The sequence below is a fragment of the Ruminococcus sp. YE282 genome (assembly GCA_900101355.1).
GTDB classification, from domain to species: domain Bacteria; phylum Bacillota; class Clostridia; order Oscillospirales; family Acutalibacteraceae; genus Ruminococcoides; species Ruminococcoides bromii_A.
This window is the reverse complement of sequence record FMUV01000010.1, coordinates 1-56,371: the sequence shown is the minus strand read 5'-3', so window position 1 is coordinate 56,371 and position 56,371 is coordinate 1. Positions and strand designations below refer to the sequence as shown.

General features: G+C 43.4%; 65 protein-coding genes and 2 tRNA genes (1 of these 67 cut by a window edge). 37 read left to right on the top strand and 30 right to left on the bottom strand.

Annotation, left to right across the window (positions count from 1 at the left end; translation table 11 throughout):
* Positions 1-138, bottom strand: the start of a protein-coding gene (gene rpsF, locus BLP46_RS05130; protein ID WP_092976639.1) for a 30S ribosomal protein S6. It extends 156 nt beyond the left edge of the window; 138 of the gene's 294 nt are visible here — the first part of the coding sequence; it begins with the start codon at positions 136-138; its stop codon lies beyond the left edge, outside the window.
* 243 nt (positions 139-381) lie between these two features.
* Between rpsF and BLP46_RS05125 the strand changes: the two genes are divergently transcribed.
* The 7 genes from BLP46_RS05125 (at position 382) to BLP46_RS05095 (ending at position 6,014) form a co-directional block, all read left to right on the top strand.
* Positions 382-1,200 (top strand): ABC transporter permease, encoded by an 819-nt coding sequence (locus BLP46_RS05125; protein WP_167669186.1) that lies wholly within the window; start codon positions 382-384, stop codon positions 1,198-1,200.
* A gap of 11 nt (positions 1,201-1,211) precedes the next feature.
* Positions 1,212-1,946: an ABC transporter ATP-binding protein gene (locus BLP46_RS05120; protein WP_092976632.1), complete on the top strand. Its 735-nt coding sequence runs from the start codon at positions 1,212-1,214 to the stop codon at positions 1,944-1,946.
* 13 nt (positions 1,947-1,959) lie between these two features.
* Positions 1,960-2,697: an IspD/TarI family cytidylyltransferase gene (locus BLP46_RS05115; protein WP_092976629.1), complete on the top strand. Its 738-nt coding sequence runs from the start codon at positions 1,960-1,962 to the stop codon at positions 2,695-2,697.
* The gene (locus tag BLP46_RS05110; protein ID WP_092976627.1) at positions 2,687-3,775 is read left to right on the top strand and encodes an NAD-dependent epimerase/dehydratase family protein; all 1,089 of its coding nucleotides are present in this window, start codon (positions 2,687-2,689) and stop codon (positions 3,773-3,775) included. The genes BLP46_RS05115 and BLP46_RS05110 overlap by 11 nt, the downstream gene beginning before the upstream one ends.
* Positions 3,772-5,646 carry a LicD family protein gene (locus BLP46_RS05105; RefSeq protein ID WP_092976624.1) on the top strand — a complete coding sequence of 625 codons (1,875 nt, stop codon included), beginning with the start codon at positions 3,772-3,774 and terminating at the stop codon, positions 5,644-5,646. Before BLP46_RS05110 ends, BLP46_RS05105 begins: the two co-directional genes overlap by 4 nt.
* A gap of 58 nt (positions 5,647-5,704) precedes the next feature.
* On the top strand, positions 5,705-5,923 hold the full coding sequence (locus BLP46_RS05100; protein WP_092976621.1) for a hypothetical protein: 219 nt from the start codon (positions 5,705-5,707) through the stop codon (positions 5,921-5,923).
* 4 nt (positions 5,924-5,927) lie between these two features.
* A tRNA-Leu gene (locus tag BLP46_RS05095) sits at positions 5,928-6,014 on the top strand.
* Positions 6,015-6,408: 394 nt separating this feature from the next.
* Here the strand turns inward: BLP46_RS05095 and BLP46_RS05090 are convergent.
* The 8 genes from BLP46_RS05090 to BLP46_RS05060 form a co-directional block, all read right to left on the bottom strand.
* Positions 6,409-6,759, bottom strand: coding sequence for a hypothetical protein (locus BLP46_RS05090; protein ID WP_092976618.1), 351 nt, complete (start codon positions 6,757-6,759; stop codon positions 6,409-6,411).
* Positions 6,760-6,882: 123 nt separating this feature from the next.
* Entirely contained in the window at positions 6,883-8,067 is a 1,185-nt protein-coding gene (locus BLP46_RS05085; protein ID WP_092976615.1) for a recombinase family protein, read from the bottom strand.
* A 37-nt stretch (positions 8,068-8,104) separates the two neighbouring features.
* Positions 8,105-8,272: a hypothetical protein gene (locus BLP46_RS13000; RefSeq protein ID WP_167669185.1), complete on the bottom strand. Its 168-nt coding sequence runs from the start codon at positions 8,270-8,272 to the stop codon at positions 8,105-8,107.
* A gap of 119 nt (positions 8,273-8,391) precedes the next feature.
* Positions 8,392-9,378, bottom strand: coding sequence for a relaxase/mobilization nuclease domain-containing protein (locus BLP46_RS05080; RefSeq protein ID WP_092976612.1), 987 nt, complete (start codon positions 9,376-9,378; stop codon positions 8,392-8,394).
* Positions 9,339-9,656 (bottom strand): plasmid mobilization protein, encoded by a 318-nt coding sequence (locus BLP46_RS05075; protein ID WP_092976609.1) that lies wholly within the window; start codon positions 9,654-9,656, stop codon positions 9,339-9,341. Before BLP46_RS05075 ends, BLP46_RS05080 begins: the two co-directional genes overlap by 40 nt.
* A 2-nt stretch (positions 9,657-9,658) precedes the next feature.
* Positions 9,659-9,964 (bottom strand): hypothetical protein, encoded by a 306-nt coding sequence (locus BLP46_RS05070; RefSeq protein WP_092976606.1) that lies wholly within the window; start codon positions 9,962-9,964, stop codon positions 9,659-9,661.
* A 13-nt stretch (positions 9,965-9,977) separates the two neighbouring features.
* Positions 9,978-10,277 (bottom strand): hypothetical protein, encoded by a 300-nt coding sequence (locus BLP46_RS05065; protein WP_143000452.1) that lies wholly within the window; start codon positions 10,275-10,277, stop codon positions 9,978-9,980.
* Between the two features lie 27 nt (positions 10,278-10,304).
* Complete coding sequence (locus BLP46_RS05060; protein WP_092976600.1) at positions 10,305-11,741, bottom strand: hypothetical protein; 1,437 nt, start codon at positions 11,739-11,741, stop codon at positions 10,305-10,307.
* A 136-nt stretch (positions 11,742-11,877) separates the two neighbouring features.
* On the opposite strand from BLP46_RS05060, the gene BLP46_RS05055 reads away from it, so the two are divergent.
* Both BLP46_RS05055 and BLP46_RS05050 read left to right on the top strand, forming a co-directional pair.
* Complete coding sequence (locus tag BLP46_RS05055) at positions 11,878-14,880, top strand: hypothetical protein (RefSeq protein WP_318259475.1); 3,003 nt, start codon at positions 11,878-11,880, stop codon at positions 14,878-14,880.
* On the top strand, positions 14,870-15,706 hold the full coding sequence (locus BLP46_RS05050; protein ID WP_092976597.1) for a hypothetical protein: 837 nt from the start codon (positions 14,870-14,872) through the stop codon (positions 15,704-15,706). Before BLP46_RS05055 ends, BLP46_RS05050 begins: the two co-directional genes overlap by 11 nt.
* Before the next feature lie 153 nt (positions 15,707-15,859).
* On the opposite strand, the gene BLP46_RS13470 is transcribed toward BLP46_RS05050, so the two are convergent.
* Positions 15,860-16,117 carry a DUF6809 family protein gene (locus tag BLP46_RS13470; RefSeq protein WP_353961302.1) on the bottom strand — a complete coding sequence of 86 codons (258 nt, stop codon included), beginning with the start codon at positions 16,115-16,117 and terminating at the stop codon, positions 15,860-15,862.
* Here BLP46_RS13470 and BLP46_RS05045 point away from each other — a divergent pair.
* Positions 16,050-16,376, top strand: coding sequence for a condensation domain-containing protein (locus BLP46_RS05045; protein ID WP_092976594.1), 327 nt, complete (start codon positions 16,050-16,052; stop codon positions 16,374-16,376). The genes BLP46_RS13470 and BLP46_RS05045 overlap by 68 nt on opposite strands.
* A gap of 6 nt (positions 16,377-16,382) precedes the next feature.
* Positions 16,383-17,186, top strand: coding sequence for a recombinase family protein (locus BLP46_RS05040; RefSeq protein ID WP_092976591.1), 804 nt, complete (start codon positions 16,383-16,385; stop codon positions 17,184-17,186).
* Between the two features lie 52 nt (positions 17,187-17,238).
* Here BLP46_RS05040 and BLP46_RS05035 read toward each other — a convergent pair whose 3' ends face one another.
* From BLP46_RS05035 to BLP46_RS12805, 11 genes are all read right to left on the bottom strand, one after another.
* On the bottom strand, positions 17,239-18,270 hold the full coding sequence (locus BLP46_RS05035) for a helix-turn-helix domain-containing protein (RefSeq protein WP_167669183.1): 1,032 nt from the start codon (positions 18,268-18,270) through the stop codon (positions 17,239-17,241).
* Positions 18,260-19,750 (bottom strand): ABC transporter ATP-binding protein, encoded by a 1,491-nt coding sequence (locus tag BLP46_RS05030; protein WP_092976585.1) that lies wholly within the window; start codon positions 19,748-19,750, stop codon positions 18,260-18,262. Before BLP46_RS05030 ends, BLP46_RS05035 begins: the two co-directional genes overlap by 11 nt.
* Entirely contained in the window at positions 19,747-20,493 is a 747-nt protein-coding gene (locus tag BLP46_RS05025; protein WP_092976582.1) for an energy-coupling factor transporter transmembrane component T, read from the bottom strand. Before BLP46_RS05025 ends, BLP46_RS05030 begins: the two co-directional genes overlap by 4 nt.
* On the bottom strand, positions 20,493-21,086 hold the full coding sequence (locus BLP46_RS05020) for an MptD family putative ECF transporter S component (protein WP_092976579.1): 594 nt from the start codon (positions 21,084-21,086) through the stop codon (positions 20,493-20,495). Before BLP46_RS05020 ends, BLP46_RS05025 begins: the two co-directional genes overlap by 1 nt.
* Positions 21,087-21,241: 155 nt before the next feature.
* Positions 21,242-22,177 carry an alpha/beta hydrolase gene (locus BLP46_RS05015; protein ID WP_167669182.1) on the bottom strand — a complete coding sequence of 312 codons (936 nt, stop codon included), beginning with the start codon at positions 22,175-22,177 and terminating at the stop codon, positions 21,242-21,244.
* A gap of 254 nt (positions 22,178-22,431) precedes the next feature.
* Positions 22,432-22,653: a hypothetical protein gene (locus BLP46_RS05010; RefSeq protein WP_092976573.1), complete on the bottom strand. Its 222-nt coding sequence runs from the start codon at positions 22,651-22,653 to the stop codon at positions 22,432-22,434.
* A gap of 46 nt (positions 22,654-22,699) precedes the next feature.
* Positions 22,700-23,191 carry a hypothetical protein gene (locus tag BLP46_RS05005; RefSeq protein ID WP_143000450.1) on the bottom strand — a complete coding sequence of 164 codons (492 nt, stop codon included), beginning with the start codon at positions 23,189-23,191 and terminating at the stop codon, positions 22,700-22,702.
* A 116-nt stretch (positions 23,192-23,307) separates the two neighbouring features.
* A complete protein-coding gene (locus BLP46_RS05000; protein ID WP_092976567.1) occupies positions 23,308-23,814 on the bottom strand; it encodes a methyltransferase family protein in 507 nt (168 codons plus the stop codon).
* 1 nt (position 23,815) lies between these two features.
* Entirely contained in the window at positions 23,816-24,439 is a 624-nt protein-coding gene (locus tag BLP46_RS04995) for a class I SAM-dependent methyltransferase (protein ID WP_092976564.1), read from the bottom strand.
* 75 nt (positions 24,440-24,514) lie between these two features.
* Positions 24,515-24,739, bottom strand: a complete 225-nt coding sequence (locus BLP46_RS04990) for a helix-turn-helix domain-containing protein (RefSeq protein ID WP_092976561.1) — start codon at positions 24,737-24,739, stop codon at positions 24,515-24,517.
* 246 nt (positions 24,740-24,985) lie between these two features.
* Positions 24,986-25,222, bottom strand: coding sequence for a hypothetical protein (locus BLP46_RS12805; protein ID WP_143000449.1), 237 nt, complete (start codon positions 25,220-25,222; stop codon positions 24,986-24,988).
* Positions 25,223-25,377: 155 nt separating this feature from the next.
* Here BLP46_RS12805 and BLP46_RS04985 point away from each other — a divergent pair, with 155 nt between their 5' ends.
* From BLP46_RS04985 to BLP46_RS12985, 12 genes are all read left to right on the top strand, one after another.
* The gene (locus tag BLP46_RS04985) at positions 25,378-25,869 is read left to right on the top strand and encodes a methyltransferase family protein (protein WP_092976558.1); all 492 of its coding nucleotides are present in this window, start codon (positions 25,378-25,380) and stop codon (positions 25,867-25,869) included.
* A gap of 12 nt (positions 25,870-25,881) precedes the next feature.
* Positions 25,882-26,763, top strand: a complete 882-nt coding sequence (locus BLP46_RS04980) for an MBL fold metallo-hydrolase (protein WP_092976555.1) — start codon at positions 25,882-25,884, stop codon at positions 26,761-26,763.
* Positions 26,764-26,777: 14 nt separating this feature from the next.
* Positions 26,778-27,611 carry a class I SAM-dependent methyltransferase gene (locus tag BLP46_RS04975; RefSeq protein WP_092976552.1) on the top strand — a complete coding sequence of 278 codons (834 nt, stop codon included), beginning with the start codon at positions 26,778-26,780 and terminating at the stop codon, positions 27,609-27,611.
* Between the two features lie 190 nt (positions 27,612-27,801).
* On the top strand, positions 27,802-29,568 hold the full coding sequence (locus BLP46_RS04970; protein WP_092976669.1) for an ABC transporter ATP-binding protein: 1,767 nt from the start codon (positions 27,802-27,804) through the stop codon (positions 29,566-29,568).
* Positions 29,568-31,331 carry an ABC transporter ATP-binding protein gene (locus BLP46_RS04965; protein WP_092976549.1) on the top strand — a complete coding sequence of 588 codons (1,764 nt, stop codon included), beginning with the start codon at positions 29,568-29,570 and terminating at the stop codon, positions 31,329-31,331. Before BLP46_RS04970 ends, BLP46_RS04965 begins: the two co-directional genes overlap by 1 nt.
* A gap of 10 nt (positions 31,332-31,341) precedes the next feature.
* Positions 31,342-32,127 carry a class I SAM-dependent methyltransferase gene (locus BLP46_RS04960; RefSeq protein WP_092976546.1) on the top strand — a complete coding sequence of 262 codons (786 nt, stop codon included), beginning with the start codon at positions 31,342-31,344 and terminating at the stop codon, positions 32,125-32,127.
* A gap of 79 nt (positions 32,128-32,206) precedes the next feature.
* Complete coding sequence (locus BLP46_RS04955; RefSeq protein ID WP_092976542.1) at positions 32,207-32,863, top strand: DUF6796 family protein; 657 nt, start codon at positions 32,207-32,209, stop codon at positions 32,861-32,863.
* Between the two features lie 10 nt (positions 32,864-32,873).
* Positions 32,874-33,620 (top strand): DUF6796 family protein, encoded by a 747-nt coding sequence (locus BLP46_RS04950; protein WP_092976539.1) that lies wholly within the window; start codon positions 32,874-32,876, stop codon positions 33,618-33,620.
* On the top strand, positions 33,613-34,023 hold the full coding sequence (locus BLP46_RS04945; protein WP_092976536.1) for a hypothetical protein: 411 nt from the start codon (positions 33,613-33,615) through the stop codon (positions 34,021-34,023). Before BLP46_RS04950 ends, BLP46_RS04945 begins: the two co-directional genes overlap by 8 nt.
* Before the next feature lie 98 nt (positions 34,024-34,121).
* Positions 34,122-34,298, top strand: a complete 177-nt coding sequence (locus BLP46_RS12990) for a hypothetical protein (protein ID WP_167669181.1) — start codon at positions 34,122-34,124, stop codon at positions 34,296-34,298.
* On the top strand, positions 34,295-34,465 hold the full coding sequence (locus tag BLP46_RS04940) for a TIGR04076 family protein (protein WP_092976533.1): 171 nt from the start codon (positions 34,295-34,297) through the stop codon (positions 34,463-34,465). Before BLP46_RS12990 ends, BLP46_RS04940 begins: the two co-directional genes overlap by 4 nt.
* Before the next feature lie 374 nt (positions 34,466-34,839).
* Entirely contained in the window at positions 34,840-35,007 is a 168-nt protein-coding gene (locus tag BLP46_RS12985) for a hypothetical protein (protein WP_167669180.1), read from the top strand.
* Positions 35,008-35,447: 440 nt separating this feature from the next.
* Here BLP46_RS12985 and BLP46_RS04930 read toward each other — a convergent pair whose 3' ends face one another.
* Both BLP46_RS04930 and BLP46_RS04925 read right to left on the bottom strand, forming a co-directional pair.
* Positions 35,448-37,097 carry an AMP-binding protein gene (locus BLP46_RS04930; protein WP_092976530.1) on the bottom strand — a complete coding sequence of 550 codons (1,650 nt, stop codon included), beginning with the start codon at positions 37,095-37,097 and terminating at the stop codon, positions 35,448-35,450.
* Positions 37,098-37,518: 421 nt separating this feature from the next.
* Positions 37,519-37,848, bottom strand: coding sequence for a winged helix-turn-helix transcriptional regulator (locus tag BLP46_RS04925; protein ID WP_092976527.1), 330 nt, complete (start codon positions 37,846-37,848; stop codon positions 37,519-37,521).
* A gap of 195 nt (positions 37,849-38,043) precedes the next feature.
* Here BLP46_RS04925 and acgA point away from each other — a divergent pair, with 195 nt between their 5' ends.
* The 6 genes from acgA to BLP46_RS04895 are packed head-to-tail and all read left to right on the top strand — an operon-like array spanning position 38,044 to position 42,812.
* Positions 38,044-38,208 (top strand): ACGX-repeat peptide, encoded by a 165-nt coding sequence (gene acgA, locus BLP46_RS04920; RefSeq protein ID WP_092976524.1) that lies wholly within the window; start codon positions 38,044-38,046, stop codon positions 38,206-38,208.
* Between the two features lie 39 nt (positions 38,209-38,247).
* A complete protein-coding gene (acgM, locus tag BLP46_RS04915) occupies positions 38,248-39,348 on the top strand; it encodes a radical SAM/SPASM domain protein, ACGX system (protein ID WP_318259474.1) in 1,101 nt (366 codons plus the stop codon).
* A 1-nt stretch (position 39,349) separates the two neighbouring features.
* Entirely contained in the window at positions 39,350-40,306 is a 957-nt protein-coding gene (locus tag BLP46_RS04910; protein ID WP_318259473.1) for an alcohol dehydrogenase catalytic domain-containing protein, read from the top strand.
* 12 nt (positions 40,307-40,318) lie between these two features.
* Positions 40,319-41,101: a protein-ADP-ribose hydrolase gene (locus BLP46_RS04905; RefSeq protein ID WP_092976518.1), complete on the top strand. Its 783-nt coding sequence runs from the start codon at positions 40,319-40,321 to the stop codon at positions 41,099-41,101.
* Positions 41,031-41,906, top strand: a complete 876-nt coding sequence (locus tag BLP46_RS04900) for an SIR2 family NAD-dependent protein deacylase (protein WP_092976515.1) — start codon at positions 41,031-41,033, stop codon at positions 41,904-41,906. The genes BLP46_RS04905 and BLP46_RS04900 overlap by 71 nt, the downstream gene beginning before the upstream one ends.
* A gap of 33 nt (positions 41,907-41,939) precedes the next feature.
* Complete coding sequence (locus BLP46_RS04895; protein WP_092976512.1) at positions 41,940-42,812, top strand: DUF5131 family protein; 873 nt, start codon at positions 41,940-41,942, stop codon at positions 42,810-42,812.
* Between the two features lie 512 nt (positions 42,813-43,324).
* Here the strand turns inward: BLP46_RS04895 and BLP46_RS04890 are convergent.
* Both BLP46_RS04890 and BLP46_RS04885 read right to left on the bottom strand, forming a co-directional pair.
* Positions 43,325-44,014: a peptidylprolyl isomerase gene (locus tag BLP46_RS04890; protein ID WP_173312846.1), complete on the bottom strand. Its 690-nt coding sequence runs from the start codon at positions 44,012-44,014 to the stop codon at positions 43,325-43,327.
* 72 nt (positions 44,015-44,086) lie between these two features.
* Positions 44,087-44,761, bottom strand: coding sequence for a helix-turn-helix domain-containing protein (locus BLP46_RS04885; protein WP_167669179.1), 675 nt, complete (start codon positions 44,759-44,761; stop codon positions 44,087-44,089).
* A 155-nt stretch (positions 44,762-44,916) separates the two neighbouring features.
* Between BLP46_RS04885 and BLP46_RS04880 the strand changes: the two genes are divergently transcribed.
* The 6 genes from BLP46_RS04880 (at position 44,917) to BLP46_RS04855 (ending at position 50,792) form a co-directional block, all read left to right on the top strand.
* Positions 44,917-45,543: a histidine phosphatase family protein gene (locus BLP46_RS04880; RefSeq protein ID WP_092976505.1), complete on the top strand. Its 627-nt coding sequence runs from the start codon at positions 44,917-44,919 to the stop codon at positions 45,541-45,543.
* A 176-nt stretch (positions 45,544-45,719) separates the two neighbouring features.
* Entirely contained in the window at positions 45,720-46,790 is a 1,071-nt protein-coding gene (gene leuB / locus BLP46_RS04875; RefSeq protein ID WP_092976502.1) for a 3-isopropylmalate dehydrogenase, read from the top strand.
* A gap of 12 nt (positions 46,791-46,802) precedes the next feature.
* Positions 46,803-47,531, top strand: coding sequence for a CpsB/CapC family capsule biosynthesis tyrosine phosphatase (locus BLP46_RS04870; protein ID WP_092976499.1), 729 nt, complete (start codon positions 46,803-46,805; stop codon positions 47,529-47,531).
* Positions 47,532-47,899: 368 nt separating this feature from the next.
* Positions 47,900-47,975 (top strand) — tRNA-Trp (locus BLP46_RS04865).
* 242 nt (positions 47,976-48,217) lie between these two features.
* Positions 48,218-48,811: a type I restriction enzyme HsdR N-terminal domain-containing protein gene (locus BLP46_RS04860; protein WP_092976496.1), complete on the top strand. Its 594-nt coding sequence runs from the start codon at positions 48,218-48,220 to the stop codon at positions 48,809-48,811.
* Positions 48,812-48,875: 64 nt separating this feature from the next.
* On the top strand, positions 48,876-50,792 hold the full coding sequence (locus BLP46_RS04855) for an N-6 DNA methylase (RefSeq protein ID WP_092976493.1): 1,917 nt from the start codon (positions 48,876-48,878) through the stop codon (positions 50,790-50,792).
* Between the two features lie 17 nt (positions 50,793-50,809).
* Here the strand turns inward: BLP46_RS04855 and BLP46_RS04850 are convergent, their stop codons facing one another.
* The 5 genes from BLP46_RS04850 to BLP46_RS04830 form a co-directional block, all read right to left on the bottom strand.
* Positions 50,810-52,036 carry a tyrosine-type recombinase/integrase gene (locus BLP46_RS04850; protein ID WP_092976489.1) on the bottom strand — a complete coding sequence of 409 codons (1,227 nt, stop codon included), beginning with the start codon at positions 52,034-52,036 and terminating at the stop codon, positions 50,810-50,812.
* Between the two features lie 171 nt (positions 52,037-52,207).
* Positions 52,208-53,566, bottom strand: coding sequence for a MobP3 family relaxase (gene mobP3, locus BLP46_RS04845; RefSeq protein ID WP_092976486.1), 1,359 nt, complete (start codon positions 53,564-53,566; stop codon positions 52,208-52,210).
* 3 nt (positions 53,567-53,569) lie between these two features.
* On the bottom strand, positions 53,570-53,971 hold the full coding sequence (locus tag BLP46_RS04840) for a hypothetical protein (protein ID WP_092976483.1): 402 nt from the start codon (positions 53,969-53,971) through the stop codon (positions 53,570-53,572).
* Positions 53,972-54,099: 128 nt separating this feature from the next.
* A complete protein-coding gene (locus tag BLP46_RS04835; RefSeq protein ID WP_318259472.1) occupies positions 54,100-54,459 on the bottom strand; it encodes a helix-turn-helix domain-containing protein in 360 nt (119 codons plus the stop codon).
* On the bottom strand, positions 54,456-54,665 hold the full coding sequence (locus BLP46_RS04830; RefSeq protein WP_092976477.1) for a helix-turn-helix domain-containing protein: 210 nt from the start codon (positions 54,663-54,665) through the stop codon (positions 54,456-54,458). Before BLP46_RS04830 ends, BLP46_RS04835 begins: the two co-directional genes overlap by 4 nt.
* Before the next feature lie 167 nt (positions 54,666-54,832).
* Here BLP46_RS04830 and BLP46_RS04825 point away from each other — a divergent pair, with 167 nt between their 5' ends.
* Positions 54,833-56,005, top strand: a complete 1,173-nt coding sequence (locus BLP46_RS04825) for a DUF6076 domain-containing protein (protein WP_092976474.1) — start codon at positions 54,833-54,835, stop codon at positions 56,003-56,005.
* Positions 56,006-56,119: 114 nt separating this feature from the next.
* Positions 56,120-56,371, top strand: a 252-nt coding sequence (locus BLP46_RS04820) for a transposase (RefSeq protein ID WP_207645211.1), incomplete at its 3' end; no start/stop codon positions are given.

The following is a 56,371-nucleotide window of genomic DNA, read 5'->3' as shown; positions in this document are numbered from 1 at the left end:
GCCCCATTCGTCAACATTCTTCAAAGTGGCATTATTTTCAATGAGAGTTTTGAACTTTTCAACGATAGCCTGAATGCCTTCTTCGCCCTTTTTCATTGAAATAATCATTACTGTTTCGTAATTAGCTGTTACTGCCATTTCTCTGCACCTCCTTCTGGACATTATGGCGGTTTTCACCGCAAGGATTGCTGCATAATGCAACACAAATATTATATCATAAAAATTGGGCTTGTCAACCATTTTTCAAAATTGTATTTGCTTGTTTAAAAACCTTTAATAACTCTCGCTGATTGACAAATTGAGAAAATGTTATATAATATGATTATTATAGGTTATTATGCGATTTTATATGATAGGATTCAAAGAACAGGAGGATGTTTCTTGTTTACAATTCTTAAAGAACACAAGGGATTTGGCAAACAAATTTTTCTGCTTGCCAAAAACGAACTTATCAAAACCTACAAGGGTGCCGTAATCGGACCTCTGTGGGCTGTTGTAAAGCCTGCTTTTACGGTTTTTGTTTATTGGTTTGCATTTTCGGTAGGTATCAAGGCGCTAAAAAGCGTACATGTAAACCTCGGCGGTCCGCAACCTTTTACTATTGACTTCTTTACATTTATGTTTATCGGAATTATCCCCTGGTTTTTTATTCAGGACAGCATAACCCAGGGCGCAAAAACTTTAAGAACCAACAGGCAGTTTATTACCAAAGTTAAGTTTCCTGTTTCAACCATTTTGACATATACTGCCCTTTCAAGGCTTTTTGTACACATCTTCCTTATGGTAATTATGTATGCATATGTACTTTTCACCGTAGGTCCAAGCTGGTATAACCTCCAATTTTTGTTCTATTGTCCGCTGATGTATGTATTTTTTGTTGCGCTTTCGTGGTCAACATCACCGATGTCGGCATTCAGCAAGGACTTTGAAAGCCTTATCGTTTCTATTATGTCCGGTGTGTTCTGGCTTTCGGGCATTATGTATGATTCATACAGCTTTAACGGTATTTTAAAATATGCCATGCTTCTAAACCCCATCAATTTCTTTGTAAACGGATACAGAAACTGTTTCCTTTATAACAGAGGTTTTTGGGAATACAAAACCGAGCTTGTAATCTTTTTGGCTGAATTTGCGGTTATTTTTGCACTCGGAATATTTAATTATAACAGACTCAGGAAAAAGCTTCCTGATGTACTTTAACGGAGGTAATTATGTCGGATACAATTATTTCCTTTAAGAATGTCAGCAAAACATATATTCTGTATAAAAATGATCAGGCAAGGTTCAAGGCTCTGTTTTTTAAGCCGAGAAATCCAAAAACCAACAAAGCTCTCAACAATGTTTCATTTGAAATAAAACGCGGTGAATCCGTTGGTATCGTCGGTGATAACGGTGCGGGAAAATCCACTTTGTTAAAGATGATAACAGGTGTTTCTTTTCCTGATTCAGGAGAAATCACAGTAAACGGCAGGGTTGCCGCTTTGCTTGAACTTACCGCAGGATTCTCTATGGAAATGACCGGACGTGAAAACATATATCTCAAAGGCTATATTCTCGGTCTTGAAGACGATTATATTAAAACAATTGAAGAAAAAATCATTGACTTTGCAGAGCTCGGCGATTACATTGACCAACCTGTAAGAACATACTCAAGCGGTATGAAAATGCGCCTCGGATTTGCAATAAACGTTAATATAGAACCTGACATTTTGGTTGTTGACGAAGCCCTTTCTGTCGGCGACGCAACTTTCAAGAAAAAATGTAAAAACAGAATAAAACATATTATAAACGATGGCACTACCGTACTTTATGTAAGCCATAATGCGGAATCTGTAAGAGAAATTTGTCCGCGTGCTATTTTTCTGAAAAAAGGAACCGTCATTTTTGACGGTCCTACCGAAGAAACACTTAAAATATATCAGGAATCCAAGAAAAAGAAAAAATAAAACGGAGAAACAAATGGTACACGTTGTTATTTTTGCCGGCGGCGTTGGCGCAAGAATGAAGTCGCTTGATATTCCAAAACAATTTATTGATGTTGAAGGCAAGCCTATTATAATAAGAACGCTTGAAAATTTTGCAAATCACCCAAGTGTGGACGACATTGTTATTTCCTGCCTTGCAGACAAAATAGACTATATGTGGGATTTGATTGCAAAATACAAAATACACAAGGTTACTTCTGTTGTAAAGGGCGGCGAGAACGGTCACGGAAGCATTCACAACGGACTTGTTGAAGTGCAAAAGTTTTCAAAAGACAACGACATTGTTTTAATCTGTGACGGAGTGCGCCCGCTTATTTCAAAGCAGCTTATATCGGACTGCATTGAAACCGCAGAACAGTATGAGACTGCTGTGCCTGTAACTCCGAGCATTGACTCTGTATTGCAGAGCGAGGACGGAGAAACCTGTTCAAAGAGCCTGCCGAGAAAACAAATGTACATCACTCAAGCTCCGCAGGGCTTTAAAATGAAAAGAATTATGGACGCACATGACAAAGCAGAAGAACTGGGAATCACAAACCCCATTTCATCAAGCGAACTTTTAATTGAACTTGGACAAACTGTTCATATTTTTAAAGGCGAACGTGACAACATTAAGGTTACCACCCCGGAAGACTTACAATTTTTACGTTCAAGATACTACTATAAAAGCTTTAAAAACTTTGCAAAAGAGGAACTTAAATATGGATTATAATGTTCAAAACCATTTGCACCCATATGTATACGAAGACATAAAAACAATTTCAGACTCAAACGTTAACTGGCCGTGCCTTGAAAACAAAACCGTGTTCGTCACGGGAGGCAACGGCTTTATTGCTTTTTATCTGATTTGTGCAATGATGATTCGCAATGACTTATACAACAGTAACATTAATATTATTGCACTGGTAAGAAACAAAGAGAACGCTAAAAAAAAATACGGGGCATTGCTGAAAAGAAATGATATACAACTGATTGTTCAGGATGTCTGCCAACCGATTAAGTGCAGTCGTGCCGATTTTATAATTCACGCCGCAAGCCAGGCAAGTGCTTATTATTTTGAACACGACCCCAAGGGAACCATAGATGCAAATCTAACGGGCACTTTAAATGTGCTTGAATATGCAAAGGCAAGCAAGGCCGAAAGCACACTTATAGTATCATCTCTAAAGGTGTACGGCACAGTCTTTAACGGTAAAAATAAAATTTCCGAAACTGATATCGGATATATTGATATTGACAATTATAAAAACTGTTATGCCCAAGGGAAGCGTGCAGCCGAAACTCTTGGCTGCTGCTACGCCAAAGGATACGGACTGAACATTAAAATTGCAAGGCCCGCATATATTTACGGCCCTGCAAGAATTGACGATGACAGAGTTTGGGCACAATTCATTGCAAACGTAGTAAAAAAACAAAATATTCTGCTTAAAAGCAACGGTGCGGCATTAAGAAGCTTTTGTTACGTAACAGACACAGCGGTTGCACTGCTCAAAATTATGACTGACGGTGAAAACTGTACGCCATACAACATAGCAAATCCCGACAGCGACGTTACAATCAGAAAATTTGCAAAAGCCGCAGTAGAAGCTTTTCCAAACCTTGGTCTAAAGCTCACTTTTGCAAATTCCGAGGACGAAAAAGAACCCGTTCCCTCGCCTATGGCACCGACTCCTGAAATACTCGACGCCGCAAGACTTAACAACCTTGGGTGGAAACCGCAGGTTAACCTTACAGACGGAATCAGACGCAGTGTTAAAATAGTTGAGCTTCAAACAAAGGACACAATATGAGCATAAAAGACAAACTAAACGAATTTCAGGCTGACTGGGCGGCAATGCCCACAGTTGAGAAAGAAATATTATCAAAAATTAAAGGCAAAACTTTTTTAATTTACGGTCACGAGCTTGCCCGTTGTTTTTGCTATGCTCTGCTGTATCTTAATGATACAAAAAATCTAAACACAAGGGTGATTTATACAGCAAAATCAAAGGACGAATTACTAAAATTTTTCCCGGAGATTTTGCTAAGAGATGACTTTGAATTCATTGAACTGAATTCATTAGCCGAGCTGTCTGCTGTCAATTACGTTGTATCAACGGGATACTGTAACGTAAAGGCGAATACTCCGTCAACCGCATTTATCGATGAAATTAATGCGGTAAAATTTGTATCGCAAGTTGCTGAAAAATCTTGTGCAAAAACCGTGATAATCAGTGACAGCCGTGTTTACGGAAACTCCATTCCGCACAGGGTTTATTCTGAAAACGAATACGCTGAAATCAACCTTGACAGCTCTTGCTCGTCGGATTCTCAGCTGTTAAGGTCAATTGAAAATTTCTGGTGCTGCTCATCGAAGTCAGCAGGCTTTGACCTTACAATTTTGCGAACAGGAATAATTCTCGGAGCTTGTTCCGGAATTAATACATTCATCGACAAACTTTTGAGTGACGTTGCGGCAGGTCGTGAAACTCAAATTTTTAATTCTTTTAAAAAATATTCTTTTGTATATATCAGTGATGTCTTCAGGGCAATAATTTATGCTCTGACAACCATCGAGCCAAACCAAACTTACAACGTTGGCGGCATAAATTCAACCGCTTCAACCGGAATGTTAGCTGCTGTCCTGCATGATGTTTACGGAGAGCAGGCAAAAATCAACATAAGCGACAACAAAGACATTGATTACTGTGCAATCAATTCCAATAAGATTGACGAACACGGCTGCAAACCGATGATTAACCTTGAAACGGCACTTGAGCTTTGCGTTATGAGCAATATGAGCGATAACAAAGCCATGAGTCTGCCTCATAATCACGACGGAAGACTCACATCAATTCAAAACATTTTGCTTGCGTATCTGCTTGAAGTTGACAGAATATGCAAGAAGCACAACATAAAGTACTTTCTCGGCGGCGGAACCTTGCTGGGAGCAATAAGGCACCACGGATTTATCCCCTGGGACGATGACGCAGACATAATGATGCTTCGTGAAGATTACGACAAATTCTGTGAAATTGCAGAGAGTGAAATGCCTCCGTCAATGTCATTTCAGACAAATGAAAATGACAAAAACTGTTATTATGAATTTGCAAAATTCAGACTTAACAATACAGTTTTTGCGACGGGTTTTGCAAAGAACCACAAGAAAATGAACAATGGACTTGCGTTTGACATTTTCTGTCATGACAAAACAGCCAATTCAAAATTAGGACAAAAACTGCATCTTGCAATGACATTGTTTACACGAGCACTTGTTTTTAACAAATGGAATAACAGAAAAGTTGAAAACGGAAACAAAATTCAATCGGCGTTTACCAACTTTTGCATCAAGGTATTCCCCATTCGCTTTAGTCTTTGGCTTGAAAGAAAAACGTTAAGTTTCTTTAAAAGAAAAAAGAATGCAAAATATCTTTACGACGGAATGGGCAGAAACGTTTATAACGGAAGCTTCCCTGCTGAATGTCTTGATGAAGTAATATACGTAGACTTTGAGGGGCATAAGTTACCTGTGCCAAAAGAGTATGATAAATACTTAACTTTTTTGTACGGCGACTATATGGAGCTTGCTCCTTTAAGCACACGTCTTGGCTGTCACGATATCAAACTTTGTGACATTGGTCAATATGACGGCTTTGAAATAAACAAAAATAATTTTCAGTAAAACCCAAGTCGGCATTTGACAATTGATAAAACATTTGATATAATAAGCAGTGTTGTTTATGCTGATTTCAGCACTTAAACAGCTAAGCAATTTTAACTGTAATTATGTGGAACAGGCTAAAGGCATTTATGCTGAAAATAGCCCCACCTCGGCTTCCTCGCCGTGTAAAAATAGAGGATTTATATGCAGGTATGGCGGAATAGGCAGACGCGCATGGTTCAGGTTACACCACGTCGGTGAACTTGCAAAATCACGTTTCTTACTTGCAAAAAATTAAATATGCGGATATGGCGGAATTGGCAGACGCGCATGGTTCAGGTCCATGTGAAAGCAATTTCATGCAGGTTCAAGTCCTGTTATCCGCACCATATAAATCGGATACCCTTTTGGGTGTCCGATTTATATTTACAATCAAGCGGATAATAGGACTTGAAGGCGAGCGAAAAGAAAACAGTCCGGTGGACTGTTTTCCGCGAGAGAGTTACGCTGCATTATGGCGATACACACGCCGCAGCAAGCGAGGTAGGCGGTTTCGGAATAATAAAGGTATGTTTTATCCGCACCAAAAAAAGCCCGATTTTATCGGGCTTTTTGCTGTTTTAGGATACAAAAAATGTTGGCAGACGCGTAAGGTATGCTCGTGAATGTGTTGGCTGTTTTCAACAAATTCAGAGTGTTAGATTTGGTCGCTATTACTAAATCTTTAGTTGATAACCTTACGCGTCTGCCAATTCATTTTAGCGCACTGATTATGCAGTTTGATTATTCCTTGAACTTTATCCTTCGTTTCATAGCAAGAGGATATTTATTATTGATCACTTGAAGATCGGCTAATTCATTTCCGTCGTCGCCGAATATCGTCATATGCTCTGTGAAGGCGGCGTTCAGGTTGATCTGGATCCTCAGCCCTTCTCCGTCCTCGAAGATAATGATTTTGTCAACCAACTGCCGGAGATTGGCGTTGCTGATTTGACCTTCCTTTACGATTTCCTCAATCAAATCGACTGTCTGCTTCATCTCTGCCTTGCGTTTTTTGATGGTTTCACTGTAGTTTTGAATATCATACAGCTCGCCGGAGATTTTCTTGATGTCGTTTTCACAGGCAGCGAGCATTTCATCATATATCTCGGCGTGCTCCTTGTCACGGATACGTTCGAGCAGGATCTCCTTTTGGTCGGATTTGCGCTGTTCAAGGTCGGCGTTGAGCTGCTTGATTTTGCCGGTGACAGTGCTTTTCTATTTCAGCCATCGGCGCACGTCGTTATCAATATTCTTGTAATTTTCCATTGCCTGTTCACGGATATTCAGAATTTCATTGTAGACAAGATCGTCAATTTCGCTCTCGTTGATTCGATGCGCGGAGCAATTTTCCTTGCCGTAGCGGTGGTAGCCGTTGCAGGCGTATTCGATTCTCAACGGCTTATCGCGCCATTTCCGCTTGATTGCTACGAAGGTCGATCCGCAGTCGCCGCATTCAAGCAGTCCGGAATAGCGGTGGCAGGGCTGACCAGCACTCGCTCTGACGTTGCCTTTTTTCTTCTGCTCAATCATCTTTTGGACTACCTCAAACTTTTCCTTTGAGATAATCGGCGTTACAAAGTTTTCATGAACATACTGTTCTTCTTTCGGAACGTCCTTGCGGATGTGGGTGATTTTATTGTTGTAGGTCTTGTGGCAGGTCAGCGTTCCGATATAGAATTCGTTTTGCAGGATCCGCTTTACTCCTGTGTTATCCCACAGATATTTTAAGCCGATTTTCGGCTTGTTGTACCCGAGACTCTTGCCGAGAAGCTGCTTTTGATAGTAGGCAGGCGACTTGATTCCTTCCTCATTAAAGATACGGGCTATGGCGGAAAAGCCATAGCCCTCAAGATACATATCAAATATTCTTCTGACGATCTGCGCGTGTTCTTCCACCACAACCACTTGATTGGTGTTTTTATCTTTGAAATAGCCGAGCGGCGGTATCATCACAAAGCCTTTCTTCTGCTTTTGTACCATACCTGCTCTGACCTTTTTACTGATGTCGCGCGCGTACATATCATTGAACAAGCCCTTGAAGCCGATGATCAAATCGTCATCCTCATTGCTCGTGTCGAGGTTTTCGGTGACCGACAGGACGCGGACGTCGTGCTCTCTTAGATAGTCAATGAACAGAGCTGTCTGCGTTTTGTGTCTGCCGAGCCGTGACATATCCTTGACGATGATCGCCTCAATATTGTTCTGCTCGACCTGTTCATAGATCTTGTTGATGCCCTCACGGTTGAAGTGCATACCGCTGACGTTGTCGTCAAACGATTCGCCGACGATCTCGTGACCGTTGGCTTTTGCATACTCCACGAAGATATTTTTCTGATTCGTGAGCGAGTTTAGCTCCGCGTCCTCATCGCGTGAGAGCCGATAGTATAGCCATACTTTCATTTTGTTTCCTCCTGTTGGATATAAAATAAGCCTGCCGTTAAGCAGACTTTTTGGCAACGATTATTTCTTCTTCCGCATCGGGAAGCAAGCTGTCATCAGTGATATAGTCTTTTATAACGCTTTTGATGAAAGCGTTGTACTGCTCGTTCGTGCCGACATATTTGAAATGCACGGAGCTGATTTTGGTTTTCTTTTCGGTTTGCATAATCATGTTTCCTTTCATATTTTTTTGTTAATACGCGCGTATGGTATCGCCGCGCCGTTTTGTTGACACAAACACTACCACACCTTTTGGGCAAAGTCCAGATGAAATCGGGAGAAATATTAATAAGTTTGCGCGATTCCCTGCTCTCGTTCGTAGTCCTCACGCGTGCAGTAGGTGCGGAATGCTTCGTTGGAAATCTTTCGTCCAAGAATTTTCTCCAACCTCAACTTCTCCATCGTATTTATTTCGTTGACGTAATGCGGTTGATAATAGTAGTCCGCAGGCACGGACGAAAGTATATCTCCGAGGAGATTGATCAAGCCGTCGCTGTAAGTCATCGTGTAGCTGTCGTCGTGATACGGCGTGACGTAGTCGAAGTACGGGTCGAGGATCGCGCTGTCGCAACCACCGAGAGCGAAGTACACCTCGAGGTTATCCTTGAGGAACCGCTCGTCGAAGAGCTTGTTGTCGCGCGCCTTGTGACCTTCGGGCGTGGTGAACGTGATATATTTATACCTGTCCTCCCACTGCACCTTGTAGCCGTGCTCGCGCATATACTCTATGAATTCTTCCTTTGTCGCCGACCAGTCAATGGAGTAGGACGCGGTTTCTATCAGGTCACGTTTCCATCTTGCATTGCGCGGATTCTTGGTTTTGGTCTCGGTAACACTCAAGCCATACACGCGGCAGAGCTGATTGGAATACTCTTTTGCCTGCAGCATTTCGTTGCGGCTCTGGTGGAACTTTTTGCCGTTCTCGCAGTTCACGCTGTTCATAATAATATGATTGTGTATGGCATGGGTATTTGTGTGCGTAGCAACAAGCACTTGAAATCCGGGAAAGTACTCGGCAAACTTCAATCCGATTTCGTGCGCGCTCTCCGGCGTGAGGTCATCGTCAGGTGAGAAGGACTGCACGATGTGGTAGTAACTTCTGCCGTCCTCCTTGTGAAACCGCTTCTTGACAAACCGGAATTCTTCGAGCGCGCTCTCGGGTGCGCAGTTGACTCCGCTGATCAATTTGCTCTCTGTCGCTTCAAGGCGCGTGACATAATCAAAAATATTGTTCATCGGACTTCCTGAGTTAACAAATTTAACGACTGCCATATCCGTTTCAGCTCCTCTCTTGTTGCGGTAAGATTGACCTCATAAAGATAACCTGAGTTGACTGCTCTCGTCAGTTGGTTGAGGTTGTTTCCGATTTTTCTCAGCTCATTTGCGGCATCATCTACGCCATTGACAACGATAATCTTCTTATCAAGCGCGCAGTCTCGCAGATACATACTCGGCGTTCGGTAGAAAGAGTACGCCTTTTCTTCGATAATTTCTCTCTGTTCGGGCGTAACTCTCGTTGAAATAATTTCGGTTTTCGGTTGTTTTTTCAAAATTAATACCTCCTTGGTTTTTCAAAATAGGGGCGCGGGCCTAGCTCGCAACCGCCTTTGCGGCCGCCCGAATGAGGGCGGTCGTAATACAAAGGCGAAACTGGCAATAAAACAGGATTTAATTCTCTGTTTTGTAGAGTGGGTATGCTGAATTTTGGGGCAACAGGAGCAACACGAAACCTTATCGCACTGTTCATCAGCTTTTCTGAAATAAATCGGAGCGACAAATATGCAACATGCTGCACATTTGTCACCCCGACAGAAAAAGGAAAAATCCAGTGCTGACGGCGGTTTTGAAACTTTGTCACCCGCGTCACCCCTTTATTGCGCTAACGCAGCAACAGCGTCAGCCTTGTCCTTTATCAAACAGACAAAGCGGAGCGTTTTATCACCTAAGCGGATAGACTTTGTGTTCTTGCCCTTGTCGCAAATCGTCATGCCTTCCTCAGCGAGTGCTTTTATCAATCCGTTTTTGGAAATCGAAAACGCTTCGTCCTGCTCATTGCATAACCGCTTCACCTGTTTGTGCGCGATGTCGGCATTTAGATAATAGTTTTCATTATCTTGATAGCCGATATAGTTTACGGGCTTGAAGTCAAACGGATTGTCTCTATCAAGCAAAACGACCTGTCCGCTTTCAATCAAGGATTATAACTTTTGAATGAATCTGTGCGTCGGTTTGTCCTGCTCAATACTACTGCTCTGCTTTTTCGCGAGCTCATAAAGACAATCTCTGCACTGAATAAAAGTTGCCTGATATTCTTCTTCGGAAATGGCATCATGCTCAAACAGAAAAGATAAAAAGTATTCCATTCCTATCATCAGCCACGCGTAGATTTCGGGTACTCTTCCGTGACAGCGGATTCCTGAATTGATAAACTCCTGACGGTAATTATGAAAGCTTTTCTTCAACTGATTGACAAATGACCGCTCTGTATCTTTGTCTTTCAAAAACCGCGTCTTTATCCATTCCGTGTATGCCAGCATACAACTGCGGAGTGTACCGTTCTCCGCTTCACGCTGAAAGCTTGAAAGATTACGCAAATCGATCATACCGTCGTACAGCTCCATACAAAAATACCTTGCTGTATCGCTTTCGCCAATGTCAGGAGCCTGCTCGGCTGTGATGATAGCGTTGCCCTGAGGCGGTTGCGACTCCATCGGAGTGGAGTCCGATTTCAATCTTCCTCTGCCAATGCGGTCACCGTAGCCGCGCATGATCAGCTGCGCGGTCTCAGTTAGCTTTGCTGCCTCTTTTCTACCGCTTGGGTGAAAGTCATCGATGCAGGTGAGTACATCTTTCAAAGAAAAAGAGTTGTACATAATACTGTTCGCCGTGTCACGGAACGAAAGCGGTAAGTCCGAACTGTTGAATCTTCCGAAGAACGACAGGAACAACGCCGCCAGCGTACTCTTACGCGTGCCTGTTCTGCCGAGCAGACAGAGGACAAATTTCGGCTCAAAATTTGCCTGATGAAGAAACTCATTCAGCGGTGATAAAAATGTGTACGACAACAACGGCAGCGTGATTTCGGCAGGCGCAAACGGCATAGTGTTTACCATAAAAAATACATTTGCCAAATCCGAGATTTTCCAATTATCAGCCCTCTCATAACGGCTGAGTTTTCCTCTCAGACTGACATCGTGCTTGCCGTCGTTCGGCAACAGATATTCCCAATGATTGTCTATCATTTTCCAGCCGGTAACATGATAGGTTTGAATTTTCTCCGCGTTCTCCGCCGTTTGCTGAATGGCATGTCGGACGTATTCCTTAACGCTTCTCTCCGGTTCCAGAACGCAATCCGCTCCCCAGCGTTCTATCAGCCAGTTGAAGGTTCCGAGCTCCGCACCTGTCACATCAATCTCCGGCAGCACTCTGCCGCTCGAATGAACGCCACCCAAACGAAGCACTGTCTTTACTTCTGCGCCGTCGTCAACACTGACCTCGCTGACAATGTACGGCAGAAAGTTACAGAGTTTTTTAGACGTGATTCCGCTTTTATTGGTTACCTCTTTGTAAAGGCAACCGTCCACCACCTTGTACGGAAGCGGATACTGTAAAAGGTTGTCTTTTGAATTACTCATGGGTAATTCCTCCTTTCGGAAATATTTTTGCAAATACAAAACTCCCACCTCGTGAAAAGTGGGAGTAGTATTCATATATGCAAATAGGTTGATTTTCAAAAGGATTTATGATAATATTGATGGTAGGTGATGTAATTTGAATACGCGATATAAAATCCACATGCTCTCTGCGCGTTCACTTATTAGTTACGCGAAAGAGGAAAACAATCAATATACATTTCATCTCAGCAAAACAGGCACGCGCAAGTGCATCATGCGTGAAGCGGCTGATGAGCAGGATGACAACGCACTGTTTTATCAGACAATGTGTGTTCTCCACGGCAGCAATATTGAACCGCCACAAAGCGAGACGGTGCTTTCCAATTTGCAGGACGTGATTTTCTATGTTGACTTCAACGGTATTTTTGACAGGGGCAACTCTCCGAAAATGATGGAACGGCAGAAGAAAGCCGAAGCGATGTTTCGCCCTGAGGGTGTAACACTTGACTTCGGGAACGGCGCTCAGCGTTACCTTGCCTTTGAGCGTTCAGGCAGTATGAGCCGTCAGGCAAAGCTGTCGTTTATCCGCGCAGATGTTCACGATGAAGTGCGCAGACGAATCATGATGGACATGGTGGTCGGTGACTGTCAGCTTTCAAAGCTCTATGCCTATAACGGTTTGATGCTCTCCGGCGGAGTTCGAATTGGCGGAATCAATCTTGCGGATTCTCATCGGGTAATTGTAGTAAAAAATGAAACCTACCGCGCTCAATCAAAAGTTGTTTCGGTAGATGGAACCGCTGTCAGTGAAGCGGTCAAAAAGTATAACCGCAAGGAGGAATTACGGGATATTACGGTTCTTCGCCATGACGGCGAAGGGTTGATTTCCAAGGATCTTGCGAAAACAGTTGACAGTATTTATTGCGGCAAACACATTCACCATTCCTTCCAAATCCGTATGCCGTATGTCAAGGGTATGGTTCACGAGGTTAATTTCAAGGATTTCCTGAAAAGTGCAGGCTGTCAATATATAACTGATATTTGGGGCGTTCGCCATCCTGTTGATCAAGTGGAAATGATACTCACGCAAAGTATGTTTAAGGGTTACGGTTGGCTGACCGAAAACGGAATGGATTGGAATGATTATTTAAGTTTTTTCAAAAAATATAATCATGCGTTGTATATCACCAATGTCAGCAAGGTGAAACCCGACGACCACACGGAGCTGAACTATCAATTTCTCAATACCTTATCTATGACTGCGGAAGAATTTCGTCCGCATGATTTGCCTGACGGCTGGGAGAACAGCCCTGCCAAGGATAAAAGAGAATGGATTACAAAGGCAACAGAGCAGCGTTATTATGATTTCTGTTTGAATGAAGATTTTCGCAGGCAGTATTTTATAAATAAAAACAACGCTCTTGGCAAGTGTACTAAAAAGAATCCTTTGTTTGTCAATGAAAAAGCGTGTGTCAAGGAGCTGAATGACAACGCTGACAAGCTGATTCGGCAGTACAGTTTAGGCAGGCTGTTGGTAAAAGGCGACAACCGTTTTCTCTCTGATGATTTGCTGGATTTGTTGATATTTATGATTGATTCCAGTGGCAAAAGGAATCATCGACAAAGCGTGTTTTGGTCAAGAGCAATGACAGAAAGGTTCAACAAAAACAGCTTTTACTCGCCGGGCGCATCATATGATGCCGACGCGGCTTGTACACTTTTGCGCAATCCGCATATAGCGCGAAACGAGGAGATTCAGCTCAGACTTTATGGCAAGTCAAGTAATATGAGAAAATACTATCTTTCTCAGTTGACAGACGTTGTAATGGTAGACCCCGAGAGCCTTGCGGCACAGCGTTTGGGCGGTGCGGATTTTGACGGCGATATGATAAAAACGATTGCCGACGATTTGCTTAACGAATGTGTGAAGCGGAATTACGAATATGACGATTTGAATGACCGCAGCAATCTTCCTCTGCTGTATATTCCGTCGGAAGAACCGGTCACGCGAAACGCCAACGACTGGCATGACCGGTTTGTGACGGTGCGAGATACCTTTTCCTCGCGTGTCGGACAAATTTGTAATGCTGCGTTTGACAGGAGCATTATCGCTTATGATGAAAACTCCAACGCCGAGGAACGTCAGCGTTGCCGTGAGCAGACGGAAGTGTTATCTATCCTGACAGGTTTGGAGATTGATTCCGTCAAAAGCGGCGTGAAGCCTGATTTGTCTGAATATCTCGTAAAGGAACGCAGGGCGCACAATCTGTTTCTCAAATACAAATCTCTGTTGGAGCTTGACCGTAATCATGCTTGGTATGAGGATTCGCCGCAGAGGAAAATCAAGCAATTCTTTGTATCAACCGATTGGGATAAGGTGACCTCGAATGTGGAGCGGTTGCCGTATTTAGCCAAGCAGCTAAAGGAAAACACTAAACGTCTAAATCCGAAACTGGCAAAGAACAGCGAGCTGTTTACCTTTGCGGCTAAGTCTGATTGGAAGGATAGCTTGGACTCAAATATTTTATCTTCCGTCGGATTTTTGCTGCAGCAATATGAGGCGGTTTTATCCAGAATACGCGCCTGCCGCGCGCCGATTAAGAATAAAGCAAGTCAAAATGATATTGACCGTATTTTGTATTCACGCGGACAGGAAGATGTGATTGACAGCGACGCGCTCTATGCCGAATTTTCAAAGTTGTCACCTGAGAGAATATCGTCAATCCGTAGTGAATTGACAAATCAGTCTTGGCATTTGATGGATAGGGATTCACGGCTTGATTTTCTGAGTGAGTTTCTCCCTGAATTTGAAGATTATTATAACTTACTGACAGATTTCCGCTTTGGCGGTTACCGCGTGCTTGGCGACTTAATTTGTGATATTGACGACGAAAACAATGCTACAGAACGAAAAAAACTCCTCCGGTCAAACGACTCGAAGGAGTTTGCGGAAATGATGGAGGCATATTTGAATAAATCTCACGCGCAAAGTTACCGTCAGGCGGTTGCTGTTGCGTGCAGAGCTTTGATGGATAAAATCATCAAGCCGAAGAAAGCAGTGCCGTATGTAGTGGCTCTCGGAAAGCGTGATTTGCTGTGGGAGCTGCTGCCTGAAGCAGTTTATACACATGTATTGGCGGTGAAGAAAAATGCTGAATGAAATTGATGAATTCAAATCTTATACGCAGTTTCCAAAGTACAGCGCCAACGGCAAACACGATATGTCATTTCTCGGGCGGTTTACCTTTGACATGCTGATAAAACAAATCGGGCTTCACAGAGTTTTGACAACGGTTGCGCGCGGATATATGTTTGAATCGGAAATGCCTGATATTGACCGCGCAAAAGGGGCATTGCGGGCTTGGTGCAGTTTACCGACAGAAAAGAAAGACGATTGGAAAGCAAACACTAATTTCAATGAGCTTCATACAGAATTTCCCGATTTAGTGGACGAAGAAGGTCGCGGCTGGTTTTACCGTCATGTTCATAACATCTGCGGTTTTGTCAAAAACAATCCCGGTTCCGTCAGCAAGACGACCGTTTCAAAGTGCGAAATACTGCGAAAGGGCTTTGACAAGGAATGGGAGAAGAAGTTCATTCAATTTCAGGTGCCGATTTTTTCAAATACAACCATAGGCTCGTGGATATTGCGTTTTGACGATATTCTCGCCGATGCGCTGGAGTTGGGAAAACTTCAAAACAAAGATTTTTCTCTTTCTGACAGTATCAGCGAATACATCAAAACACATGTCTCTCTTTCTGCCCAACCTGCCGCCGAATTATTGGTGAAATATTATATAGCCAACAAGCCTCTGGATTCAGATAAAGTAGTTCTTCCGGTCACGAACTTTGACGCTTATTTCGGCAACGGCACTTTCAGTAAAAAATGGCTGCCGAAGGAGTTTGACTCCATCATCATTCGAGACCCGCAGAGCAACGGTGTTTCGCGCTATATACTCCATGAAAATTTGATAAAACTGATATAACCGAAAGTGCAGCAGAGCTAATCCGCTGCACTTTCGTTGTTCTCTGAAATTCCCCACACAAGCGCCCACAAATCGCCTGTGTGGGTTTTGTTCGGTTTGGTTGGGTACGACTGCGCACTTTTTACTCGCGCGACACAGGGCGAAATTTTCGCGTTAAGTTTTGTCGCTCATAGAATCAATCATCAGCCTGACAGCCAATGAAAAACCTCGGCAAAACGCGTCGCGTTCGCCGAGGCTCATTAACTTTGTGTGGTTGTCTTTGATTATTTCAAGTATTATTTTCTGTTGTTCTGTCAATGTTGCGGACAACTCCTGTTCATGACGGATAGCGTTATCGGGAGATTTGATATATCCATATGATAAAGACAGAGCTTTCTTATTACAGCAGTTCAAAAAATGTGATGAAGTCACATGCCTGTCGGATAAGCAGAGCGATTCCTTTCAATCCAATCGCAAAACCTTTGTGATAGAAAAAGAATCAGCACAAAAAATCACTGACTATATCAACGCTAAAGGTATATCTGCCTTTATGCTGTTCACGGCGGCTTTGGCAACCTATATCAACCGCGTAAAGATGAACACAGAAAGGTTTTATATCGGTACAGCGGTTTTGAATCGTTCTTCATTTGCCGAAAAGAACAAGATTTCTCGGCTACGACAAAGGCCCTGAGGCAGGATGGTGGTAAACCCTGCGGAGGCGGAAACGATAAAGAAAATCTCCCGCCTTTTCCTTGAGGGCATGACGACCTACGGCATCAGCCGCCAGCTTGAGTCGGACGGCGACCTCATTCCCTCCCGCAAGCCGAAATGGAACGCCACCACGGTCAAGCGGATACTTTCCAACGAAAAATACAAAGGCGACGCCCTTTTGCAGAAAACCTATACCGTGGACTACCTTACGAAAAAGACGAAGGTCTGGCACAGAACGGACCAGTACCGCAAGGTCATCTGGCGGTGCAACCACAAGTACGGCGGCGAAAAATGCTCCACACCACACCTGACCGAGGACGAGATAAAGTTGGCGTTCATCACGGCGGCGAACAAGGCTCTCGCCGACAAGGACACGGTTATCGAGACCTTTCGCCTTATCAAGGACAGCGTCTTTGACACCTCCGCTCTTGAACAGGAGAAAGCGGAACTGACCGATGAACTGAACATTGTCGCAGGACTGATTCAGGACGGCACCTACCAAAACGCACATGTGGCGCAGAACCAGACAGACTACAACAGGGAATACGAGAGCCTGACCTCACGGTACGAAAAGGCAAAGAGCCGCCTTGACGAGGTGGAGGCTGAAATCCACGACAAGCATTCCCGCCGCAAGTCCATCGAGCATTACCTCGAAATCCTGCAGGAAAGCAAAGAAGCTGTCACGGAATACGACGCTACCCTCTGGCACGGCATGGTGGAATTCGTGACGGTCTACAGCAAGAATGACATCCGCTTCACCATGAAGGACGGGACGGAAATAAGGGCATAAAGAAAACTCCTCAACACCGATTTTACATCGCGTGATGGGGAGTATTCTCTCCTTACAGTTCGCCAAGTCTGCTTCTTCTACGATACTCCAGGGGTGTGACACCAAAGCACTCCTTAAATGCCGCTCCAAATTTGGCTTGCGTTGCGAACCCCACAGCCTGTCCTATATCAGCCACTTTATCTTCCGTTTCTTCAAGAAGTCTTGCTGCGTTTTCCATACGGATCATCTGCTGATATTCTGCGTAGCCGCACCCATAAACACTGCGAAAATAATTTTTAAGACTGGTTTCGCTGATGCCAAAGTTTTTTGCAAGTTCTCTCGCCGTATATCGCACAGAGAGATCGGACACGATCATATCCCTTGTACTTTTTGCAATCTCTACCTGTGAGACCGTGCAGTAAGTTCTTCGTATGCTTGCCTTGGAGAAATCCATCTGTGAAAGCAAAGAGAATGCCTCCAGACATATCAGAAGAACCAGTTCTGGATTATCATATTCGTCAATATATATCCTGAGCCTTTCATACATCCCATTGACGGGTTCAGCCGCATTTCGTATCCATGGACGCTCTAACTCCGAGCAAAGATCATAGATCCCTTCCGGTGAAGAAAAACATTCGCCGAACACGCTGTATTCCCGGGGAAGAAAGTCCAAATAGACAGCAATCTCAAATCCTCTGTACTCACCAGTAGGATAGTAAAACGTACTCAGGGTCTGCCCTGCATCTACGGCAATTTCCCCTGCTGTGAGGTAAGTACATTCACCGCTGCGAAGCCGGAGCTCACACCTGCCTGCGATGCAGTAATTGATCTTCAGTACCCTATACACATTTTTGCTTTTCTCGGGATCAGCAATGTTTTCTGCTATTTCCCGCGTCCTTATGTCTATCAGATTAAGCAGGATTGGCCCACCAGGGAATATCATGGTGAGCCTCCCGTTCGCTTCTTCCCGCTCCGCCGGCAATGGAATATCAATTCGTTTTCTGTCCCAGTGTAACCCTGCGCCGGATATTTTCCGATATTCCTTAAGAATATTTTCCTTTATGCTGGTTTCAAAGCATTCGTCGTTGCGATTATCATGTCTCATACGCATATCCATCCGATATATGAATCAATCGGTCACAGCACGCAACTGCCAACTCCGGATCGTGAGTTGAAACAAATACTGTTTTCCCTTTTCCGGCAAGCTCCTTAAGCAGTGCGGCAACTTCCCTCATGTGCCTGTAATCAAGCCCGGACGTGGGCTCATCAAACAGAAGAATTTCTGCCTCCGCTGCCAAAGCAGAGGCAATAGCCACACGCTGTTTCTGACCGCCGGACAAAGCCATCGGGTGCTTGTCCTTGTATTCGTAAAGATCCAGGCTCTTAAGAATCTTTTCCGCCTCATGCTCATCCTCTTTTTTCATCGACAAGAGCACTTCGGCCATAACGCTGTCTGTAAACAGCTGATGGTTGACATCCTGCATGACCATGTAGCATATTTTTGTGAGTCCCTTGCCTTTATATTCTTTTTTGGAAATGTACACCTTGCCGATGCAGGTTTTCTCCAGGCCGCACAAACACCGCAGAAAGGTAGATTTGCCTGAGCCGTTTTTCCCTATAACACCGATGATTTCGCCTTTTTTGACATCAAGGCTTTGAATCCTGAGATGACAGATATCTTCGTTTTTCGGTGTAAGCTTCTTTCTGAAGAACAGGTATTTTTCGGGAGTATACGTAAAATAAAAGTTCCTGATTTGGATATCTGAAGAATTTGAATGCTCCTGGTTTTCAGCTATGGGAGGTTTCTTCCCGCCGTTGTCATTAAATTCCCTGATATATTTTTCTTCCAGCGTCATCGGACGCAGCTCAAAAGAGGCAAGCTCCGTTTCTGTCAGCTTCAGGAAAGAATCCCTGTCCCATTCCTTTGCAATCCGCCCGCCTTCCATATAAACCGCACGATCAATCAAGTCTGCCAGATACCAAAGTCTGTGTTCTGATATGATCACTGTCTTCCCCTGTGATTTCCAAAGTCTGATCACATTTGCCAGATCTTTTATGGAATCCCAGTCAAGGTTAGAAGACGGTTCATCCAGCAGAATGATATCCGGCAGTAATGCCGCCACAGAACCACATGCGATTTTCTGCTTTTCGCCGCCGGAAAGGTCAAAAAGACTTCGCTGCATGAGCTTCAGTAGATTAAGCTCATGCAGAACCATATCTTTCCTGTTTAATATCTCATCCTTTGACAGTCCTATATTCTCCGGGCCAAAGACGACCTCTCCGTCTGTGTCCACGGAAAAGAACTGGCTCCGTGGATTTTGAAATACGCTCCCGACAACCTGGGCGAGGTCATAAAGCTGCTGCTCGTTTATCTTTCTTCCGTTAACCATGACCTTTCCAGAGAGCTCTCCTTTATAAAAATGCGGTATCAATCCGTTTATAAGCCTTGTGATCGTAGTTTTTCCGCAACCTGACGCACCGCAGAGCAAAAGACATTCTCCATCTGGGATACAAAGATTTATATCCTTAACACCGGCCTGCTCCAGACCGGCGTAATGAAAATTTACATTTGTTATCTCAATCATAGAATTTTAACCCCGCTTCGCAATGAGTAAAACAAATAGAGTCCCGTCAGGATTGTCATGACAGTCAGAATAGCAAAATCCGTCATATGAAACCCTATCTCACACACATTAGTTCTCTTTACCGGTGCGCCAAGACCTCTCGTGACTGCGGCAGCAGAAAGTTCATCTCCTATGTTTATTGAGGAGAACAGAAGCGGAATGAGCCGATAGGTAACCATTTTTGTTGCCTTCCCACCTCCAAATTGGATACCTCTCATACGCATTGCGTCTCTTATATATCTGTATTCCTCAGCAAGCGTAGGGAAAAATCTCATCATGACGGCAATAGATATAGATAACCCCTGTGGGGCATGCATCCTGTTCATAGCTGCCATAAACTCACTGATCTTTGTAGTTGATATGCAATACCATACAGTAATCATTGTCGGGGCGAACTGTGTAACCATATAACAAAGGAAAAGGATAAGCATCCCCGGAACGCCGCCGAAATGCTGCTGTGCATAAGTCTGAAGCCAGGTCGCGAGAATGAATAAAACCGTAAACCGCACACCAATGTATATTTTCCCCTCCAGACACACGAGAGCAACAGGTATAAACGTCATGATGACCCGGACGATATAGGCCTGGCCATTCACAACGTCAATCATCACAACGACAGAGAAGAGAACAAGAATCAGAAGCTTACTTCTGGGATCCAAGTGCAGACATCCGGAAATTTCTTTTTTCTCTTTTGCCTCTCTCATCAGATAATCCCTGCTTTTTCAAAATTCTTCTTTGCCACCGCTTTACCGATAAGGGCACCGATAATGCCGCAGACAAAGCAAATAACAATAATGATCGGATAAGTTTTCGGTGTTACAAGCGTAAATAATGTGCTGACGAACGATTCATCATAACCGCCTTCAAGAAGACTTGCCTTGTAGGAATCAGCTGTAATAACAAGTGGGAGGTAGCTTGCGGTAACCCACAGCGAGAATACAGCATAACTGAGAATTGTTTTCTTCTTACTCTTATAATTGCCTGACTTTGCAATAAGGTCAGCAATGAGTCCCGCAGCAATGCAGATTGGTGCGCCTGTCAATCCCATGCCAAAAATGAACAGCAGGATAGCTACTATAATAGAAGTGATGGTAAGCATACCAAATTTTTCAATCCTTGCATAATAGAGCATCATCGGAATACCTGTAACGATCGGAATCAGCACGGCATATCCGGCAACGATAAGAGGCGAAAGGAAACCAAGATACATAATGACCATCTGGACAACCCAGAGTATAGCGGTAAAAATACCGATGGTGATAAAATCCCTTGCCTGCAGTTTTTTCTTTTCATTCATAACGAATGACCTCCTAACATATAATCGTTGCATTTTTTGTTTTAAACGCAACTATTATATGTTAGCAGCGTCTAACCGAAAAATATACACCTTGGCGTTATTTTTATTCCAAATAGCAACGAATTTCCTCAAAAAAATAAATTGCTTGATTTTTATTATAATCTGTCGGCTATGAATTCTTTCAGCGTCTGATACGAATGCTGGCTCTCCGGCATATAGTTCGTATATAGCACATAGGAGTGGAACACTTTCGGCTGCGTTTCCAATTTGACATCTACACCCGATTTCTTCGCTTTTTCATAAACCGTGAGGGTATCGTCAAGGAGCATTTCATCCTCGCCCGCAAAAAGGAGCATTGGCGGAAAGTCACTGTAATCGGCAAAGGCGGGTGAAATATAGGGATCTGTCCTGTTGTTATCGCCGATATAATCATAAAGATAGCTGCTTAACAGCTTCTGTTTTGTTTGCCCGTCAAACATGCCATTCTTATCGCCAATTTCAACATCTCGCTTATAATTTTTGACATAGCTCTCCCCAGAGGCGGTCATATCCGTCCACGGTGACAGCAGGAAAATACTGTTCGGCAGTGCGCTGCCTGTATCTTTTAATTTCAGCATAAGCGCCAGCGCCAGATTACCACCGGAGGAGTCTCCGCCGATGATGATATGTTCCGGGTTGATATTCTGTTTTACCGTAAGCTCACTCCACAAGTCGAGCGCTTCGTTGAGCTGCGTGGGATAGCAATTGTCGGGCATCAGGGTGTAATCGAGCAATATGATTTCAACACCCTCAGCCAAATCACAGAACGGTGCGCAAAAATCACGATAGTTATACGTCAGGCCGCTAATATAGCAGCCACCATGAATGTAATAAATGACCTTTCCCGATGATACGGCGTTTTCCTTTTTCATACGCTGATATTTAGTACCGCTTTCGGTTGTCAGACATTCAAGCATATACCCCTTCTTCGGTTTGGTATGACAATACTTTGCGGACATCGCTTTCATTTTCTCCTGCATTTCGGGATGTGCAATTGGGTTGATATTCTGTGAACGCATCATCCTTCTGAATAATCCTGCTCTGATTGACATAAAAATCACCTTCCTAATAATTGTCAGATAACTGGTAAGATGTGAATGGATATTAGGCATCCTGTATTCGGAGCGCATCGGCAAATGGTCGTATTCAAATAATGTATCGGTCAAGTGAAACGCTCCTTTCCAATTTTCTTCTATATACGCTCCCCGCCGCCGGTGATGGCTGGGTGGGTGCCGTGTGTGCATTCTTACAACTGAATTCTATTTCACACACTTGAAAATTCCTTCTGCCAAGCATGTTTCCACTCTCACATTGGTGTACATATCATGCGGTCTGTGTTATAGAACCTGCACGCTCCTGCCATATGGAAATACTCGCTGGATTTTGCCGCGATTTCTTCATACGGCATTTCATTCTTAAGCGAGATTGCCTTTTCATCACGAAAATATTCCGGAAAATGCTCCGAGACATAGATCCTTGCCGTAAGCGGAATATACAGGGTGTCCGCTACACCTTCCAATTTACTCATAAGTAAAACCTCCAGATTAAAGTTTATTCATAATAGGCTATATACATCAAAACGAAACGTCAATGATTTTCACCATACCGAGCTTCATGCCGAGAGACAGAACGAATTTCCACTTGAACGGTATTTCACTGCTTTTTTTGACATAGTTCGGGAACGGTCTCTCAATTACTTTTTTGAAGCAATCACCCCAGGATGCAAACATAGCTCTTGAGTCCTCGGTAGGGAAGTATATCTTTGTGCCGTTGCCGGTCTTTTGTACGATCTTGTTGGACTTATCCACACCTTTTTGATTCTCGCCGTCAAAGCAGATCCCGCCGCCGAGGTTTATGATTGTCGCTTTCGGATGCGTTTTCAGATAGTCCTTTGCCGCCTCCTGCAGCAAACGGGCGCGAAGTCCCCATACGATCATGTTCAGCTCCGAGCTTTGCACCTTGCCAAAGTCGTAATCGACCTTTTCTGCCGTCCTTTTCGCCGCCTTGTTCGGGAAGGTCTTCGGAGAATGCTCCTCGCAGTAAACTCTGCCGTAAAGGGGCATCATCAACGTTTCCTGAACCGTGCCGGATTCCACTTTATATTTTTCCATTGTTTCTTACTCTCCTTGTAAATAAAAGTCAAAAGCCTTCTGAGAGAATTCGTTCGGATAGATCAAAATTCTCATGATGATTTTCTGTGCTTCCACGGGATACAGCGGTTCACTCGCTTCAGATACTGCCCGTATTCATCGCCATACAGATTAAGCAGCCATTTTTCCTCTGTTCTTTTCAAAACAAAGGTCATAATACCCCAGTTGATCAGCGGCGGAATCAGCAGAAAAGCATTATGCCACATCAAACTGATTCCGAGGATAAGAATCCACCAACCGCTGTACATCGGATTTCTGACCCAGGCGTAAATGCCGTCTGTTTTCAGCTTGTTTTCCGATATATTCTTATCCATGCCGGAGCCGAGCGAACCAATTCCCCAAATCACCAGCCCCAAAGCAATCAGCAAGCCGGCGATGATACGGAAAATCAAAATCCATGGACTGCCGAGTATTCCGATTTTCAGTATGTAGTGGAATATCACGATAGCTGCTATCGTTACGCCCGCCATACCGTAAACGATGTACGGACCGACGCCGTACAAAGGCAGTTTCTGACCTTCCTTAACAAAATTCTTCATACTACTTCCTCGCAAGCACCGTTATCCACGGCTTTGTCTTATGATGAACTTTTTTTACCTTTGTAAATCCGGCTTTCTTCAGTGCAGCCTCTATATCCTCTGGTGTGTAGCATTTCATGCCGTCTATGATTTTCTCGAATTTAAGACTCATCTCATCCTTTCCGTCCGATTCATTCACGATCATAAAAAAGCCACCCGGCTTTAAGACCTTGTAAACTTCAGCAAAGCACTTTTCAAGCCCCGGCCAGAAATAAATCGTTTCAAACGCCGTGGCTAAATCAAATCTCTCATCGGGCAGATCAAGATTTGATACATCCCCCTGCCTTACTTTGCATCTTCCGCTTTCGATCCCGGATCGGTTATACCCTGTTGCCTTGGCAACCGACACCTCCGAATAATCTATGGCGGTTATCTTTGCGAAAGGATACTTCTTCATAAGCACTCCGGTGTTCCTTCCTCCGCCGCAGCCGATCTCCAACATTTCTTCCGGCTTTATCTCCGGCAGATGAGACATCCCCCAGTCAGCCATTTTTGCATGACCGCCGTTCATGCCGTTCACCATCATTTTGCCGAGGAATCCCTCCGGCTTTCTTGTCTGATTCACATACTTCTTGAAAAGTCCCATTCTGATTATTCTCCTTTATGTATTTCTACCGGTTAGACACTGCTAACTATTGTTCAAAAAAAATATAGGTAGAGCTTATGTTGCTTTTACGTCCTTTGTTTCATCCACATACTCCATGATATCGCCGAAGTCACAGCCAAGGACACGACAGATTCTTCCTAAGAATGCAAGATTCACCGCTTCATCACGCCGCAGCTTTGTCATGGTATTCGGAGCAATCTCTGCCAACTTTCTAAGGTTTGAGACGCTCATCTTTTCATCAATTAGCAACTTCCATAACCTGTTGTAAGATACTCCCATTTTTCTCCCCTCCTCTTTTATTGGTTAGTTTTAATCAAATATTATAGCACATCTTATCACGAAAATCAAGAGGCGTTCGCAAGTTTATGCGAATATATGTGCAAGTTTATGCGAATATATGAGTACTTTTAGTTTTTAAAGAGTATGATTTTGTGAATTATGCATAAATGCAGAATAGATAATAAAGTTTTGCACCCCCTGCCTGTGAAATGCACCCCTTAAAATGGATTTGCACCCCCTTGGTTTTCAGGTTGCAAGGCTATCGCTGAATTGTATCAAACTCTGCACTTTGATTTCCTCCTTTAGGAAATCTTCATACGGCATATCATTGTAAACAAAGGTATCGAGGATAAACCATCTTCCATCCGATGCGCATAATCTCATATCTATCCGTGTTTCTCTTAGTTCAGAATATCTCTTTGCTTCATACGCTCCGCCGTAGTTGCGTATCGTGTAAACAATAACAATCTGTTTATCATCCAACGGTTGCGGGCTTTTATAGCGGCTTTATAGTGAATCATCAGAAAAAAGGCTTGACAGTTATCCTTGACTGTCAGAATCATCAAGAGGATATTGCGTTATTGAAAGACTTGTGATATAATATAGTTAGCAGCAGCTAACTGCAAGAGGCGATATACATGAAAAACAATAAAGATCACCTTCCGATCTACGGACCGGGTCCGGTATTCGGAAGCGTTGTGATCGCGCTGACGGTCGCGGCGATGCTTTGCAGAAACCTGCCTGTGTTTAAATGCGGAAATATAGCGGCTTTGAGGATCCCGCTGATCGTGATCGGAATCATACTGATCCTCTTTGCCGTTTTCCTGTGGGTATATGCGGTCATCATCACAAAGATCGACGACGGGATACTTCATAATCATCTGATGACAACCGGCGCTTATGCGCTGGTACGCAATCCGATCTACTCAGCGATTCTGATCCTTTGCACAGGGGTGCTGATGATCGGAGGGAATGTGCTGTTCCTGATCCTGCCGTTCCTCTACCGGGCGTTTCTGACTGTTCTGTTGAAGAATACGGAAGAAAAGTGGCTCAGCGAGCTTTACGGCGAAGAGTACAAGGAGTATTGCAAAAAGGTGAACCGCTGTATCCCGTGGTTCCCGAAAAAGTAAAGGAGAATATGAATGTCTAAGAAAGCGTCTAATTTTCAGAAAAAAGTGATGAGCTTCGGTTACAGGGGCAAAGAGATATTCAAGCCGCTGAATACAGGTTGGATCGATGAACACGTCGCCTGTGTGCGCGAGTGGATCGTCAACATCTTTTTCTATACCAAAAACGGCACGACGATCATGATCGACGCGGGCTACAACTATGACAGACTGCAAGAGAAGATGAACTGGCTGGATATCGACCCGTCAACCATCAGGCATATTCTGATTACCCATCAGGACACCGATCATGTCGGAGCGGTGGAAACAGACAGCGACGGTCTTTTTCAAAGCGCCACCCTCTATCTCAGCGAGATCGAAAACAAATACCTGACCGGAGAAGTCCGCAGAAAAGTCATCTTCGGACTCTATAAGCTGCCGATGGTCAAGTCGGAGAATAAACGCTTTTTATTGCAGGACGGTCAGATGCTGGATATCAACGGCATCAAGGTAGAATGTATCCTTTGCCCCGGTCATACATGGGGACACATGGTGTATCTGATCGACGACGAGTATCTGTTTACGGGCGATACCATCTGGTTCGGCGCGGACGGCGGCTACAGCTTCATCAACTCTCTCGCTGAGGACAACGAGCTTGCCAAGCGCTCGCTCGCGGAATTGGAGCAAAAGCTGAAAGACAGAGGACTGACCCCGAAGGTCATCACCGGACACACCGGCTGGACGGACGACTTTGAATTTGTATTCCGTCACAAGGACAAGATCTGCAATTCTCTCAAGAAGCAGAAGCCGCACGATCCCTCAGCTCCCTATGACGGATACAAAGAGGACGATGACACCGAAGTAAACGCCCGATCGGGCTATCTGCCGAAGGTAGTGCCCGTGAGTGCAGAAGAGTGAGATAAGGAGATAGGATGAAATACCATATTGAGAAAAACACCGTGCAGGAAACGCTCGTGATACCTCTTTACGGCAGAAAGATATGCTCCGAGCATTACCCCGAGTTGCTGCAGGATAAGAACGCGGAGCGCATCTGCGATCGGCTGGACTATGATTTTGATTCACAGAAAAAGAAAATGGAATCTGTCGCAGGTCAGTTCGGCGCACTGGAGGTCGCTCAGCGCCATTATGATTTGATTTGCGAGGTACGGGATTATCTGAAAACGCATCCTAAAGCGGCTGTCGTGAACCTCGGCTGCGGACTGGACGACACGTTCAGCAAGGTCGATAACGGAGAGTGCAAGGGCTACAATATCGATATGCACGATGTGATCAAGATCAGAAACGGACTGCTACCCGCCGGTGAACGCGAGAAAAATATCGCCTGCGATCTTAATGACTACAGCTGGTTTGATCTTATCGACGCTTCCGACGGCGCTGTATTCTTTGCGGCGGGTGTATTCTATTACTTCAAGACCGAGGACGTAAAAAAATTGTTCTGTACGATAGCGAACCGCTTCGGGGGAGCTGTTCTCGCGTTTGACGCCTGCAACAAGCGAGGCGCTAAGATGATGATGAAAACATGGTTGAAGGAAGCGGGTATCACAGACGTAGGCGCGTTTTTCTCGATAGAGGATGAAACATCGCTTCAAAATTGGAGTCCCCGGTTCAGCTCTGTCACAGCCAAAAGCTATATGCGCGGTTACAGAGATATCTACAAAGAAGTCAACGGCATCCACAAGCTGATGATCAAGTTCTGCGACAGTCTTGTAAGAATGAAGATCATTCGGATTACTTTTGAAAAATAAAGACGGGTCAAGACAGAAACGATCTGCGAAGTACGTAAAGCCGGATTGTAAAGCACCGCATTACTTGACTTCAGAGAAATGTTGTGATATACTGCATAATAGTTAGCAGCCGCTAACTATTATGCAGTATATGACGAAAGGATGATGTGATTTGCATAAAGAAAAGAAAAAATCCCCACTGTCGTGGTTGATGGAATACACAGGGAATTATCGGGGGTTGCTATACTCCGGACTGTTCCTTTCGGCGATCTCGATGGTGCTCGGAATGGCGCCGTATATCTGTATCTGGCTGGTGATACGCGATCTGGTATCCGTTGCGCCGAACTGGACTCAGGCGACCGAAATCGCTCAATACGGCTGGATGGCATTTGCGTTTGCTGTCGGAGGAATCCTGATCTACTTCTTCGCGCTGATGTGTACGCATTTAGCAGCGTTTCGTACTGCGTCAAATATCCGTAAGCGCGGCATGGCGCACCTGATGAAAACACCGCTCGGCTTTTTTGACAACAACGCTTCGGGATTATTGCGCAATCGCCTGGACGGCGCTGCGTCTGAGACCGAAACGCTTCTCGCTCATAATCTCGCCGATATTGTCGGCACAGTCGCGATGTTCATCGCTATGCTCGTGCTGATGTTTATATTCGACTGGCGCATGGGAGCGGCCTGTCTCTTGGCGGCGGTCATCTCGGTGCTTTCTATGTTTACGATGATGGGCGGCAAAAACGCAAAGCTGATGCAGGAGTATCAGGCGGCGCAGGATAAGATGAGCAAGGCGGGTACCGAATATGTGCGCGGTATCCCGGTCGTTAAGGTGTTCCAGCAGACCGTTTATTCCTTTAAGGCTTTCAAGCAGGCGATTGAGGATTACAGCGAGAAAGCGGAAAAATACACCGACGGCGTGTGTCGTATGCCGCAGTCGGTCAATCTGACCTTTACCGATGGAGCGTTTGTTTTCCTGATTCCCGTAGCGCTGTTTTTAGCGCCGTCCGCACTCAACTCGGGCAATTTCGCGGGTTTTGTGACGAACTTTGCTTTCTATGCCGTGTTCTCGGCGATCATCTCCACCGCGCTTGCGAAGATCATGTTCGCCGCGAGCGGTTCGATGTTAGCACAAACAGCGTTAAAAAGAATTGATACCGTAATGAACGCGCCTGTTCTTGAGATCACGGAGAATCCGAAGACTCCGAACGGAAACAAGGTAGAATTCAACGATGTTTCCTTCACCTATGAGGGTGCTGATCACCCCGCGCTCAGCCATGTATCCTTAGTCGCGGAATCGGGACAGACGGTCGCGCTGGTAGGTCCCTCCGGCGGCGGTAAAACAACTGCCGCAAGCTTGATACCGCGCTTCTGGGATGTGTCCGAGGGAGCGGTCAAGGTAGGCGGGATTGATGTACGTGAGGTCGATCCCCATGTGCTGATGGAGCATATCGCCTTCGTGTTCCAGAACAATCGTCTGTTCAAGACCTCTATCATCGAAAATGTCCGTGCGGCGCGTCCCGGTGCTTCAAGAGAAGAAGTACAAAAGGCACTTGAAGCGGCACAGTGCATGGATATTATCGATAAGCTGCCAAACGGAATGGATACCGCTATCGGCAGTGAAGGAACCTATCTGTCCGGCGGTGAACAGCAGCGTATCGCGCTGGCGCGCGCGATCTTAAAGGACGCGCCGATTGTCGTACTGGATGAGGCGACTGCTTTTGCCGATCCTGAAAATGAGGTGTTGATCCAAAAGGCGTTCGCGACCTTGACCAGGGGCAAGACCGTCATCATGATCGCGCATCGTCTGTCGACTGTTACCCGAGCGGATAAAATCATCGTGCTGGACGGCGGTCAGGTCGCCGAAGAAGGCACACATGAAGAATTGATAGAAAAGAGCGGCTTATATGCGCGTATGTGGAACGAATATAACCAAGCCGCAAAATGGAAGATCCAAAACGAAACGGAGGTGAGATAATGTTCGGCGATAAATTCAAGCGCAAATACGCACTGTCCGATAAAGGTGTTCACAACACCAAGATGGGTATGCTGTGGACGATCGTTGTCAACCTGTTGATGATGGGTGGTATGGGACTGTTGTACTTTATGATGCAGAGCTTTATCTCAACGCTCACTGAGGGAGGACCTCTCCCGAACACATGGCTGTATATCGGGCTGACGGCGCTCTTTGTGATCCTCTCTCTGATCGTGCATTTGTTACAGTATCACGCTACCTACGGTCTTGTTTACGGTGAAGTCAAGAACATGCGAATCGGGTTGGCGGAACAGCTGAGAAAGCTTCCGCTCGGATACTTCGGCAAGCGTGATCTTGCCGATCTGACCGAGACCATCATGGGCGACGTCAACCGTATGGAGCACGTCTGGTCTCATGTTATGGGATATCTTTACGGTTCGTATGTATCGACTGCTGTCATTGCCGTTGTGCTCTTAATCTATGACTGGCGATTGGCACTCGCGGCGCTGTGGGGCGTACCCGTGGCGTTTCTGTTGCTGTTCGGAAGCCGTAAGATGGCAAAGAAAAAATCTGAGATCTCCAAGCAGGCGGCGGTCAAGGTTTCAGACTGCATTCAGGAAACAATCGAAAACATCCGTGAGATCCGTGCCGTCAACGGAGAAAAACAGCACCTTGACGAGTTGGACGGTAAGATCGATCAGCATGAGAAAACCCTCCTGCGCGGAGAATTCGCCACCGGTATTTTTGTCAATGCCGCAAGCGTTATCATGCGCCTCGGAATCGCGACAACTATTCTTGTTGGCGCGGGCTTGATCCTTTCCGGACAGATCGACTTTATGCTGTTCTTTATGTTCCTTCTGGTGATCACCCGCATTTACGCGCCGTTTGACCAGAGCCTTGCGCTGATTGCGGAGGTATTCATGTCTGAGGTATCGGCGAACCGTTTGATGGAGATCTACGATACACCTGTCGCCGAAGGCGCGGATAGCTTTGCCCCTAACGGTTACGATATTGTATTTGAGAACGTTGGTTTTGCATATGATAACGAGCAGGTGCTCAAGGGTGTCAGCTTCACCGCCAAAGAAGGCGAGGTCACTGCCCTTGTCGGACCCTCCGGCTCAGGCAAGAGTACCTGCGCCCGACTTGCGGCAAGACTGTGGGATATCACGAACGGAACGATCCGCGTCGGAGGCGTCGATATCAATACGGTCGATCCCGAAACCCTTCTCAGCGAATATTCGATGGTCTTTCAGGATGTTGTGCTGTTTGACGATACCGTCATGGAGAATATCCGTTTGGGCAGACACGGCGCGACGGATGAAGAGGTAATAGAGGCGGCGAAGGCGGCGAACTGCGACGAGTTCGTGGGAAAACTGCCGAACGGTTATGATACACAGATCGGCGAGAACGGCGCGAAGCTCAGCGGCGGAGAACGCCAGCGTATTTCAATCGCCCGTGCGCTCCTGAAAAACGCCCCGATCGTTCTTCTTGACGAGGCGACTGCTTCTCTTGATGTGGAGAATGAAACAAAGGTGCAGGGTGCGCTGTCCAAACTGTTGCAGAATAAAACCGTTCTTGTTATTGCTCACCGTATGCGCACGGTCGAGGCAGCGGATAAGATCGTTGTATTAAAAGACGGTATGGTGGCGGAGCAGGGAAAGCCGGAGGACTTGATGAATACCGGCGGAGAATTCGCCAAAATGGTGAACCTGCAGAGCGAGAGCGCGAAATGGGCAGTCGCGGGAACCGTGACGAATAAACGATAGGAGCTTGAATATGAAGCCTGATTACAAAAACTGGATGCCGAAGGGAATGATTTATGCCGGTCTGTCGGCAACACTGATACTCTTTATACTGTTCATCGTTTTCGGATTGACCGAAATACTGAGCAGAACGATCAAAACCGTGGTGTTTATCTTTTTTCTGATCGGGACGGTCGTTGGCGTTTGTGCATCCCTCTGGATGATCCTGATGTACCGTGCCTTTGATTACAACGGCAAGCGGAAAATGTCAAAGCAAATCATCGACGGGATCGCCGGCTATGTTGACGTACCCGACGGCGGTAAATGTCTTGACGTCGGCTGCGGCAGCGGAGCGCTCACGATCGCCTGCGCAAAAAGAAACCCCAACTCAAGCTTCATCGGTGTTGACCGCTGGGGAAAAGAATACGCCTCATTCAATCAACCGCTGTGTGAGAACAACGCCAAAGCGGAAGGTGTGGAAAATACGTCCTTTCAGCGCGGCGACGCGACGAAGCTCACATTTATGGACGAGACCTTTGATGCTGTTTGCAGTAATTACGTTTATCACAATATTCCGGGCGACAGACAGGCATATCTGCTCGAGACCCTTCGCACCTTGAGAAAAGGCGGTTCGTTTGCGATACACGATATTTTCTCCAATTCCAAATACGGCGATATGCAGGCTTTCTTGAAAAAACTGCGGGATATGGGCTATGAAAAGGCGGAACTGATCGACACGACGGACGGTAAATTGATGTCGAAATTTGAGTCTGTGTGGATGGGACTATCCGGCTCTGCACTGCTTGTAGGAAAAAAATAAACATAACGTCTTCTGCAGAGGTTTACATAGTCTTGATTTAACCGCAAGCAACAGTTAAATTAAATAAAGGAGTTAAACGATGTTGTTATTTTCGATCCTCGGTTTGTGTGGTGGGCTGCTCTGCTGTGTCGGAGATATCCTGTTTGACTTAAAGGGCGCGGGCAACGAAAAGCTCGGCACCTCCAAAAATATCGACAGCAACTGGATGAGGATGTCCGAGTGGCGTTTTGGCGCGTCGATCCTCTGTGCTTTTTTCGGCGACGCGGGGGTCGGCTTCGGCTTTTGCTCTATTGCTTCGCAGATTAGCGGCGGTTACCCGACGCTCGCGATGGTCATGAGCATCCTTGCGTTTGTCGGCTGTATCGGCGGTTTTTTTGTCCATTCGATGCTCTGTATCCAAGCAGTCATCTACAAGCGGATCATGAGCAAGGGTGAGGATAACTTCGAGATTGCAGATCACACCCTAGAGGGCTTATACAAGGCGATCACTGTTCCTTTTTTTCTGAGCTATCTGATTCTGATGGCGGCGGATTTGTGTTTGGTTATCGCGATTCTGATCGGCGCGCTGAATGTTCCGAAATGGATGGCGGCGCTCAATTCCATCGTGTTTTTAATCATCGGCGTTACGCTGAGAAAGATCAATCCCAAAACCTTTCAGGATCTGCCCGGCATCATCATGCCGAGCCTCGGCTTGGCTATGGTTGGTCTCATCGGGATCGTTGCTTTGAATATTTAGGAGGAAACTTATGACGGAAAGACATGATAAAATACAAAAATCGTATAATGATATCGGGATCGACAGTAAGCTCGACCGGGGGCGTATACGCAAGCTGATGCTCATCGGCATCTTCGCCGCTTGCATGGTGCTCGTCGGGGATATGCTCCTCGGCTGGGGAATGCACGACGCTTCAAAAGGCGGGATGGAGGGCTATCTGTCGGCGTATATCAACCTGCCGGACGGCAGGATCTTCTGGTCAGCCTTTCTCGGACTGCTCGGCATCCCGCTTGAGGCGCTTTCTTATTTCGGTGTCTATCGGCTGATCGCGCCGTATTCACAGCGATATGCCCATTTATACCGCAACGGTATCCTAGGAGTGCTGACCTTTGGCGGTTGCGGCGTGCATGTGCCGTGTTTGGCGTGCGTTTTCTTCTATAAATATATGAGCGCGGCAAATTCCGAGACAGCTGTCGGCGATTCCGTCCGCTTCGGCGCTTACTTTCTGTTGCCAGGGATGATCCTGTTCATGATTTTTTGGGTGCTCCATCATATCGCACATATCTGTGCTTTTGCAAAGGGACTGACGCCCTATCCGAAGTGGTGCTGGATCTTCTGTCCCGCATTTGGAATGGCGCTGACGATGCTGCTTAAATTTCTGCCGGAATCACCGCTCAGAAATGCGCTGACCGCCGCTTGGATCAGCATCGGCAACCTTTGGATGTTTATTGGCTTGCTGGTGATGATGAAGAAAGCGATAGGCGATAAAGATGTATGAAACAAAGATCTCCGACGCACGTTGGATCGCATATGATATCCCCGGCAACATCGGCTGGATCGTATATATCGTGACGGTGATCATCGCGCTGATCAACAAGCCTGACATATTCTCCTATTGTGCGATCATACCTTCCGTTCTCATTCTGATAGGAATAGTGGAACTGATCAGCGAGCGGATCGCGAAGCTCGACAGAATACTGCCGAAAGCTCGATTGTATCGCGGCTTTGGTGCGCTCACCGCAGGCGGCGCGCTGGGCGTGATCTTCTCCGCTGTAATGGTCATCAAAGACGGTTCGGTGAATCACATTATCATGCTGTCGGGAGCGGTAATATGCTTTATCTTCGGCGGTCTGCTGTTCATAGGCTATAAAAAGCAACAAAGCGATACAAGAAACAGATAAACGCAAATAGCGCTGAATCAAGAAAAAACAGAGAGCATCCATTAAAGAAACTCTCTGTTTTTTGATGGGCTCAGTACTTCTTTATAACGTGTCAAAATATGAGCTGCAAACAAGGAATATCATCGGTGGAATATTATATCTACTTGGTTCGTCAAAAAGATAGAAAAACAACGAACAAGAAGTATTACCGTAATAACAATCCCGCATATATCAACATAAATGAAAACCGCATTGGTAGCCATAAACGGCTTGCCAATGCGGTTTTTGTGGTATGAAGGGTTGGACAAATGATGACAGGATGATGATAGCTTGCTGTAACGACGGAACAAGACCTGTTATCTTTCAAATTGAAAGAATTGATATACCTGAGAGCGAAGAAGAAAAAGAATGGCTGAAAAAGCAGAGCTTTAAGAACTCTGCCGAGAACACCTATACAGGTTGACGCGCCTAAAAGGATTGTTGACGAACTGACTGATATAATCGGAAGCATTGATGGCATGAGCTTAAATGCTACTGTATCTAAGTAAACCTAAATGAACGCATGCTGTCTGAGTGGCAGCGTGTTTTTTGAAAATATAAAGTTGTTGCTGTGGCAACAGATAATACTACCAATACGTTATATAATATAATCAGAAATAGAGATGAGCAAAACAAACACGCAGCAAGCTACAGATAACGAAAAAACAAGAAACAAAATTAAAAAGGCGCAACAAGTTTAACCATACGGCAAAACCGCACAGCGGCCGTTGAAAATATGAAAAATCAAATTCAAGCGATTCTTTTCACGCTTTTTAGGCAACGCACGGAGTAGTCTGAATGAGTGACAGTTGCTTCAACAGCGATAGCCAGCAAGGCAATATGTGCAATAGTGTTGAGGTTTTGAACTGCATTGAAGCTGTGAACCCATGCTTGCTCCTGCCCGGTTTGCTTGAACCGTGCGTTGGAGCGTTCGGCTTCGGTTCGCAAAGCGTAAATCTTTTTTGAAGGAAACACAGTCTCTGTCAATAGATAAGCGGTAATCATCGGGAATCGTTATATATTTGAAACAACCGCGGTTTTTCTTGCCGTTTTTCCAGTTTTAGTGATTGCATGGGCAGCAAGCGGTTTTAGAGTTTTTGAACGGACAGCAGTATTTTTGTCTGGTATGTCCGTTGTCAGTCGTTCTACCATCCTTGTTCATAGCAAGCCCGGCGTCGCAAAGAGGGCGACCGGAAGAAAGCTTATCGGGATTTTTGGTATTACGTTTGTTGATTGGAATACAGCACTCCCCAGCTTCATTTTGCTGCCCCCATTACCCATTATTAATTAATCATATCAGAAAAACAACCGATTGTCCACAAACTCCGCAAGAAAACGCTGAGGTTTCGTTTATCAAAAAATCCCCGCCTGCTCGCTGTGAACAGGCGGGGAAACTATGTCATTTCTTAACAAATCTTAGTTCTGTCAATACTTCTTATGTCGGTGCGCTTGATTTTGCCGCTTATGGTTTTCGGCATTTCGTCGGCAAATTCCAGAACTTGGATATGCTTGTAGGATGAAACCTTTTTGTTGACAAAACGCTTGATTTCTTTTTCAAGCTGTTTGCTCTTTTCAAAACCGTCGGCAAGCTTTACCGTTGCTTTGATAGCCTGTCCTCTTGAAGCGTCGGGAATACCCGTAACCGCGCATTCCAAAACAGCAGGGTGTTTCATCAATACATTTTCGATTTCAAACGGTCCGACGCGGAAGCCTCTTGTTTTGATCAAATCGTCTATTCTTCCGACATACCAATAGAATCCGTCTTCGTCCTTATACGCGGTGTCGCCTGTGTGATAAACGCCGTTTCTCCACACGCTTTCGTACAGCTTTTCATCACCGCAATAGCCCATAAATATACCGTACTGCTGCTTTTGCGGCACGACTACGATTTCCCCTACCTCGTTCTCCTTAAGCTCGTTGCCGTCTTCATCAACTATCATGGTGTTGTACAGCGGCGTCGGCTTTCCCAGCGAGCCGATCTTTGACTCGGTACCGACAAGATTGCCGAGCATAAGCACGGACTCTGTTTGACCGAAGCCTTCCTTTAAGCTCAAGCCCGTCTGCTCATAAACCTTTTCAAAAACCGAAGGGTTAAGCGCTTCTCCGGCGGTGGTCAGGTGCTCCAGCGCCGATAAATCATACTTGCTCATATCACGCTTGATAAAATAACGGTAAACCGTCGGCGGCGCGCAGAAGGAAGTAACCTTGTACTTCTCCATTATTCGCAGCAGCTTATGCGGCGAGAAGCTGTCAAAATCGTAAACCATAACAGCGCAGCCGCACAGCCATTGTCCATAGATCTTTCCCCAAGAGGCTTTGCCCCAGCCTGTTTCGGCTACGGTCAGGTGAAGCCCGTTTTCACGGACATTCTGCCAGTATTTAGCGGTAATGATATGTGAAAGCGTGTAGGTGTGGTTATGCATAACAGCTTTCGGGTAGCCTGTCGTACCGGAGGTGAAGTAAATAAGCATAGGCTCTTCCGCCTTGGTCGCAACAGGAGTAAGGTTTTCGTCTGCCGAATCTATCAGTTTTGTCAGATTAACTGCTCCCGGCAAATCGCGGCGCACAACGAACACTGATTCTAACTGCCGTTTTTGCGCCGCGGCTTCAAGCATATCCTCGGCTGTGCTGCCGTCCGGAGTACAGATCGCAAAACGAATATCCGCTGTTTCTATGCGATAGGTAATATCGTCAACTGTCAGCATATTGGTCGCCGGAATGGCAACCGCGCCTAATTTATGGAGTGCCGGTACAATATACCAGTACTCATAGTTACGCTTCAAAATAACGAGCACTTTATCGCCTTTTTTAACGCCTTGTGCTTTCAGCGCATTTGCCGCTTTATTGCTCAGCCGGCTTATGTCGCCAAATGTAAATGTTTTTTCAACCTTGTCAGGGTTAGTATAGACAAGAGCCCTGTCGCAGGGTGCAAGGCGAGCCATCTCATCAACTACATCATAGCCGAAATTATAGCTTTCGGGTACGTTCAGCTGAAAATCAACTAATAAACCGTTTTTGTTTACCGTTGGGGTACAAAATTTTTTGAATAACTGCATAATTATTCTCCTTAAATAAATGGAATAATCATGACTGTACAGTTCATTAAAGGTTGATCGTCACCAACCGTCATCATTATAAAGAAAGAGTTGAAGAAAGTCAACAAATCGGCTATGCAAATTATCCCGAAACCGGATATAGTTATTTGAATTTTGCATAAGTGTATATTTTAGTAGCTTTATGTTTATAAGCGTTATCCTTTATTCTTCTTTGTTGAATTAATCCGCAAAAGAAATTGATGCAGAAATGCCGAACAAACTGCACGTTGCAGCAGACTACTAAGACCGCTCGGCGAACAGTTCGATATTGATTCTGATTCGTGACGCGATTGAGAAGCACGAGGAAAAACACGGAAAAATAGAAATATAAAAATGAGCAGGACGGTGTCATCGGCTGTCCTGCTCGTTTTATCAGTCGTTATTATTTTTCAAACTGTTCCTTATAATCGATCCCAAACGTTTCCATCGACTTGATGATCGGGCGCATACTCTCGCCGAGATCGCTCAGGGCGTACTCTACTCGTGGCGGAACCTCGGGATAAACGGTGCGGGTGATGATACCGTCCTCCTCCATCGAGCGCAGGCTGTCGGTCAGCACCTTCTGACTTATTCCGTCAAGGCTTTTTCTCAGCTCGTTGAACCGCCACGGTCTGACGAGCAGATTCCGCAGGATCAGCAGCTTCCATTTGCTTCCGATCAGGCTGACGGTTGTTGCTACGGGACAATCGGGTAACTCGGCTTTGGTTTTCATAACGCACCTCCGTTGGTATATAAAATAGTGTAATACATATCTGAATACAGTATAACAGACCTAAGCCGAATTGTCGAGTAGTTACAAAAAGGTGACTATATAATAGAAAAGTGCGTACTTGTGACGTTGTTCTCCGTACTGTAAAATAAACTTGTAAGCAATAAAACGCTGCAAATAAACGAAAGGAGAACGATTATGGCATTATCCAACATTGCTTCTTGGACAAAGGGCGGCAAATCTTCTGCTTGCGGAACTGCTGAAAAGGCTTCGGCTTGCGGTACTGCGGAGAAGGCTTCCGCCTGCGGCACTGCCGAAAAGGTTTCCGCTTGCGGTTCAGCCTGCGGCGCGGGTGACAAATAATTTTGTCCGTAATGCCCTCTGAGCTTTCGGAGGGCAATTATGCAAATATCAGCAAATGCTGTTTATATATGCGAGGTAATTATTATGAGTAAGCCCTATTTTTCTTTTCAATGGCATATCACGGATGAGTGCGACCAGCGGTGCAAGCACTGCTACATCTTCTCGGACGGCAAACACAACTGCTTGAAATCAATGACGTGGGAACAGATGCAGGACACCTTCTACAACTGCCTTGATGTTTGCGAGGTTTTCGGTCGCACACCGTACTTTTATCTGACGGGCGGCGATCCGATTTTACATCCTGACTTTTGGCGGCTGCTGGAGTTGTTTCACGATCATGACATTATATTCACGATCCTCGGCAATCCGTTCCACCTCAACGATCAAGTGTGCAGGGAATTAAAGTGGTTCGGCTGCGAGAAATATCAGCTCTCGCTCGACGGCTTGCGTGAAACACACGACTGGTTCCGTAAGCCCGGTTCCTACGACTGTACTCTCGAAAAGGTCAAGTGCATTAACAAGGCTGGCATCCGTTCCGTGGTTATGGCGACGGTTTCCAAGACAAATATGAGCGAGATCACGGGCATTATCGACGCGGTTGCAGAAGCCGGAGCGAATGTATTTGCCTTCTCCCGTTATGTGCCGAGCGGCGGCGACCTTGACGCGAGTATGACAGCGCAGGAATACCGCAGATTGCTTGCAGCCTGCGATAAGAAGTTCAAGGAGTATGAAGCGGAAGGCTGTCAGACCTATTTCAATAAAAAAGACCACCTCTGGACGCTTTACGAATATGAAACAGGTGAGTTCACGATTCCCGAAAACGCCGAAAAGGGTATGATTTACGGCGGATGCAACTGCGGAGCGTGTCATATCACGATACTTCCGACGGGCGATATTTTCGCCTGCCGCAGAGTAGCGAACAGCAAGGTCGGCAATGTGTTTGAGGACAGGCTTGCGGATGTTTGGCTGACTTCAATGGAGTGTTACAGAGATTTCGATAAGTTCAGCAAATGCAGCCGCTGCAAGCTGCTTGCGTGGTGCAGAGGTTGTCCTGCAGTAGCAAAAGGTACAAACGACGACTTCTACGCCGATGATCCGCAGTGCTGGGCAAGTGTAGAGAATGGACTGATTAAGGGGTGAGATGATGAAAGCAGTTGTATTGACAAAGCCGACAAAGGCAGAGGATATCGTTCTGTCAGAGGTAGAAGTGCCCACGGTAAAGCCCGGTTGGGTGCTTGTAAAAATCAAAGCGTTCGGACTGAATCACTCGGAACAGATTTTAAGAGAATTTGAAATAGAAAATGACTATATCAACAAACCGATCATCCCGGGTATTGAATGTGTCGGAGAAATCGCCGACCCGTCCGACAGCGGATTTAATATCGGTCAGAAGGTCGTCGCTCTGATGGGCGGTATGGGACGTTCTTTTGGCGGCAGTTACGCTGAATACGCTTTGCTTCCTGTTCATCACGTTTTCCCTGTCGAAAGCAATCTGTCTTGGACAGAAATGGGAGCGATCCCCGAAACCTACTTTACAGCTTGGGGCTCACTGTTCCAATGCCTGCGGCTCACGCCCGACGATAAGCTTCTTATCAGGGGTGCGACCTGCGCTCTCGGTTATGCGGCGATCCAACTCGCAAAAGCTCTCGGCTGTACTGTTGTCGGTACTACCCACAAAGAGGATAAACTGCCGCTTTTAAAAGAAGCAGGCTGTGATGAGTGTATTCTTGATGACGGCACGACAAAGGGCAAGGTCAGCGGCGTTACTAAAGCGCTTGAGCTTTTCGGGATCAAAACCCTCAGAGATACGATGTTCGCTCTTGACGAAGGCGCGGTCGTCTGCAATACCGGCGTACTCGGCAAGGTGTATGAGTGGGACGGCTTCGACCCGATCAAGGATATTCCCAACGGCGTATATCTGACAGGCTTTTTCTCAAATTATCCGACACAGAAAATGATACAGGACATTTTCAGTTTTATGGACAAGCATCATCTGAAACCGTTAATCGGTGCAACTTTTGACTTCGCTCATATCAAAGAAGCGTGTATCGCTCTTGACAGAGGAAAGGTGAATGGTAAAATAGTTGTAGAAGTTTGAGAAGGTGATGTTATGACGCAGGCAGAAAAACGATCGTTTTTAATCAATACTCTTTTATCCGAACGCGGAGAAAGAATTGAAATACCTACAGACGAATACAATCAAAAGCGGCTTTTGCGCTCGCTGTTCAATATCCGTATGCCGAAGCCTGTTACAAATGACTTTTTGCAGATCCAAGACGCGTATTTGCAGGAAGAAACCGCGCAAAAGGGAATCACGGATATTGCAGACTTAGAGCCGGTTCAAGATCATATCTATCTTTGGCAGGGCGACATCACCACGCTGAAATGCGACGCTATCGTCAACGCTGCCAACAGTCAAATGCTCGGCTGTTTTAGTCCCTGTCACGGCTGCATCGACAACGTGATCCACACCTATGCAGGCGTACAACTGCGCTGCAAATGCAATGAAATAATGACGGAGCAGGGATTTGACGAGCCGACAGGTCAGGCAAAAATCACGCCTGCCTATAATCTGCCTTGCAAATATATTATTCACACCGTCGGACCGATCGTCGGCGGCAGGCTTACGGATGAGGACTGCGAGCTGCTCAAAAGCTGTTATCTCTCCTGCCTGAAACTCGCAGAGGAAAATGGCTGTAAGAGCATCGCTTTCTGCTGTATCTCAACCGGCGTTTTCGGATTTCCTCAAAAAGAAGCGGCTGAGATCGCGGTCAATACCGTTAAAGAATATCAAATGAAACACGAGATCGAGGTGATATTCAATGTTTTCAAAGATTCAGATAAACAAATCTACCAAGAATTACTCTCAGCAGATCGAGCAAATCAAAGATAAACTAAACAACGCCGACGCAGTTGTTATCGGAGCGGGTGCGGGACTTTCCACATCGGCAGGCTTTACCTATTCGGGCGGGCGGTTTTACAAGCACTTTTCCGACTTTGCCGAGAGATACGGAATCACCGATATGTATTCCGGCGGCTTTATGGTGATGCGATATCCTCCGGAGGTGTTCTGGGCATATTGGAGCCGTTTTATTTTGATCAACCGCTACGAAAAAGCTCCAAAGCCTGTGTATGATGATCTGTTGAAGCTTGTTAAGGATAAAAACTACTTTGTACTTACAACGAACGTTGATCATCAATTTCAGCTTGCAGGCTTCGACAAGGAGCGGCTGTTCTACACGCAGGGCGACTATGGTTTGTTCCAATGCTCCGTTCCCTGCCACAACAAAACCTACGACAACTATGATACCGTCATCGCAATGATGGAACAGCAAAAGGATATGAAAGTCCCTGCAGAGCTGATCCCGCGCTGTCCCGTCTGCGGAAAGCCTATGACAATGAACCTCAGATCTGACGATAAATTTGTCGAGGACGGGGGCTGGCAAAAAGCGGCTGAGCGGTATAACACTTTCATTAACGAGAATAAGGACAAAAATATTGTCTATCTTGAATTGGGCGTAGGAGGAAATACGCCGGGAATTATCAAATATCTGTTTTGGCAGCTCACGGCACAGAATGAAAATGCCGTTTATGCTTGTATCAATCTCGGCGAGAGCTTCTGCCCCAACGAGATTTCAGACCGATCCATTTGTGTCAACGCCGACATCGGCAAGGTAATCAAGGACTTGCTTGAATAGAACCGTTAAAACAACTAAGCAGGAGGTGAGGTTATGCACGACATATGGAATCCGTGGCACGGCTGCAAAAAGTGCAGCGAGGGCTGCGCGAACTGTTATATGTACTTTCTTGACGCTCAGCGCGGCAAGAACGGCGCGGATATCTATCGCACAAAAGCGGGCTTCAACTATCCGCTGTCGAAGGACAGAAGCGGACATTACAAAGTCAAAAGCGGCGAACAGCTCCGCGTGTGTATGACCTCCGACTTTTTCCTTGAGGAAGCGGACGCGTGGCGTGACGAAGCTTGGAATATCATTCGTCAGCGCCCCGACGTCGTTTTCTTCTTACTGACGAAACGTCCCCGGAGAGTAAGGGATCACCTGCCAAGTGATTGGGGCGACGGTTGGGAGAATGTCTTTTTCAACGTCAGCTGTGAGAATCAAAAGCGTGCCGACGAGCGGATCCCGATTTTGCTTACGCTGCCGTTCAAGCACAAGGGCATTATGTGCGCACCGTTTATCGGCGAGATCAGCATTAGAGAATATCTCAAAAGCGGTCAGCTTGAACAGGTCATCTGCGACGGCGAGAATTATGCGGGCGCACGTCCCTGCCGTTACGAATGGGTAAAGCGGCTCCGTGACGAATGTGAGGAGTTCAACGTCACCTTCGCCTTTATCGGCATAGGCAGACGTTTTATCAAGGACGGCAGAATGTATCAGATCGAGAGCAGTGAACTACAGGCTAATCAGGCGTATAAATCAGGACTGAGCTTCAAGGGCAAGCCGATCGACTTCAAACTCACTAATATTCTCGGTATGCCGATTTCCGAGGAAAGACGTTACAAGCCGTATTTCGGCGATAAATGCCAAACCTGCGGAATGAAGATCATCTGCAACGGCTGTACACGTTGCGGGAAATGCGATTGATTTATAACACCGCATTGAGTAAAATAAACCTCTTGACTTACCCACTGCTCTATGCTATACTACACCCAACAAATCGCATAGGAATGGGAAAAATAAGGTTTCACCGACGTGGTGTGACCATCAGGTCCATGTGAAAGCAATTTCATGCAGGTTCAAGTCCTGTTACCTGCACCAACGCTTTTATCCCGGTAAACGTTATGTTTATCGGGATTTTGTTATGCTTTTTGATGTTTAAATTATACCTCGTAGCTAACAAGCAGCTAACAGATAACTAACAAGCAATTAATCAGAATTTCCATCAAAATAACTTACACGCCGAGTAATTTTCTCTAAAATATTTGTAGAGCATATTTGACCTTAACTCCGATTTTTAATCAATCACATTTAACGGATTTAGGTAAATATGCTCTACTTTTTTATATTTTTAATTTTATCTTGTAGACTCTGTTTTTTAGCTAAGCTTTTATTTAGAGACTTCTAACAGATTGTTATAAATACAATATTATTAAAAATTATTCCTCAATTGTGATTGAGTTGATTACAGGTTGGTTAGCCTTTTGAACTGTTCCGTTGCTGTCTGAAACAGGGGTCTTTTGGCATATTTCATCAACAATGTCCATTCCGTCGGTTACATAACCGAATGCGGCATACTGTCCGTCAAGGTAAGTGCTGTCCTTTTGAACAATAAAGAACTGTGAGCTTGCACTGTCATTATCCTGAGAACGTGCCATTGAAATTGCTCCTCTTGTGTGGCTGAGCTTGTTTTCAACGCCGTTTCCGCTAAATTCACCCTTGATGTTTTCATTGCTGCCGCCGGTACCGTTGCCCAATGGGTCACCGCCCTGAATCATAAAACCGTTTATGATTCTGTGAAATGTCAAGCCGTCATAAAATCCGTCTTTGGCAAGTTTTACAAAATTCTGAACTGTAATTGGTGCATCGTCCGGGAAGAGAGCAACTGTAATTTTTCCGTAATCCTTAATGTCAATTACAGCAGTAATTGCATTATCCGGAATTGATACGGTAGTATCTTCAGATGCAACTGTTGTTTCCGTACTTTTCTTAGTTTCGGTTGTGCTGCTTGAACTTGAGCTTGAATTTTCGCCGCAGCCGCTGAAGAATGTACAGGAAAGTGCAATCATTGCAACGATTAGCAGACTAAGTGCCTTGACTGAAATTGATTTAATGTTAGTATTCTTCATTTTAATTTCCTTTCATAAATACATTGATAATTTAAAATAATTTTATCATCAAATCAGTGATAAATCAACCTTTTAAGCCAAATTCTTGTGCTGCGCAATTCCTTTGATGTTCCTTTCGGAAAGCTGAATAAGGTTAAAAAGCGACGCCGCTCCGCCCTTAAAATATGTTGAGATAATGTCGGGAGACAAACTGAGCGACAAAGTGTTTCGTTCAATAACAGAGTCTATAATTTCAAGGTCGAGCATCATTGATGCTGATGTAAGAGCCTTATATCTGTTTTTGGTTATTGAAAACATAGACTGGGTATTGTTTTCTTCAGAGCAGTATATTGTCCGAAAAATTTGATACTCGGCACTCATCAGATAGTTGCTTACTGCATTTGTAAGACGCTTGTCACCAATTTGAGCCAAAAGGTCAAAAATCACCGTTGTAGTGTTCATCAAAAGTTTTTTGTTTATCTGGTTTATCATATTGCCCTTTATGTGACGTATTTCATCGCTTTCCGGAATATCATCGGCTGTAACCGCGGCAAGCCTGCGCTGTACCGTCCTGCCGAGAAGGTAGTCGCACGAAACTTCAAAATATTCCGCCGCCCTTACCAAAAAATCAAGACCGCATTCTCGGATTCCCTTTTCGTAATGCGAAAGCAACGCCTGTGAAATTCCAAGGTCTGCGGCAACCTGCTTTTGGCTTAGTCCGCGTTCTTTGCGCAAAAAAGTAATAATTCTTGGAAAATCTTTATTCAAACCTTGACACCTCAAATTCAATAATAGTATAATATTATAGGTTATTTAGATTTTCGGCAATTGTATATGTATAATTACATAATTAATTGCTAAATCAATATAACGATTAGTATAACACGATTATTACGTATTGTAAATAATTAATTGGAGTTTTTATGCAGTCATATATAATTCATTTTATCCGACACGGCTCAATTGACGAAACCCTGTCGGGAAAATATATCGGAACAACCGATGCGGCTTTGTCCGACAAAGGAAAAACTATGCTCAGAAAATTAAATTCCGAGTATTTCTATCCCCAGCCAAAGGTTGTTTTTACAAGCCCTTTAAAGCGTTGCACGCAGACCTGTAAAATACTTTTCCCTGAACTTAAGCCGTTGGTTATTGACGCTCTGTCTGAATGTAACTTTGGCGAATGGGAGGGAAAAACTGCGGATGAACTTAAAAGTAATCCCGACTTTGAAAAATGGCTTGCCGGAGATAATTCCGTTAAACCTCCAAGAGGAGAAAGCAACGCAGACTTTGTAAGACGTATTTGCAATATGTTTGACAGCATAATTGAGGGGCTTATGAAGACAGGAACAACCGAGGCTGCAATTGTTACACACGGCGGAGTAATAATGACTTTGCTTGCAGTTTACGGACTTCCGCAGGCAAAGCCGTTTGAGTGGGCAATGGAGAACGGTTGTGGGTATTCAATTCGCATAACTCCGCTTTTATGGCAAAGGGACAAGGTTTGCGAGGTATTCTCAAAGCTGCCCTATGATAGGTCGGATGACTGATATAATATGATAGCAAATGTCTCTTATCTTTAAGATGGGATATTCAGGGGTTCAAAAGTATAATGTCTACTTGAAATTTAAGAAGCTAACATTTTGCCGCAAAGTTTACAAGTAAATCAGGGCAATGCTCGGGTTTTAAACATAGTATATTTAATTTTAAAGGAGTATATATAAATATGGCAGATTATAAAATAACATTGCTTAAGGGCGACGGAATAGGTCCTGAAATTGTAAATCAGGCTGTTAAGGTACTTGATAAGGCTGCAGAAAAATTTGACTTTACTGTTGAATACGACGAGGCTCTTCTCGGCGGTTGCGCAATTGATGCAACAGGAGTTCCGCTTCCTCAGGAAACAATTGATAAATGCAAGGCTTCCGACAGCGTAATTTTGGGAGCAGTCGGCGGTCCAAAGTGGGACAATCAGCCCGGTAACAATCGCCCTGAGGCAGGACTTCTCGGTATTCGCGGAGCACTCGGACTTTTTGCAAATCTTCGTCCGTCTGTAATTTTCGGACCGCTTAAAAGCGCTTCTCCTATAAAGGATGAGATTATCGGCGACAATATGAACGTTTTGATTGTACGTGAACTTACAGGCGGTATCTATTTTGGAGAAAGAGGCACAAAGCTTGTTGACGGTGAACCTGCCGCTTGGGATACAGAAATGTATTCCGTTCCCGAAATTGAGCGTATAGCAAGAGTGGCATTTGATATGGCTATGAAGAGAAACAAGAAGCTCACAAGCGTAGACAAGGCAAATGTGCTTGAATCTTCACGTCTTTGGAGAAAGACTGTTATTGAGGTTTCAAAGGACTATCCTGAGGTTGAGCTTAATCATATGTATGTTGACAACTGCGCTATGCAGCTTGTCCGCAACCCAAAGCAGTTTGACGTTATTGTGACTTCAAATATTTTTGGCGATATTCTTTCTGATGAGGCATCTATGATTGCCGGTTCAATAGGAATGCTTGCTTCTGCAAGTCTTTCAGAGGGCAAACTCGGACTTTATGAGCCTATTCACGGTTCTGCTCCGGATATTGCAGGATTGGGCATTGCAAATCCTCTTGCTACAATTCTTTCTGTTGCAATGATGCTTCGTTATTCACTTAATCAGAACAAGGCTGCTGACGCTATTGAAGCAGCTGTTTCCAAGGTGCTTGAAACTCACCGTACTCCTGATATTTACGAAGAAGGTCTGACAAAGGTTAGCTGTGAAGAAATGGGCGACCTTGTTTGCAAGGCACTCTGATTGAGGTATAAAATGCAACTTTATGATATGCACTCGCACATTTTGCCGGAATTTGATGACGGCGCAAAAAGTATTGATGAAAGCTTGACACTTCTTAATTGTCTTAAGAATCAAAATGTCACTAACATTTGTCTTACGCCTCATTTCTATACAAATGAAATGAGCGTGTCGGATTTTGTAAAAAGCAGGCAGGAAGCATATGAAAAGTTTTTGCCACATAAGCCTGAGGGAATAAATCTTGTTCTCGGTACCGAGGTTTATGTAACAAAATATCTGTTTACTAATGATGATTTGTCAGGTATTACATATGGTAAATCAAAATATATCCTAACAGAATATGCTTATTCATCAAGCTTTTCCGACCACACGCTTGAAAAGTTTTATAAACTAATGGATAATTATAGTCTCATACCTGTTTTGACTCATGTTGAAAGATATGAAAATTTAATTCACGAACCTGAAATTATTCGTGAACTTAAGGATATTGGCGTAATCATTCAGACAAACATAAGTAATTATGCCGATAAGGCTGCATTTTTCAGAAAAAGAAAGCTGCTTAAATTCATCAATGAAGGTTTAATTGACATAATCGGTTCTGATACACATTCAATGACGCATAACACACCTGAAGTTTTTACCCAAGCATTGAAATGTATATCGAATAAATGCGGAGAACAAAAAGTTGAACAAATGATGAATACGGCTGCGAATATTTTTAACAGCGCAGTGGGTAATATGTAAAACAAAAATATATTTTCGTTTTTACAACAGCTTTGGCTGTAAATTTTCTTTGTACACATAGCGAAAAACACTTTGAATTTTTATTTTGATATTATTAGCCTTAATAATATTTTAATTAATGTTAGGCGTTTGAAACTATTTCTTAATAACCTTTACGGAACATAGCGAATCTTAGGATTTTTGTAGTGAATAAACTTAATTATGCCTTTTTCGCTATGTTCTTTTCTATTTACTGTATATTACTGTATCATTTTTCAGCCTACTCTAGACAATTTTTTTGTTTTGCAGCTTTAAAATTATTGACAAACGAACAGATTTATAGTATAATACATAATGTTGTTTGAATTATTAACAATTGAATAAAATATAGGGGTATAGCTCAGTTGGTAGAGCAGCGGTCTCCAAAACCGCGTGCCGAGGGTTCAAGTCCTTCTGCCCCTGCCAAGCGAAAACGGCTTAAACACTGCGTTTAAGCCGTTTTTTGATACAATTTTATGATGGGAGCACGGTCTGATTTTCCCGTTTTGACGCTCATTTCAGGCATCAAAATGTTCAACCGGCGCTAATAATTTCAACGATTCCGTCTGCTACATCATCAAAATAGCATCAACTTAAAAAAATTACAAAAAACAGCCTTGTGAAATGAATAACTTTATGATAATATAATAATCAATGGAGGTAATAAAATGTCATATAGTACATTATTTAATTTAGATTCTTCAAATATCACTTCAGAAGCTGAAGTTGAAACAAGGCTACTCGCTCCTTTGTTTAATGATTTAGGTTATCCATCTGATTGCATTTTACCGAAAAAACATGTCAAATCATTAAAAATTTATGATGGAAGAAAAACTTCGATGAAAGAAGTAGACTTTTTGCTTTTGAACGCAAATAAAAATGCCAAAGTGGTGGTGGAAGCTAAAGACCCGTCCATTAATATTTTGGACGCTTGGGGACAAACAGCTAGTTACGCATTAAGTTACAATCGTGATAAAAAATTAGACTCTCAAAAAATCAAATGGCTTTTGATATCTAATGGTCACTTTACAGGTTTATTTCCTCATGATAGTGAAACACCTATTGTAACGTTGCAACTTTCTGACTTTGCTAGTGGCACGCCTCCTTATGTTACATTAAGAACCTACATAAAGTATGGCGCAATTGAAAACAAGACAAAAACAAAAATACCTTTTGAATCTCTTACTCCTAAAAAACTAAATGATTTATTTGCGGAATCTCATAACTTAAGTATGGAAAAAGGAAAAATTAGCTCCAGCTGATGCTTTTTTTGAATTTTGCAAATTTATCTTTATAAAAATCCAAGAAGATAAAAAAAGAGAAGCCTTGCCTGCAGATACCGAAAGTTATGAAATACCATTAACTGAAGCATGGCTAAAAGCTCAAAGCAATACTAGTTCGCACCCAGTTCGAGATATTCTATTTAAAAATCTTCACACAGAACTAGAAGATGCAATAATCAATCGGAACAAAAAAAGAATCTTTGAAAAAGATGAAACACTAAAACTATCTGCCTCAACCTGCTATGAATTAATAAAAAAATTTCAATCAGTAAATCTAAGTTCGATTGATGAAGATTTAAATGGACGGATGTTTGAGGTGTTTTTAGCGGCTTCAATACGTGGTAAAGATTTAGGACAATTTTTCACTCCAAGATCGGTAGTTGATTTCATGACACGAATTGCCTTAAGAAATGTGGATATAAAAAAGCCTCCAAAAGTATTGGATGCTTGTTGTGGAACAGCTGGTTTTTTAATAGAGGTAATGGCATATTTAACTGGCAGATTGCGTAATGACACTCGTCTTACTAGCGATGAAAGAAAAGTAATTCACAAACAAATATGCGAGGAATGTTTATATGGAATTGAAGCGAATGAACGGGTAGCTAGAATTGCGAGAATTAATATGTATCTGCACGGTGATGGCGGTTCCCATATTTTTCACGGAGATGGACTTGACATAAACCCCTTAGAAACTAAAGATATGACATCTGAAAAAAAAGAAGAAGTATCAGAATTCAAAACAAAAATTAAAAACAATACCTTTGATTTGATATTAAGTAATCCCCCGTTTAGTATGAATTATTCATCTTCAAATGAAGATGAAAAACGCATTTTAAAACAACACGAACTAACTAAGAAATCATCTACTGCAAAATCTAGCGTTTTGTTTTTAAATAGATACTATGAATTATTGAAAGATGATGGAGAATTACTGATTGTGTTAGATGACACAGTAATAAACGGTAAAACATTTGAAGAAATAAGAAAATGGATTATTGATAAATTTATTATACTAGGTGTACACTCTTTGCCCTTTAATGCATTTTTTAAAGCCAAAGCAAATATAAAGACTTCAATTATCCATCTACGAAAAAAGCATTCAGCTTCTGAGAAGCAATGCAATATATTTATGTCAATATCAAATAATATTGGTCATGATAATTCATTAAGGGATACACCATTTCGGAATAATCTTACTGAAATACTAATTGCCTATCTTGAATGGCAAAGGACTGGTTATTTGTCTATGACTACTAGAGATAATTATGATAAATCAGAAAATCTTGAATGTCCACAACAATACTGGTTAATTTCTGGGGATGAATTAACAACCGAAAGATTTGATTCATTTTTTTATTGTCCCGATCTCCATAATGCTTACAAAGCCATGATGTTTGCAAAGCAAAGCGGTAAAATTGATATAATAAAAGGTTCCTCATTAAAAAGGAGAAAAAAACTAAATAGTGAAGAAAAAATGTGTTTAAGAAAAAGTGACAAAGATTTTAAATACATTGAAATTGGAGATGTAACTCAATATGGGTTAATTACGAAGTATATTAAAGGAAGATTTGAAGATTTACCCACCAGAGGAGAATATCAAGTACATACAGGTGATATTCTTCTTGCATTAAACAACAGTTCAAGAGGCACTGTTGTTTTAGTTCCACCAGAATTTGATAATGCAATTTGTACCTCAGGCTTTCTTGTTATTATTCCTGATAACGAGGAACAAGGATTACTGCTATGGTATTCATTAAGAAGCGAGTTATGCAGAAAACAAATTTATTATCTTGCACAAACCGCTAGTCAGCCTGAGTTAAAGCTTGATGCTTGGAATTCATATTTTGAAATACCAATTCCAATCAAAGAAGATTACAATTTATCAATAAAAAAAGCAAAGGAATTTTATACACACCTATCAAAATTAACAGATATTGATTCCTATCGATTCTCCTTATAACTTAAACTATGTAGTTGTTAACTCACCTCACAATTAAACCCATCCGTTATGCCATTCAGCTTTGTTAAATCTCTTTTTACATAATACATCTCTGTAATCTCTGATGTGGTGTGACCGAGCAAATCTGCAACCTGTCTTGGGGTTAATGATTTGATTGAACCGTCAGGTTGCTTTATTCCGTTTACAAGGTTAGTAGCAAAGGTGTGGCGGAGCGAGTGCAAGCCTTTGGTTTCTATGCCTGCGGCTTTGAGGATTCTGTAATATCTCTTACGGAAATTTACCGGTCTGGTGAAGTTGCCGTTTTCATCGGGTATGAGCGGCGAATCTTCTCCGAAGTAGAATTCTTTTCTCAGGTCAAGTATCATTTCGATTGCAGTATCGTTCAGCGGAACATCTCTCTTGCTTGTGGCACTTTTCAGCTTGCCGACCTTAACCTCTCGTCCTTTTTCTGCTGTTACTCCGTCACGCTTTGATATTTCCTTTACTCCTCTGTTAAGGTGCATTACACGATTTTCAATGTCAATGTCGCTGTTGAGAAGTCCGAGCACCTCGCCTGTTCTCAAACCGGTATTCAGCATAAGAATATATGCTGCGGCTTGCTGATATTTTCTTTTGCCGTTTGAAAATGTGCTAAACGCTTCATCTTTGAATATTTTAATCTCTTCCGGCGTGAACACCGTTATGGTTTCGCTCGTCGGAAGATTTTCTTTGTCCTGCGCCGCAAGAAAGTTGCTTTTCTTTATCATCGGAGCGCTTATCATAGGATTTCTGTCAATGTACTCTTGTTGAGTGAGATACCTAAAATACTCATTCAGCACATTATGCACTTTCTTAACCGTAGTGTAGGCATAGCCCTCATTCATTTTATCGTTGAGCAATTTTTTAATGTCCGCTGACTTAATATCTCCAACTACCTTGTCACCGATATACGGATAGATTTGATTTTTCGCTGTACATTCGTATCTGTCATAAGTAGTCCGTTCAACAGACGGAAACTTAAACACCTCAAGCCAGTTCTGCATACTGTCTTTCAGCCTTTTCTTTGTTTCTTGCGACTCAATTATTGAGTCGTTAAACGCAGTAATATATTCTGTAATTTTCTTGTTGACCTCTGCTTTAGTCGTACCCGAAAAGCTTTTCCTTTTCCGTTCGCCTTGCTCATTCATATACCAAACAACACCGCCCCAGCGGTTGTCCGTCCTTTTGAAAGCGTTGCCGTTTGTAAGTAATTTTCTTATTGACATAATATCAGCTCCTTTTCAAGTACAAAAACATACCATAAATTCATCTCAATATCCAGACCAAATTTGAAACTCTCAAAAATCGCCCACACTGGTTTTATTTGTTGTTTCCGATTACTTTACTGCTGAAAGCAACAAAATCGAACACGGGCGACACACGGCTCAACAGAGAGGTTACATTGACATTGTAAATCCCTGCTCCTCGTCATTTTCGATTTCATTCTGATTAACCGTTCTGTCGGTTCTAAGTCCGTGAGCAATCTTTTTCTTTTCAAGCTTAGATTTAAGTTTGCTGTCAACCTGACCTAATAATTTTGCTCGTTTACGCTTGCAACTGTTTGCAATCAATTTTGAAAGAGCAAGGAGTATTCCTGAAACAGATTGCTCAACACTTGATTTATAAATTTCCTTTGTCGTAGTTGTCTGTGAAATCAGATTAACCAACTTCAAAATATAGTTCTTGATACTTCTGAATTCTTTGTTATCTTCAAGAGGTATATCAGGTTTTTCTTTATCGTAATACAGCGACAGTTTTTCCCTGTTGATTTCATTCCACTTCGAATAAAGATTCGTAAGATTTTTATCCCTTGCAAGTTCGGCAACTATATTGTTGACGGTTTCTTTGATTGATTTAGGAAGATATCCGTACATCAACCTGCCGTTGTAACTTTTGAGCTGTTCAGCAAGTTTTTTAAACAGATCAACTATTTTATCTGAAACATAAACATCAGAATCAATTTTTGCAACTAAATCATCAATAACATTCCTTGCCTCATTTTTAAGTTCATCACGGATTTCTGTCTGCATTTCAAACAGCTTGTACTGTTCATTTCTGAATATATCATTGCCGAATGTACTTCGCATACTTTCTATGCCTTTATTGGTTAGATAGCCTTGTCCTGACTTTGAATAAACAAGCAGATGTATGTGAGGATGATGTATTGTGTTATGAAATGCTCCGTACCACTGCAAATCGCTCGGCTCTATCTTGTGTGCTTTTGCAATCTCAAGAGCATTTCTTCTGACTAAATTTTTCCAAGCATTTGCATTGTTGTAGCCAAGTCTTTCGGCATCTTCTCTTTTAAGGCTAATGACATGAGTCCACACAATTCCGTTGTGACTTGAAACTTCGTCAGCAACATCATCAAGATTTATCTTGTCATCAGTTTGAGAAAACAATCCGTGCTTACCGATTTTCTCAACACCGGGTCTTTCTGCATAATAGTTCACTAGCTTTTTAACACCGTCTATCCTGTCAGCGTTTCGTTCAAGAAATTCGTTGAGGAATTCTGTTGCATTAGCCTTTGTCTTATTTTTAAGATAGGATTTCATTTCAGGATAATCCCAGGACTCCGGAACAGTTTTAAGTGCAGTACAGATTAAATCATTTTGTTTCTTGGTAGCAGGAGAGTTATCGATACCGTTTGGCAGTTTTTCAACACCATCACGAGTGCCCATATATTTTATTAGTTTGCCTGCATTTGAAGATGCAGGATTTTTCATATATCGGCTTGTAAAAATAATCTTCGCCATAGATTAACCACGTTGGAATCTGTACGCATCTTCAAAAGTTATGATACCGTTGTTCCTTGCGACTTCTTCTGCACAGAGATTATTAAGTGCTGACAACGAATGATTATCAATCTGATTTGTTGCTGCAACAATATTACTCAGCTTTGCCTGTTCCACAGCCAACTTGAACAGCATTTCAGAAACATTCTTTTCCACGCTTTCAATTTCACTTTTTATGGTTTGTGCAAGGATTGGTGAAAGATAATTAATGCACTTTTGCTGATGAAGATAACCGATGTAAAACTGAACAGCCTGACAGACAAAATCACTTTTTGAAGTCGCATTTGCTGTATCAAGCATTTCTGTAATTTCTTCAACCATTGAAGGTTTCATCCAATAGGCATATTTCTTTTTATTTTCGCTCATTTTTGATAGGCACCTCAAATTCTGATTTTTGACATACTGTAAAACCCCATAACAGTCGGCTCTGCCGTCTGATGTGACCCCGTGGGGAGACGCCCCACTTTAACCTGCTTTTCATAATTTCCTTGAAATTATGCGTTTCTCCACAACTGCTCACTGTGAAAGTAATCAATAGCTTCTGCAATCGGACGAATAGTATATAGCAATGTACCGTTGCGTTTTCGCCCGTCTTTTGTAATTACCTCTGTTCTCTCGGTCGAGATTAAATGTTTATCTTCAAGGCTTTGAACATATTTTCTTACAGTATTCTGACTCATTTTCAAAGCTTTTCCAATTGTTCGGTAGCTTGGATAGCACTGATATGTTTTCCTGTTCTCACACCGCAAAAGATAACAGTACACAGCAATTTCTCCCGAGGATAAGCCAAGACAAAATATTTCATTCGGCAGAGTAAAGTAATGTTTTGCATTATTTATAGAATTATATTTCAAATACTTCCTCCTGTATTCTGCTCTACCCATTCACGGAACTTTTCTTTCGGCACGACAAGCCTTGAACCAATTTTCAGAACTGGAAATCCGTCTGTGTGCATCAACTCATATCCGCTTGATGATGAGATTCCCAGCACCTTTGAAACTATATTCGCATTCAGAAACAACGGTAACTCATCATATGATTTATAATTTGATTCTTTCATTTTGACCTCCGAATTAAATTGACAGATAAAATAGAAGTTGAATTCTAATTCTGAATTGTCTAATAAACATTTTAGCAGAACTGTTGCAAAAACACAATAGACGTCTTATAATTAAACTACATTCTCTATTCTCGTTTCGTATTATCTATTTTCGGAGGTTTTATCTTATGGATTTTTACGCTTATTTCTGGAACAACGAAGTATATATTCAGGAGAAGTATAGGTTCAGTTCAAATGAAATTATAACAAAATATCTCAACACAAATTACTTGAATAAAATTGAAGAACTTAATTTACTTTATCAACTTTGCTCCCTGCAAGAAAAGATTAAGTTAAAGGAAGATATGAGCTATGACAACATAGAAAAATATGATAAGTATGTACAGGACGCTCAATATTACTTTGATATGATAAACAAGTGGTTACACAGATTTCCTCCCTATAATAAAATTCTTAAGTTTCCTCTTATAACATTATCCGATTTACTTAATGGATTCGGCATCTTTTTCGAGGATGGATTAGATGATGATTATGACAATATAGATTGGAATACCGTAAACAAATATGGCAATGGAGAGATTGACGAGAACGGACATTCGCATTTTCATCTGCATTATTTTAAGCCGAAAATTGAATCGGACTGGAACAATTATGACATTGATTTACTTGAGGAGCTTAATCAACTGAACAAAATTATAGAAATAATCTTTAGTCAATACATTAGTTTTCTCAAATCATATATTTCTATTCAAAAAATTTTCCGTCCGTTCGTAGAAAACTATCTGCACAGAAAAGGAACATTTCCAAATGAACACGAAGTTGCAGAATATTTTTCTGACTTTAATAAAAACAATTCAAAGAATTTTGACAAGATAAACTGTCAGATGAAGTCCTTTGGATATAAGGTGCTGAAAGACGAAAACAAAAAGCCGATACTCTGTGAGCAAATTTTATTTTCGGATTTGCAGTCGTTCCTATTCTATGACTTTTTCAACGGAATCAGGAATAACTATATTCCTAACAAGTGCAAGCACTGTGGCAATTTCTTTTTGATTCGTGGCGGCAAGTATTTTAGCTACTGCGATAATCCATTAAAGGACGAGCCTGATAAAACCTGTCGAGATGTCGGCTCAAGACGGCACTATGACGACAAGTGCAAAAACGATCCCATTTGGCAGACCTACAACAGAGCATACAAAGCACACTACGCACGCTATATGAAAAAGAAAATGACCATTTCCGAATTTGAGAAATGGTCACGGTTTGCGTCAAGTTTGAGGGACAAGGCTATTGCAGGAGAGATTAAGTTTGAACAGTATTATGCTGATATACGAAAATAGCTTATCTTTGTTTTCTGCGAGACCGCCGAAAAGTTTGTGTAAAAGTGAATAATAGACTTCCTTTCAAGCAATAATGGAAACAGAAAAATTAAAGCTTGAAAGGAAGTTTTTTTAATGGAAAAAGTACCGGCAGAAATGATGAGAGAATTTGTAAGAAGTCAGAAATTCACCTCAACAGATGAAGTTATGACAGCAATGAAAAATATGTTCAAGGACATTCTTCAGGAGGTTATGGAATGTGAGCTTGCAGATGAGCTCGGCTACGAGAAAAGCGAAAGAACGTCGAATGATGAGTGTAGCAATAAGTCGAAAAATTACAGAAACGGCTACTCAAAAAAGACGATAAAAACACAGATGGGAGAGCTT

Bases quoted from the DNA above. Each gene is read 5' to 3' on its own strand.
- BLP46_RS05120 (WP_092976632.1), top strand. From the start codon at position 1,212: ATGTCGGATACAATTATTTCCTTTAAGAATGTCAGCAAAACATATATT.
- BLP46_RS05115 (WP_092976629.1), top strand. From the start codon at position 1,960: ATGGTACACGTTGTTATTTTTGCCGGCGGCGTTGGCGCAAGAATGAAG.
- BLP46_RS05110 (WP_092976627.1), top strand. From the start codon at position 2,687: ATGGATTATAATGTTCAAAACCATTTGCACCCATATGTATACGAAGAC.
- BLP46_RS05105 (WP_092976624.1), top strand. From the start codon at position 3,772: ATGAGCATAAAAGACAAACTAAACGAATTTCAGGCTGACTGGGCGGCA.
- BLP46_RS05100 (WP_092976621.1), top strand. From the start codon at position 5,705: ATGCTGATTTCAGCACTTAAACAGCTAAGCAATTTTAACTGTAATTAT.
- BLP46_RS05090 (WP_092976618.1), bottom strand. From the start codon at position 6,759: ATGCTCGCTGCCTGTGAAAACGACATCAAGAAAATCTCCGGCGAGCTG.
- BLP46_RS05085 (WP_092976615.1), bottom strand. From the start codon at position 8,067: ATGAAAGTATGGCTATACTATCGGCTCTCACGCGATGAGGACGCGGAG.
- BLP46_RS13000 (WP_167669185.1), bottom strand. From the start codon at position 8,272: ATGCAAACCGAAAAGAAAACCAAAATCAGCTCCGTGCATTTCAAATAT.
- BLP46_RS05080 (WP_092976612.1), bottom strand. From the start codon at position 9,378: ATGGCAGTCGTTAAATTTGTTAACTCAGGAAGTCCGATGAACAATATT.
- BLP46_RS05060 (WP_092976600.1), bottom strand. From the start codon at position 11,741: ATGAGTAATTCAAAAGACAACCTTTTACAGTATCCGCTTCCGTACAAG.
- BLP46_RS05050 (WP_092976597.1), top strand. From the start codon at position 14,870: ATGCTGAATGAAATTGATGAATTCAAATCTTATACGCAGTTTCCAAAG.
- BLP46_RS05040 (WP_092976591.1), top strand. From the start codon at position 16,383: ATGGTGGTAAACCCTGCGGAGGCGGAAACGATAAAGAAAATCTCCCGC.
- BLP46_RS05035 (WP_167669183.1), bottom strand. From the start codon at position 18,270: ATGAGACATGATAATCGCAACGACGAATGCTTTGAAACCAGCATAAAG.
- BLP46_RS05030 (WP_092976585.1), bottom strand. From the start codon at position 19,750: ATGATTGAGATAACAAATGTAAATTTTCATTACGCCGGTCTGGAGCAG.
- BLP46_RS05025 (WP_092976582.1), bottom strand. From the start codon at position 20,493: ATGAGAGAGGCAAAAGAGAAAAAAGAAATTTCCGGATGTCTGCACTTG.
- BLP46_RS05020 (WP_092976579.1), bottom strand. From the start codon at position 21,086: ATGAATGAAAAGAAAAAACTGCAGGCAAGGGATTTTATCACCATCGGT.
- BLP46_RS05015 (WP_167669182.1), bottom strand. From the start codon at position 22,177: ATGTCAATCAGAGCAGGATTATTCAGAAGGATGATGCGTTCACAGAAT.
- BLP46_RS05010 (WP_092976573.1), bottom strand. From the start codon at position 22,653: ATGAGTAAATTGGAAGGTGTAGCGGACACCCTGTATATTCCGCTTACG.
- BLP46_RS05005 (WP_143000450.1), bottom strand. From the start codon at position 23,191: ATGATGCCCCTTTACGGCAGAGTTTACTGCGAGGAGCATTCTCCGAAG.
- BLP46_RS05000 (WP_092976567.1), bottom strand. From the start codon at position 23,814: ATGAAGAATTTTGTTAAGGAAGGTCAGAAACTGCCTTTGTACGGCGTC.
- BLP46_RS04995 (WP_092976564.1), bottom strand. From the start codon at position 24,439: ATGGGACTTTTCAAGAAGTATGTGAATCAGACAAGAAAGCCGGAGGGA.
- BLP46_RS04990 (WP_092976561.1), bottom strand. From the start codon at position 24,739: ATGGGAGTATCTTACAACAGGTTATGGAAGTTGCTAATTGATGAAAAG.
- BLP46_RS04985 (WP_092976558.1), top strand. From the start codon at position 25,378: ATGAAAAACAATAAAGATCACCTTCCGATCTACGGACCGGGTCCGGTA.
- BLP46_RS04980 (WP_092976555.1), top strand. From the start codon at position 25,882: ATGTCTAAGAAAGCGTCTAATTTTCAGAAAAAAGTGATGAGCTTCGGT.
- BLP46_RS04975 (WP_092976552.1), top strand. From the start codon at position 26,778: ATGAAATACCATATTGAGAAAAACACCGTGCAGGAAACGCTCGTGATA.
- BLP46_RS04970 (WP_092976669.1), top strand. From the start codon at position 27,802: ATGGAATACACAGGGAATTATCGGGGGTTGCTATACTCCGGACTGTTC.
- BLP46_RS04965 (WP_092976549.1), top strand. From the start codon at position 29,568: ATGTTCGGCGATAAATTCAAGCGCAAATACGCACTGTCCGATAAAGGT.
- BLP46_RS04960 (WP_092976546.1), top strand. From the start codon at position 31,342: ATGAAGCCTGATTACAAAAACTGGATGCCGAAGGGAATGATTTATGCC.
- BLP46_RS04955 (WP_092976542.1), top strand. From the start codon at position 32,207: ATGTTGTTATTTTCGATCCTCGGTTTGTGTGGTGGGCTGCTCTGCTGT.
- BLP46_RS04950 (WP_092976539.1), top strand. From the start codon at position 32,874: ATGACGGAAAGACATGATAAAATACAAAAATCGTATAATGATATCGGG.
- BLP46_RS04945 (WP_092976536.1), top strand. From the start codon at position 33,613: ATGTATGAAACAAAGATCTCCGACGCACGTTGGATCGCATATGATATC.
- BLP46_RS12990 (WP_167669181.1), top strand. From the start codon at position 34,122: ATGAGCTGCAAACAAGGAATATCATCGGTGGAATATTATATCTACTTG.
- BLP46_RS04940 (WP_092976533.1), top strand. From the start codon at position 34,295: ATGAAGGGTTGGACAAATGATGACAGGATGATGATAGCTTGCTGTAAC.
- BLP46_RS12985 (WP_167669180.1), top strand. From the start codon at position 34,840: ATGAGTGACAGTTGCTTCAACAGCGATAGCCAGCAAGGCAATATGTGC.
- BLP46_RS04930 (WP_092976530.1), bottom strand. From the start codon at position 37,097: ATGCAGTTATTCAAAAAATTTTGTACCCCAACGGTAAACAAAAACGGT.
- BLP46_RS04925 (WP_092976527.1), bottom strand. From the start codon at position 37,848: ATGAAAACCAAAGCCGAGTTACCCGATTGTCCCGTAGCAACAACCGTC.
- acgA (WP_092976524.1), top strand. From the start codon at position 38,044: ATGGCATTATCCAACATTGCTTCTTGGACAAAGGGCGGCAAATCTTCT.
- acgM (WP_318259474.1), top strand. From the start codon at position 38,248: ATGCAAATATCAGCAAATGCTGTTTATATATGCGAGGTAATTATTATG.
- BLP46_RS04910 (WP_318259473.1), top strand. From the start codon at position 39,350: ATGATGAAAGCAGTTGTATTGACAAAGCCGACAAAGGCAGAGGATATC.
- BLP46_RS04905 (WP_092976518.1), top strand. From the start codon at position 40,319: ATGACGCAGGCAGAAAAACGATCGTTTTTAATCAATACTCTTTTATCC.
- BLP46_RS04900 (WP_092976515.1), top strand. From the start codon at position 41,031: ATGTTTTCAAAGATTCAGATAAACAAATCTACCAAGAATTACTCTCAG.
- BLP46_RS04895 (WP_092976512.1), top strand. From the start codon at position 41,940: ATGCACGACATATGGAATCCGTGGCACGGCTGCAAAAAGTGCAGCGAG.
- BLP46_RS04890 (WP_173312846.1), bottom strand. From the start codon at position 44,014: ATGAAGAATACTAACATTAAATCAATTTCAGTCAAGGCACTTAGTCTG.
- BLP46_RS04880 (WP_092976505.1), top strand. From the start codon at position 44,917: ATGCAGTCATATATAATTCATTTTATCCGACACGGCTCAATTGACGAA.
- leuB (WP_092976502.1), top strand. From the start codon at position 45,720: ATGGCAGATTATAAAATAACATTGCTTAAGGGCGACGGAATAGGTCCT.
- BLP46_RS04870 (WP_092976499.1), top strand. From the start codon at position 46,803: ATGCAACTTTATGATATGCACTCGCACATTTTGCCGGAATTTGATGAC.
- BLP46_RS04860 (WP_092976496.1), top strand. From the start codon at position 48,218: ATGTCATATAGTACATTATTTAATTTAGATTCTTCAAATATCACTTCA.
- BLP46_RS04850 (WP_092976489.1), bottom strand. From the start codon at position 52,036: ATGTCAATAAGAAAATTACTTACAAACGGCAACGCTTTCAAAAGGACG.
- mobP3 (WP_092976486.1), bottom strand. From the start codon at position 53,566: ATGGCGAAGATTATTTTTACAAGCCGATATATGAAAAATCCTGCATCT.
- BLP46_RS04840 (WP_092976483.1), bottom strand. From the start codon at position 53,971: ATGAGCGAAAATAAAAAGAAATATGCCTATTGGATGAAACCTTCAATG.
- BLP46_RS04830 (WP_092976477.1), bottom strand. From the start codon at position 54,665: ATGAAAGAATCAAATTATAAATCATATGATGAGTTACCGTTGTTTCTG.
- BLP46_RS04825 (WP_092976474.1), top strand. From the start codon at position 54,833: ATGGATTTTTACGCTTATTTCTGGAACAACGAAGTATATATTCAGGAG.